The following is a 41,066-nucleotide window of genomic DNA, read 5'->3' on the forward strand; positions in this document are numbered from 1 at the left end:
GAACCGGAGAACCGGAGAACCGGAGAACCGGAGAACCGGAGAACCGGAGAACCGGAGAACCGGAGAACCGGAGAACCGGAGAACCGGCGCGTCGCTTTCGGGCTGGATCCGCAATGGGTGCTCTACGAAGGCCGCCCCATCGCCTCCGCCCTGGTCATGTCGCACGAGGACCAGCGCGCACAACTCGCGGCAGCGGTCCCGGAAGCGCTCGGCACCGCGGTCGTAGCCGGTGACGCCTGCTACGACCGACTGCTGACCAGCCTCCCCTGGCGCCCCGCCTACCGGCGGGCACTGGGCGCCGATGATCGGACGCTCATCACGATCAGTTCGACGTGGTGGTCGGAATCGCTGCTGGGAAGAGTTCCCGACGTCTTCTCCCGGGTGTTGGACGAATTCCCCTCCGACGAACACCGGTTCGCCGCCATCCTGCACCCGAACATCTGGTACGGGCACGGCCGGAGCGAAGTGCACCGCTTGCTCGCACGGCACCTGCGGGCGGGACTCGTGCTGGTCCCACCGGAATTCGGTTGGCGCGCGACGCTGATCGCCTCCGATTACCTGATCGGTGATCATGGCTCCGTCACCACGTACGGCGCCGTTCTCGGCATCCCCACCCTGCTCGGTTCATTCCCGGCCCGCGAGGTCGCGCCGGGCTCGCTGGTGGACGTCGTCGGTGCCCGCGCTCCGCGGCTGGCCGAGCACGAGCCGATCGGCCCTCGGCTGGCTGCGGCCGAACGGGCCGCCGCCTCGTTCACCGACCTGGGCGGACGGCTCACCTCGCGCCCGGGTGAGGCGGCCGGAGCGGTGCGGCGGGTCTGCTACGAGCTGCTGGAGCTGCCCGAGCCCGAGGAGGAACCACCGGTGCCGCCGGACGACCTCAGCGGTCTCCCCGCACCCGCGGCCTGCCTGCCGACCGCGAGCCGCGCCCGCACCGAGGTCGAACCCGACGGCGGTCTGCGGGTGGTCCGGCATCCCGTGGATCTGCCACGCACCACGGCCGACGGGGCGTTGGTGGTCGCGGCCGAACATCCCGGGCGGAGCTTGCGCGAAGCCGCCGACGTGCTGGTGCTCACCACGGGCGACTGGGGCGAGCACGTGCACGACTGGCTCCGGGACGCGCTCGACGCACGTCCCGGATCGCTGCTGGCCGCAGCGGTGCAGGGCGACGCGTGCCTGGTGCGGACCCGCTCCGGCCGCACGGCGCGGATCAGCCCGCGGGTCCCGGGCGCGGGCCGGCCGATGTGCTTCGCCGCCGCGGTGCACGGCTGGCTCGCCGCAGGCAGGAGCATCGACGAGCTCGGGCCGGAGACCTCGGTGAACGGGGTCCGCGTTCAGCTGTCCTGATCCGACCCCGCGGCGGCCCGCTGCCGTCCCAGCACCATCGCGAGATCCCTCGCTTCCTGCCGTCGGAGCAGTGCCTTCTCGGCGTCCCCCGCCCCATCCAGGGCTTCGGCGAGCAGTTCCAGCGCCGTTACCTGCCAGGACCGCATGCGGAGTTCCGCGAAGACGGCCAGCACCCGTTCCAAGCGCGGCAACGCATCGGCGCCGCCGGTGCGCAGTTCCAGCTCGGCCAGCGGCAGTTCGACCTTCGCCAGGTTGCCGCGTTCACCGTTCGTCCGGAAGACCTCCGCGGCGGCCAGCAGCTCGGGGCGCGCCTCGTCGTACCGCCCCACCGAGACCAGGACCCGACCGGCGTTCAGCCCGTACAACGCGAGCGGACGCGGCCGGTGCTCCGGGGCGAACCGGGAGCGGATGATGGCCCGGGAACGCTCGAAGCACTCCAGCGCCGCCTCGGGGGCGCCCGCGCGCTCGTGCACGAACCCGGTCCACTCGGTGGCGCTCTGCTCCGCGAGCGCGTCCCCGCACGCGACGGCGATGCGGCGGGCCCGTTCGAACTGGACGCGGGCTTCGGCGTCGTCGTGCGCGGCGAACAAGCCGGAACCGTACTGCGAGACCATTCGAGCCAGCACCGCGGCATCGCCGAGGGCTTCGGCGGCGCGGATGCCCGCCAGGTGCGCGTCGAGCAGGTCACCGAACAGGTCTCGGTCGAACTGGTAGGTGAACAGGCTCTCGCAGAGCTGCCAGACCCGGTCGTGGAGGCCGAGGGATTCGGCGACCCGCACTGCGGCGAGCAGGTTGAGCCGCTCGGTGTCCAGGTCGTCCAGCGCCTTCCGCCGCGCCTTCGGCCCGGTGTGCGCGGCGGACACGGAGTCGTACCGCGTGCTGAGGCGGCGGCGGGAGCTCAGCACGACGTCCCGGGCCATCGCGAACGAGTGGTAGTGCTCGACGAGCCTCGTCAGCGCCGCCGCCTGGTCGGCGACGGTGTCCGCATCGCGCCCGGCGTCCTCCGCGTGCCGCTGCAGCAGCGGGTGGATCCGGTACCGGTCACCGGTCACGCCGAGGAGACCGACCCGGCGCAGTTCCGCCAACACCTCTTCCGCCTCGAACTCCGAGGTGCCGAGCAGCGCGGCCACCGCCGCGACGCTGAACTCCGGGCCGGGGTGCAGTCCCAGGAACCGGTACGCGCGGGCCTCGGCGGGCGGCAGCTCCCGGTAGCAGACCTCGAACACGCCGTGCACGAGCCGCTCGCCATCGAAGTGCAGGTGGGTCAGCAGTCCGGAGCCCTCGACGACCCGGTCCACGAAGGACTCGATCGACGACCGCCCGCGCAACCGAGCACCCGCGACGCGCAGCGCCAGCGGAAGCCGACCGCACGCCTCGGCCAGCTTGCGCAGCGCGGCCGGATCCAGCGGGGTCTCCGGCGTCCCGGCCGCCTCCGACACCAGGGCCAGGGCGTCGTCCAAGTCGAAGGGCTCCACGGGGACGTGCTCCACGCCGCCGTCGCCCAGCAGATCCAGCGCGTACCGGGTCGTGACGACCACGCAGCTGCGCGGGGAAGGCGGCAGCAGCGCCTTCACCTGGCGCGAGGTCGCGGCATCGTCGAGCACGATCAGCAGCTCGCGGTGCGCGGTGAGCGTGTGGAACAGGTTCACGCGTTCGCGCTCCGTGATGAGCGCGCCGACCTCGGTGACGCCGAGATCGCGCAGGAAGGCGCCGAGCACGTCGAACGGTCTCGCCGGTCCGGTCGGCGAGGCGCCGCCCAAATCGGCCACCAGCACCCCGTCCGAGAACTCGTCCTGCACCTGGTGCGCCCAGCGCAGCGCCGTCATCGTCTTGCCGACACCGGGCATCCCGGGGAGCACGACCGTCAGCGGGCGCTGCTCGTCGTTCGCGAGCCCCCGCAACCGGTCCAGTTCGGCCAGCTCCACCACCCTGTTCCGGAACCCGTGGTGGCGCGGGTCGCGCGGCAACGTCCGCGGCACCGGGAGCTCGGCGCCGTCGCGCGACTGCACGATGAGCCGCTCGACCCGGCCGGCCTGCACGACGTTGCCGTGCACCGGAGCGCTGTTGCTGTTGTTCGACCAGACTGGTTCGCTCATCGCCACCCCCGGGCCGGTGATCGTCTCGAAGCCGGAGCCTACCTGCCACTCCCGACGCTCCGTGACCGTTCGGACACGAGGCCGGTGACGGGTTTGGTCTTCCGGCGAGCGGATAACCGGTGGGGATGATCAGTGACGACGCGAAGGTGCGGGAGCAGATGGACGACGCGGGCGGAACCCGGCGAACGGATGCCTGCCGATCCGGGCAGGTGAAGCTGGGGCTGATCACCGATCCGGACCTGCCGGAGCAGGTGGCGCGACACCTCGCGGACGAGTTGCCGGAGCACCTCGGCGACGACCGCGAGTGGACGGTCGAAGTGGACGTGGACCCGGTGACCGCCGGCGAGCACAGCACCCGCGACATCCTGCGCGCCACCGCCGACCGGCTGCGGGAACGGGACTGGGACTACGCGATCACCCTCACCGACCTGCCGGTGCGGGTGAACCGGCGGCCGGTGGTCGCCGACGCGAACCTCGACGGCCGGGTCGCGGTGGTCTCGCTGCCCGCGCTGGGCGGCACCCAGCCGTACCGGCGGTCCCGCCAGGTGGTGCTGCAGCTCGTCGACGAGCTGACCGGTCGCGACGGCGGCGCCGACCACCGCTACGGGCTGGACAGCAAGCTCACCGAAGCGGTCGCGCCCATCCGCCGCACCAGCGAGCAGGGCTCCGACGACGGCGAGGTCGACGTCCGCTACACCGCCACCCGCAGCCGCGGCAGGCTCCGGCTGCTCAGCGGCATGGTGCGCACGAACCAGCCGTGGCGGCTGGTGTTCGGGCTGCGCAACGCGCTGGCCGCGGCGGTGGCCACGAGCGCGTTCGGGTTGTCGTCGAGCACGATCTGGCAGATCGGCGACATGCTCGGCGCCGGGCGCCAGGTGCTCGCCGCGCTCGGGTCGGTGGTGATCCTGGTGGGCTGGCTGATCGCCGCGCACGGGTTGTGGGAGAAGCGGCGCCGGGACAGCGCACGGGACCGGGAGCAGGTGCTGCTCTACAACATCTCGACGGTGGCGACGCTGACCATCGGCGTCGGCTGCATGTACGCCGGGCTGTTCGTGATCAACCTGCTGGTGGCGCTGTTCGTGGTCCCGCCGGAGCTGCTGGCGAGCAGTCTGGGGCACGAGGCCGACTTCACCCGGTACCTGGCGCTGGCGTGGGGGTTCACCACGATGGGCGTGATCGCGGGTGCCTTGGGATCCAGCCTGGAGACCGACGCCGCGGTCCGGCAGGCCGCCTACGGCTACCGCGAGGAGCAGCGGCGCAACGAGCGGCGCGCGGAGGACGAGGACGGCGGCTCGGACGGGCGGCGCGCGAGGACCGATCGGGACGAGCAGGACGGGTCGCGGCAGGACGACGACGCCCGCGACGAGGACCGGTCGCCCAGCGAGGACGAGCAGCGCGCGGAGGACCAGCGCCGCGAACAGGACGAGCAGCAGGACTGATCGTCCGGCCCGGCGGTGCGGACGGCCCTCGCACCGCTGGGCCGAACGGGTGATCTCGCGCTGCCGCGCGCGGACCGCGCCCTTCGCGCCGCGCACCTCGCCCGACCAGCGCCGAACCACCGGCCCCGGCGGCCGGGCTACGCCGTTCGTCCGAAATGAGCGAAGGCCGACCAGCTCACACATAGTTGCATGGCGCAACCTTAACGTTAGCCTTGCGAAGCAGGTCGAAGCCGACGGAAGGTGCTCACGTGACCAGTACCCACGAGCAATGGGACATCGTCTCCGGCGTCGGGATGACCGCCCTCGCCGTGGCGGCCGCACGCGCGATCGAATCCCACCGGGACGACCGGCTGATCAACGACCCCTACGCCGAGGGCCTGGTCGCCGCCGCCCGATCCCCGGCGCTCGCCGAGATGGAGAACTCCTCCGCCGAGATGCTGGAGACCATGTCCGGCTACCTCGGCGTGCGGACCCGGTTCTTCGACGAGTACTTCCTGCGCGCCGCCGCGGGCGGGGTGCAGCAGGCGGTGATCCTCGCGTCCGGGCTCGACACTCGCGCGTTCCGGCTCAACTGGCCCGAAGGCCTGCGGGTCTTCGAGATCGACCAGCCGAAGGTGCTGCAGTTCAAGGACGAGACGCTGGACCGGATCGGCGCGCAGCCCGGCAGCGACCGGCGGGTCGTGCCGGTGGACCTGCGCGACGACTGGGCGAGCGCCCTCGAAACCGCCGGGTTCGACGCCTCGCTGCCCACCGCGTGGCTCGCCGAAGGACTCCTGCCCTACCTGCCCGCCGAGGCGGAAGCGCAGCTGCTGGCCATCATCGACCGGTTCTCCGCCCCCGGCAGCAGGATCTCCATCGAGCACATGACCGGACCGCGCGAGGAGTACGTCAGCGACGAGCTCCGGAACCTCGCCCTCGAATGGGGCATGGACCTGCAGGCCCTGTTCAGCACCGACGAGCGCCCCGACCCCGGCGAGGTGCTGGCCGGGCGCGGCTGGAACGTGCGGCGCGAACCCACCAACGAGATCACCGCCGGCTACGGACGCGCGCTGCCCGGCCTCGGGGAACGCTTCGCCGAGCTCGGCTGCATGATCACCGCCTTCCGCGAGAAGTGAGCCCCGCACGCACCGAGCGGCCCGCCTCCCCCACGGGAAGCGGGCCGCTCGCGTTCGCACTTCGTCCTGTCAGCGGCGGAACCGCTGAGCAGCAAGCCCGGGAAGGAGTTCAGCGGACCACCAGCACCGGGCAGCGGGCGTGGTGCACCAGCTTCAGCGCCACCGAACCCACCATCATGCCGGTGAACGCGCCGTGGCCCTTGTTGCCCAGCACCATCATGTCCGCCTGCGGCGACAACCCCACCAGCTCGTCGACCACGTGCCCGCGGATCAGCCGGGGCCGGATGTCGACGTCCGGGAACTCCCGCTGCACCGCCTCCGTCGTGCCGTCCAGCAGCTCGCGGGCCCGCGCCTCCAGTTCGGAGTCCGGAGTGGGCAGCCGGTAGCCGAACTGCACCGGCTGGTGCCAGACGGCGATGGCGTGCACCAGCCCGCCCACCTTCGTGACGTAGTCGGCGGCCCAGCGCAGCGCGCGCCCGGATTCATCGGAGCCGTCGATGCCCACTACCACGGTCTGCGGCATGATCGCATTCCTCTCGGTCGCGTCCCCCGACCGTATGGCACCCGCGGACCGGCGCGCTACTGCTGGTCGACCGCCTGCACGCGGATCACCGCGGAGCCCTCCTCGTCGGAGGCGGCCAGATCGACCTCGGCGCTGATGCCCCAGTCGTGGTCGCCCGCCGGGTCGGCGAAGATCTGGCGCACCAGCCAGCGCTCCGGCTCTTCGGTGATCATCAGCATCGCCGGGCCGCGCGCGTCGGCGTCGGTGCCGATCTCGTCGTACTCGGCGAAGTAGCCGTCCAGCGCCTCTTCCCACGCCTCGGCGCCGAACTCGGGGTCCAGCTCGCCGAGCGGGGTGGTCCAGCGGCGGGCGGCGAGCTCCACGCGGCGGAACAGCGCGTTGCGCACCTGCACCCGGAACGCCCGCTTGTTCTGGGTGATCCCGGCGGGGGCCGCCTCGGCCGCCGCCGGCTCGGCGGTGATCTCGGCACCCGGGTTGCGCAGCCGCTCCCACTCGTCGAGCAGGCTCGAATCGACCTGGCGGACCAGCTCGCCGAGCCACTCCACCAGGTCGGTGAGCTCCTCGGTCTTCGCGTCCGCGGGCACCGTGTGGCGCAGCGCCTTGTAGACGTCCGCGAGGTAGCGCAGCACCAGCCCCTCGGACCGGGCCAGGCCGTAGTGGTTGACGAACTCGACGAAGTTCATCGCCCGCTCGAACATGTCCCGCGCCACCGACTTCGGCGACAGCTCGTGCTCGGCGACCCACGGATGCCCCTTGCGGTACATCTCGTAGGCCGCTTCCAGCATGTCCTGCAGCGGCTTCGGGTAGGTGACGTCCTCCAGCAGCTCCATCCGCTCGTCGTACTCGATGCCGTCGGCCTTCATCTGCGCCACGGCCTCGCCGCGCGCCTTGAACTGCTGCGCCGACAGCACCTGCCGCGGGTTGTCCAGAGTGGACTCGATGACGGAGAGCACGTCCAGCGCGTAGCTCGGCGACTCCACGTCCAGCAGCTCGATCGCGGCCAGCGCGAACGGCGACAGCGGCTGGTTCAGCGCGAAGTCGAACTGCAGGTCCACCGTCAGCCGCACCCGGCGGCCCAGCTCGTCCGGCTCGTCCAGCCGCTCCACCACGTCCGCGGCCAGCAGCGCGCGGTAGATCGCGATGGCGCGCAGGATGTGCCTGCGCTGCGCCGGGCGGTCCTCGTGGTTCTCGGTGAGCAGGTGCTTCATCGCCGCGAACGCGTCACCGGGGCGGTTGATCACGTTGAGCAGCATCGAGTGGCTGACCTGGAAGCTGGAGATCAGCGGCTCCGGCTCGGCCTCCACCAGCTTCTCGAAGGTCTTCTCGCTCCACGACACGAAGCCCTCGGGCGCCTGCTTGCGCACCACCTTGCGCCGCTTCTTCGGGTCCTCCCCCGCCTTCGCCAGCGCCTTCTCGTTCTCGATCACGTGCTCCGGGGCCTGCACCACCACGTAGCCCGCGGTGTCGTAGCCCGCGCGGCCCGCGCGCCCGGCGATCTGGTGGAACTCGCGCGCCTTCAGGTGCCGGGTGCGCACCCCGTCGTACTTGGTGAGCCCGGTCAGCAGCACGGTGCGGATCGGCACGTTGATGCCGACGCCCAGCGTGTCCGTCCCGCAGATGATCTTCAGCAGCCCCGCCTGCGCCAGCTGCTCCACCAGCCGCCGGTACTTCGGCAGCATCCCCGCGTGGTGCACGCCGATGCCGTGGCGCACCAGCCGGGACAGCGTCTTGCCGAAGCCCGCGGTGAACCGGAAGTCGCCGATCGCCTCCGCGATCTTGTTCCGCTGCTCGCGGGAGGCGACGTTCACGCTCATCAGGCCCTGCGCCTGCTCCATCGCCGACGCCTGGTTGAAGTAGACGACGTAGACCGGGGCCTGGTTGCCGCCCAGCAGCTCCTCGATCGTCTCGTGCAGCGGCGTCAGCGCGTAGCGGAAGGTCAACGGGATCGGGCGCTCCGCCGAGCTCACCACCGCCGTCGAACGGCCGGTGCGGGCGGTGAGGTCCCGTTCGAAGCGGGTGACGTCGCCGAGCGTCGCCGACATGAGCACGAACTGGGCCTGCGGCAGCTCCAGCAGCGGCACCTGCCACGCCCAGCCGCGCTCCGGTTCCGCGTAGAAGTGGAACTCGTCCATCACGACCTGGCCGAGCTCGGCCTGCTCGCCGTCGCGCAGCGCCAGGTTCGCCAGGATCTCCGCGGTGCAGCAGATGATCGGCGCGTCCGCGTTCACGCTGCTGTCACCGGTCATCATGCCGACGTTGTCGGCACCGAAGACGTCGACCAGCGCGAAGAACTTCTCCGAGACCAGCGCCTTGATCGGCGCGGTGTAGTAGCTGCGCTTGCCCTCGGCGAGGGCGGTGAAGTGCGCGCCGGTGGCGACGAGGCTCTTGCCGGAGCCGGTGGGGGTGCTGAGGATGACGTTCGCCCCGGTCACCACCTCCATCAGCGCTTCTTCCTGCGCCGGGTAGAGCTCGATGCCCTGCTCGGTGGTCCAGGTGGTGAAGGCGTCGAGCAGCGCGTCCGGTTCGGGCGAGGCGGGGAGGTGGTCAGTCAGCTTCATGGCACCCCCGATCGTCCCTGGTCAGCTCCGACGCGCCGCAAGCGGGGTCCGCTGCGGCGGCGCGCCGCGACAGACCTCTGCTCCGCCCGCCGGGTCGGCCGATCCGCCCGCGCTCACTCTTCCGAGTGATGACCGGGGGCGCGGGGGTGGATCGGAGCAGCGGGGATCACCGAGACTGGTCGCCATGCCGGAGCGAATGGTGCGGTTCGTGGGTGGGCCGCTGGACGGACGAACGCAGGACCTGCGCGACTCCGAAGCCGTGCTCGGCAGACTCCTCCGGCACATCCACCTGCACGACGGGCCCAAGATCGAGACCTGCTACCGGCTGCGGTACACGCCGGAAGCGGGCTGGGAGTACCACTTCAGCGGGCACTGACCGGCCCAGCGCACAGGCGCCGCGCGGGCGCTCCCCGCGCACCGAGCACGAGCCCTCCGCACGCGCCGACCGGAAGCCCGCCCACGTGGCGGCCGGAAGCCCGTCCCGGACGGCGGGGCGGGCGGCTGACCTCGCGGAACGCCGCTGCGCGCGCCAGTGCGCCCCGCGGAATCTTGGGACGTGGGTCACAGGAGAAGCGGCGTTCCGGGCCGGTGCGGAGTCCTACCATCGACTGTCATGGCGCCCACTGACCGGCTCTCGACGACGAGCAGCCCCCGGCCCGGGCTCAGCCTGGCCGGCGAATTCCCCCGGCCGACCCACGAGCAGTGGCTGGAGCAGGTGGAGAAGGTCCTGCGCCGGACCGGCCGCATCCGCCAGGACGATCCGTCGCCTGCCGACGCCGCGGCGCTGCTGGACTCCCCCGGGTACGACGACTTCACGGTGCGACCGCTGTACTCCGCCGACGCGGACCTGCCGGCCGCGGGCGTGCCCGGGTTCGCGCCGTTCGTGCGCGGCAGCAGGCCGCAGGGGTCGGTGGCGGAGGGCTGGGACGTGCGCCAGTCCCACGGCGGCCCGGACGCGACGGCGGTGAACCGGGAGGTCCTCGCCGACCTCAACGGCGGCGTCACCTCGCTGCTGCTGCGGTTCGGCGCGGGCGGGCTCGCGGTGGGCGACCTCGGCGACGCGCTGCACGGCGTGCACCTGGACATGATCGGCGTGGTCCTCGACGCCGGGGACGAGGCACCGGCCGCGGCCGCCGAGCTGCTGCGGCTCGCCGCCGAGCAGGACGTGGCGCCCAGCGCGCTGCGCGGCAACCTCGGCGCCGATCCGCTCGGCGTGCAGGCCCGCACCGGTCGCGAGACCGGCCCCGAGCAGGCGGTGGAGCTCGCGCGGCGCTGCGCCGCGGAGCACCCCGGGTTGCAGGCGATCACCGTCGACGCGCTGCCGTACCACGACGCGGGCGGCTCCGACGGCGAAGAGCTCGGCGCCTCGCTGGCCGCCGGGGTGACCTACCTGCGCTGGCTGACCGAGGCGGGACTGGACGCCGACACCGCCTGCGGGCTGCTGGAGTTCCGCTACGCCGCGACCGCCGACCAGTTCCTCACCATCGCGAAGCTGCGCGCCGCGCGGCGGGTGTGGGAGCAGGTGGCGCGCCGCTGCGGCGCCGCCGAGCCCGCCCGCGCCCAGCGCCAGCACGCGGTCACCTCCTCGGCGATGCTGACCCGCCGCGATCCGTGGGTGAACATGCTGCGCAGCACGATCGCCACCTTCGCCGCCGGGGTCGGCGGGGCGCAGGCCATCACCGTGCAGCCCTTCGACGCCGCGATCGGCGCTCCCGACGAGTTCGCGCGCCGCGTCGCCCGCAACACCCAGGCGCTGCTGCTCGACGAGTCGCACCTGGCGCAGGTCATCGATCCGGCGGGCGGCTCCTGGTACGTGGAAGCGCTCACCGACGAGCTCGCGCGGGCCGCGTGGCGCTGGTTCCAGGAGATCGAAGCCGCCGGTGGGCTGCCCGCCGCGCTGTGCTCCGGGCTGGTCGCCGACCGGCTCGCCGCCACCTGGGACCGCCGCCGGGCCGCCATCGCCGACCGCAGCGAACCGATCACCGGGGTCAGCGAGTTCCCGAACCTCGGCGAGGAACCGCTGCATCGCGCACCGGTCCCGGCTCCGCCGGGCGGCGGGCTGCCCCGGGTGCGCTACGCCGAGGAGTTCGAGGCGTTGCGCGACGCCGCCGACGCCTGCGCGCAACGACCCCGGGTCTTCCTCGCCACGCTCGGCCCGCTGGCCACCTACACGGCGCGGTCCTCGTTCGCGCGGAACCTGTTCGCCGCGGGCGGGCTGGACGCCGTCGAAGCCGGCCCGACCGAGACCACCTCGGACGTGCTCGCCGCCTACGCCGAGAACCCGTCGCCGGTGGCGTGCCTGTGCTCGGCCGACAAGGTCTACGGCGAGCGCGCCGCCGACACCGCGCGAGCGCTCAAGGAAGCGGGCGCGCAGACCGTGCTGCTGGCCGGGAAGCCGGGGCGACCACCGTCCGAAGTGGACGGTCTGGTGTTCACCGGCTGCGATGCCGTCGAGGTGCTGCGCGCGGCGCACCGCACGTTGGGAGTCGAGTGATGAACCACAGCATCCCCAACTTCGCCGACATCCCGCTGGACCGGGACGCCGAGCCGGCGGCCGCCGCGAACTGGAACTCGGCGGTCCTGTCGGCCACCGGCAAGGAATCCGACGCGCTGGTGTGGGAGGCCCCCGAGGGCATCGGGGTGAAGCCGCTCTACACCGCGGCCGACACCGAGGACCTCGACTTCCTCGGCACCTACCCGGGCATCGCACCGTTCCTGCGCGGCCCGTACCCGACGATGTACGTCAACCAGCCGTGGACGGTGCGCCAGTACGCCGGTTTCTCCACCGCCGCGGCGTCGAACGCGTTCTACCGCCGCAACCTCGCCGCCGGGCAGAAGGGCCTGTCGGTGGCGTTCGACCTGGCCACCCACCGCGGTTACGACTCCGACCACCCGCGGGTGTCGGGTGACGTGGGCATGGCCGGGGTGGCGATCGACTCGATCTACGACATGCGCCAGCTGTTCGACGGGATCCCGCTGGACGAGATGAGCGTGTCGATGACGATGAACGGCGCCGTGCTGCCGGTGATGGCGCTCTACATCGTCGCCGCCGAAGAGCAGGGCGTGGCACCGGAACAGCTCGCGGGGACCATCCAGAACGACATCCTCAAGGAGTTCATGGTCCGCAACACCTACATCTACCCGCCGCAGCCGTCGATGCGGATCATCTCCGACATCTTCGCCTACACCTCGCGGCGGATGCCGAAGTTCAACTCGATCTCCATCTCCGGCTACCACATCCAGGAGGCCGGAGCGACGGCCGACCTGGAGCTCGCCTACACCCTCGCGGACGGCGTGGAGTACCTGCGCGCGGGCCGGCAGGCCGGGCTGGACATCGACTCGTTCGCCCCGCGGCTGTCGTTCTTCTGGGGCATCGGGATGAACTTCGCGATGGAGGTCGCGAAGCTGCGCGCGGCGCGGTTGCTGTGGGCGAAGCTGGTGAAGGAGTTCGGCGCGAAGAACCCGAAATCCCTGTCGTTGCGCACTCATTCGCAGACCTCCGGTTGGTCGCTGACCGCTCAGGACGTGTACAACAACGTGGCGCGCACCTGCGTGGAGGCGATGGCCGCCACCCAGGGGCACACCCAGTCGCTGCACACCAACGCCCTCGACGAGGCGCTGGCGCTGCCCACCGACTTCTCCGCGCGCATCGCCCGCAACACCCAGCTGCTGCTGCAGCAGGAGTCCGGCACCACCCGCGTGATCGACCCGTGGGGCGGCAGCCACTACGTCGAACGACTCACCGCCGATCTCGCCGAACGCGCCTGGGCGCACATCACCGAGGTCGAGGACGCCGGTGGCATGGCGCAGGCCATCGACGCGGGCATCCCGAAGCTGCGCGTCGAGGAGGCCGCCGCGCGCACCCAGGCGCGCATCGACTCCGGGCGGCAGCCGCTGATCGGCATCAACAAGTACCGCTTCGACGGCGACGAGCAGATCGAGGTCCTCAAGGTCGACAACGCCGAGGTCCGCGCCGAGCAGCTGGACAAGCTGCGCCGGTTGCGGGAGGAGCGCGACGAGGCCGCCTGCCAGGACGCGCTGCGGCGCCTCACCGGCGCCGCCGAGGCCGCGATGTCCGACGAGCGCCCCGACGACCTCGACCACAACCTGCTCACCCTCGCCGTGGACGCGGCGCGCGCGAAGGCGACCGTCGGCGAGATCTCCGACGCGATGGAGAAGGTCTTCGGCCGCCACGCCGGCCAGATCCGTACGATCTCCGGGGTGTACCGGGAGGAATCGGGACCGTCGAAGTCCTTGGAGCGGGCGCTGGAGGTCGTCGAGCGCTTCGCCGAGGACGAGGGCCGCCGTCCCCGCATCCTGGTCGCCAAGATGGGCCAGGACGGCCACGACCGCGGCCAGAAGGTGATCGCCTCCGCGTTCGCCGACGTCGGCTTCGACGTGGACGTGGGCCCGCTGTTCCAGACCCCCGCCGAGGTCGCGCGCCAGGCCGCCGAGTCCGACGTGCACATCGTCGGGGTGTCCTCGCTGGCCGCCGGGCACCTGACGCTGGTGCCCGCGCTGCGCGACGAGCTCGCCGCGGTGGGCCGCGAGGACATCATGGTCGTCGTCGGTGGCGTGATCCCGCCCGCGGACTTCGACGCGCTGCGCGAAGCGGGCGCGAGCGCGATCTTCCCGCCGGGCACGGTGATCGCGGACGCGGCGCTCGGCCTGCTGGAAGAGCTCCGAACCCGGCTCGAACTCGACTGATGCCGCGCGAGATCGACGTCGCGGACTACGCCGAGGGCGTGCTGGGGGGCTCCCGCACGAAGCTGGCGCAGGCCATCACGCTGGTCGAGTCGACCAAACCGGCGCACCGGGCCAAGGCCCAGGAGCTGCTGGTCCAGCTGCTGCCGCACAGCGGTGGCGCGCACCGGGTGGGCATCACCGGGGTGCCCGGGGTCGGCAAGTCCACGTTCATCGAGTCGCTCGGCACCTCGCTGACCGCCGCCGGGCACCGGGTGGCGGTGCTGGCGGTGGACCCGTCCTCGACCCGGACCGGCGGCAGCATCCTCGGCGACAAGACGCGGATGGCGGCGCTGGCGGCGGATCCGGCGGCGTTCGTGCGCCCCTCCCCCTCCGCGGGGACGCTCGGCGGCGTCGCCCGCGCCACCCGGGAGACCGTCGTGCTGATGGAGGCCGCCGGGTTCGACGTGGTGCTGGTGGAGACCGTCGGCGTCGGGCAGTCCGAGGTCACGGTGGCCGGCATGGTCGACTGCTTCCTGCTGCTGACGCTGGCGCGGACCGGCGACCAGCTGCAGGGCATCAAGAAGGGCGTGCTGGAGCTCGCGGACCTGGTGGCGGTGAACAAGGCCGACGGCCCGCACGAGATGGACGCGCGCAAGGCCGCGCGCGAGCTGCGCTCGGCGCTGCGGCTGCTCACCCCGGTCAGCGCCTCGTGGACGCCGCCGGTGGTGACGTGCAGCGGCCTCACCGGCGGCGGCCTGGATGCGCTGTGGGAGCAGGTCGAGCAGCACCGAGCGACGCTGGCGGAGTCCGGCGAGCTCGCCGAGAAGCGCAGCCGCCAGCAGGTGGAGTGGACCTGGGCGCTGGTGCGCGACCAGCTGATGGCCGAGCTCGCCGCGCATCCCGCCGTCCGGGAGCTCGTCGACGACGTCGAGTCCGAGGTGCGCGCGGGAGGGCTCACCGCCTCCCTCGCCGCGGACGAGCTGCTGCGCGCGTTCCGCGAGCGGTGACCGAGCGCTGCATCCGCTCGGGACGTCCGAGGATCATGGCCCGCACGTCCGCACGGGTCGTCGAGGCCGAGCCGGTCGGCGACGCGGGAATCGACGCGTTGATCCGGCAGTGCAGCGCCGAGGTCGTACGCGAGGCTCCTCCGCTGAGCGGGGCGAAGGACCGCGCCCGCCACTGCCCGCAGGCCGGGCATTCGGGTAGTGCGGCTGCTCCGGATGGCCGTTCTTCCGGACTTTCCGGGAGGTTTCGCCCTGCCGAGGCGCCCGGAGGCGGTACACCGTCCTCGGACACTCGCTTCGGAGGTCGGGATGGCCGAGGAGATCCGCAACGTCTTCGCCGGAACCGCGCGCAACGTCGTGCAGGTGGGCAAGGTCGACGGCGACGTGCACTTCCACCAGCGGGCCGCTCCGGAGGCCCCGGTGCCGAAGCAGTTGCCCGCCCGCGTCGCGCACTTCACCGACCGCGAGACCAGCTTGGCCGCACTGGACTCCTGGCTGGCCGACCCTTCTGCGCCGACCTGGCTGATCGTCGGTTCCGGGGGCGTCGGGAAGACGTCGCTGGCCGCCTGCTGGGCGCACCGGGTGCGGGACCGGTTCCCCGACGGCGACCTGTACGTGGACCTGCGCGGCCACCACGTCGATCGCAGGCGGGACGCGAGCGAGGCGCTGGACGAGATGCTGCGCGCGCTGGGCGTTCCCAGCGAGCGGTTGCCCGTGGACGCCGACGCGAAGTCCTCGATGTACCGGACGCTGCTGACCGGTCGCCACATCCTGATCGTGCTCGACAACGCCGCCGGCGCCGAGCAGGTCCGCCCGCTGCTGCCCGGTTCCCCGCCCTGCCGGGCGTTGATCACCAGCCGCAACCGGTTGACGAGCCTGACGGCCAGAGAAGGAGCCACCCGGATGTCGCTGGACGTGCTGCCACCGGACCGCGCGATCGAACTGCTCCGCAAGGCCGCGGGCGCCGACCGGGTCGACGCGGAACCCGATGCCGCCGTCGCACTGGCCCGGTACTGCGGATTCCTGCCGCTGGCACTGCGCATCGCCGCAGAACGGCTCGTCGCCGGAGCGCACCTGCGGGTCGCCGAGCTCGTCGAGGAGCTGGCCGACGAGCGCGACCGGCTGGACGCGCTGACCGTCGAAGAGGACGAGTTCACCACGGTGCGGGCGGTCTTCTCCTGGTCCTACCGCTCGCTGCCAGCGGACGCGGCGCGCCTGTTCCGGCTGCTCGGGCTCGCCGAGACCCCCGACATCGGCTTGGACGCCGCGACGGCGCTGAGCGGGCTCACGCGCAGCAAGACCCGCCGGTTGCTGGACGTCCTGGTCGGAGCGCACCTGCTCGACGAGCACCGGGCGCAGCGCTACCGCTTCCACGACCTGCTCGGCCTCTACGCCGCCGAATGCGCGCGGCACGATGAGAGCGAGGCGGCACGTGACGCCGCGGTGCGCGGGCTGCTGTCCTGGTACCTGCACGCGACGATCGCCGCGTCCTGGCCGGCGGCGCCGAGCTTCACCCGGATCCCGATGGACACGCCCGATTCCCCCGGCTCCATACCGGAATTCGCCGATCGCCCGGCCGCGCTGCACTTCTACGACGAGGAGCGCGAGAACCTGAAGGCCGCGGTCCGGCAGGCTTCGGCACGCGGGGAGCACGTCTTCGGCTGGCAGCTGCCGGTGGCGATGTTCGCCTTCATGCTGTCGCGGCGGCCGGTGGCCGACTGGCTGGAGACGCACCGCATCGGGCTCGCGTCCGCCCGCGCGCTCGGCGACGAGCTCGCCGAAGCCTGGCTGCTGACCAGCGACGCCATCGCGTGGGGAACGGTGCACGAGCACCAGAAGGCGCTGGCGGAGCTGCAGCGCGCGGTCTCCCTGTGGGAACGGGTCGGCCCGGAGTGGGCGCACGCGTGGGCGCTGCGCGACCTCGGCAGCGTGTACTACGGGCTGGGCCGCGACGCGGAGGCCGACGAGACGCTGGAGCGCGCTTACGCCATGCACGTCGCGCTGGGCGACGAGTGGGGCGAGGCCACCGCGTTGAGCGCGCTGGCCAAAGCCGAGTGCCGCCTCGGGCAGTTCGACGAGGCGATCCCGCACCTGCACCGGGCCATCGCGATCCGCCGCTCGCACGGCGACCGCCGCAACGAGGCCAGCTGCTTGAGCGAGATCGGCCTGGTGCTGGGAGCGATGGGCAGCACCGACGAGGCCGCCGAGCACTTGGAGCAGGCGCTGGCACTGCACCAGGAGACCGAGTACGGCTACGGCGAGGCCCTGGACCGCGAGCGGCTCGCCGACCTCTACGAACGCACCGGACGTCCCGAACAGGCTCGCGAGCAGCGCCGGACCGCGGCGCTGCTCTACGACGAACTCGGCGTCCCGCACGAGATCACCGGGTGAAGTCCGTACCGGTTCGGTCGCGCGGCGGGCGGACGGACACCCCGGGCACCCGTGCGGACGGCCGTCCCGGAGCGGTGGCGGACAATGCGGGCATGGATCTCAAGGTGGACCCCGGTTCCGGGGTGAGCCCGTTCGAGCAGGTGCGGTCCGGGATCGCCGAGCGGATCAACTCCGGGCAGCTGCCGGTGGGCGCGAAGCTGCCGACGGTGCGGGCGCTCGCGGCGGACCTGGGCATCGCGGCGAACACCGCGGCGAAGGCGTACCGCGAGCTGGAGCAGGCCGGGCTGATCGAGACCCGCGGCCGGGCGGGCACCTTCGTCGCCGCGTCCGGGGACCAGAGCAGCCGCCGCGCCGCCGAAGCCGCCGCCGCCTACGCGCGCACGACCCGCGACCTCGGCATCCCGCCGCAGGAAGCGCTCGCGATCGTCCGCGCCGCTCTCGGCCTCCCCGGCTGACCGGCGCCCGGCGGGCCCGGGAACCGCACCACGTCAGCCGTCGAGCCCGGCGAGCAGTTCGCGCAGCGGTGCGGCGAGGTCGGGGTGGTCGCCCATGTCGACGCGGTGCAGGGCACGGGCGGCGACGTAGCGCAGCGCGGTGGGCCCGTCCGGACCGTCGAGGACATCGGCGAACGTCTCCCGCACCTTCGCGGCGACCGGCGGCACGAGCAGGCTGCAGCAGTACAGCGAAGCCGCGTCGGTGCCCGCCGGTCCGCGCCCCCACAGCTCCCAGTCCAGCAGGCCGAACCGCGGCCGGACCAGGTTCGCCCAGTGCAGGTCGCCGTGCACGGTGTCCCAGTGCTGGACGTCCAGCTCGTGACCGAGCTTCTCCCGCACGGCCCGCTGGATGTCGGGTTCGTCGTTGCGCAGCCGCAGCGTCGGTACCACCCGGATCGTCTCCAGCGCGGTGCGCAGCTCCGACCACCACTGCTCGGGCAGGTCGACCTCGTCGCGCAGCACGTCGGTATCCGAGCAGCGCTGCCCCGGCACGAAGGTCATCAGCTCGGCGCGCTGCCGCCGCGTCTCCGCCAGTTCCCACTCCACCAGGCCGAGCACCCGCGGTTTGCGCACACCGGTGATCGCGTTGGCGTCGGCGTTGCCGGTCCACCAGTCCTCGTCGGCCCACCGGATCTCCTCGGAGACCACCCGCAGCCAGCGCGGGCCTTCGGCGCCGAGCACGGCCGCGCCGATGGACCGCTGCCGCCACCCGAGCACCGGCTCGCCGACCACGCGCACCGCGAAGTGCTCCGCGGCCCGGTCCAGGTTCTGCCGCATCCACGCGGCGAACATCTCGTCGGCTTCGTCGTTGGCTTCGTCGTTCGGAATCTCGTTCGGTGCCACCACCCGATCATGTGCCATCGGGTGGTGGCCCGCTCATCTCGGTCCCGTTCGCACCGTCCCCCGGGGCGGCCCGCGCCGGATCCACCCGGACCAGCCGAGGCCGGACGCGCACACCGAAGCACGGGTCCACAGTGGACTACTCGGTGGTGGGGCGCTGCGAAACACTCCCCATTCCCCGTCCGCCTCGGCTGATGACCCCGAAGACCAGGACCGATACGAGCAGCACCACCCCGACCAGCGACCAGATCCCGCCGGGCAGCCCGGAACCGGTCACGATCCCGTAGGCCACCGGAGCCAGCAGGAGGCCGCCGTTGACGCCGCCTGAGAACGCGCCCATGTTGCGCACCAGCAACCGCGGCGACGAGATCTCCTGCACGTACCCCAGGAACGCCGGCCCGATGACCATCTCCCCGATGGTCCACACGATCGTCGAGAGCACCAGCAGCCACAAACTGGGGTGCAGTCCGATCATCCCGAACCCGGCCGCGGCGAACAGCAGGCCCACCACGATCGCCCGGGTGTTGCTCCACTGGGCGGTCGCGATGTTCAGCGGCAACTCGATGACGACGACCATCGCGGCATTGAGGAACAGGATCACCCCGGCCACCAGCGGCGAGAGTCCCAACCGGCTGACGATGTAGAGGCTCAGCACGGTCGAAGGCAACGCGAACGCGAGCTGGGCCGGAAAAGCGGTGAGCATGAACGTCCAGAACCGCGCTTCGTCGCGGACCGAGCCGTGCCAGGCGTTGCCGCCGGTGCGCTCGCGTTCGCCCGGCACCTCGTACCCGACGGCCCACTTCCCGACCAACACCGCCGCGATCAGCCCGAACGCGGCATTGACCAGGAACAGCAGCGAGAACTGCCCCCAGGCGTAGAGCACCGACCCGATCGCCGGGCCCAGCCCCATCCCGACGTTGATGCACAGCCGCAGCGCCGCGAACGCGACCTTGCGGTGCTCGGCATCCACGGAGCGGGTGATCAGGGTGTAGCAGGCGGGGTTCACCATCTCGTAGCAGAAGCCCCACACCACGGTCGCGCAGACCAGCGCGGTCGGCTGCGCGGCCACGGCCGCCACCAGCAAGGCCACCGCCTGCACGCCGAGGGCCAGCGGGATGGCGCGGCCGGGAGAAAGCCGGGACAGGGTCGCCGGCATCGAGACGTCGGCCAGCAGCCCGCCCAGGCCGAAGCATCCGACGATCAACGTCACCAGCCCGGCGGAGACGTGCGCCCCTTCGGTCAGGTACAGCCCGAAGAACGGCAGCAGCACGCAGCCGGTGCGGAACACCAGGACCGCCAGCAGCAACGACCTGAGCGGCGCGAGCTGCGTCAACGACTCGGATCGGAACGCACTGCGGAGCACTCGACCACCTCGGAAGTCTGGTACCGGTTTCGTCGCCGAGCCGCTCGACGAGCGGAACGGATGCGGCAACGGGTTTCACGGCCGATTCGACCGCGCCCGTCCCGTGGTGCGCACGCGGACCAGCTCGGCGACCTTCGCCATCCGCTGCTCGCATTCGGACACCGAACCAGCCACCACCACCGCGAAACCGATGCGGGCGAAGTACCTCCTGCCCGGTTCGGGACGGATCAGCGTACCGGGCTCCACCAGCCAGGTCACCCGGTGCAACCACGGCAGCTCACCCTCTGCGGCATCCAGCTCCAGTGCGTCCACGACGCCGGATTCGTCGGTGTAGAAGAACCGGATTCCCGCTACCCGCGAGCGGACGACCCGCAACGTCGGCGGCACTCCCGCGGCCACGTCGGCCGCGGCAGCAGCCATGTCCACCCCCGTCGCCAGCTCGGCCAGGTCGGGGATGAGGTCGCCGCCGGAACGGCCGTTGACCTCGACCAGCCGAGGCCCACGTGCGGTCAGCCGCAGCTCGGTGTGCGTCACGGTGTTGTCGACGCCCAACGCCGAGTGCGCCGCGCGGACCACATCTCGCACCTGCTGCGGATCGGCCACGAGATCGGCCGGGTCGGCCACGACGTGCCCGAGTTCCTCGAAGTGCGGCGGATAGCCCAGCACCTTCCGGGCGAAGACCGGGCTCTCCACCACTCCGCCGTGGACCGCGCTGTCGACGCTGATCTCCGGGCCGTCCAGGTATTCCTCGACGAGCACGCCGCTGTGGTGCTCCCACGGCTCCGGCAGGCCGCTCGCGAAGGCCCGGTCGAACGCGGGTTCCAGCTCGGCGGGGCAGTCCACTTTCGACACCCCGAAGCTGGCCGACAGCGAACGGGGCTTGACCACGACCGGGTAGCCGATCCGGGCAGCCGCCTCGGCCGCCTCGGCCGCCGAGGTGACCAGCTCCGCCGCAGCGGAGGGGACGCCGTCCGCGTCCAGCGCCAACCGGGTGGCCCACTTGTCACGGCAGCGCGCCGCACCCTGCGGTGGACATCGCGGCACCCCCAGTTCCGCGGCGATCACCGCCGCCAGCTCGACGCAGGGCTCGTGGTAGGTCAGCACCCCGGCGACTGCGTAGCGCTGCGCGGCGCGCCGCGCGGTGGCCACGATCTCCGCGGTGTCCGCGGGATCGATCCGAAGTTCGGCGGTGATGTACTCGCGCTCCCAGGTCACCGGATCAGGAGTGAGCAGGACGATCGGATACCGCTCGGCGATCTTGCCGAGCATGTACTCCCGGTACTCGCTCTGACCGCCGCTCAACACCAGCAGGACCGGATCCAAGAGAACCTCCCAGTTCGTCTCACCGGGCGGGTGACCCGGAGATCTTCCACCGCGGGCACCGGCAGGCCGCATTGTCCGCCTCCTGGCGGCCGACCGCGCCGCCGACGCGCGGGAGCTCACGCTCACGCGGCCGGCCCGCGCCGTGCTCAACGGTCCTCGCCCGTGATCGGTGCTCCGGGGGCCACGATCAACGAGGAAGCACCGTCGTGCCGCTCCGGTCAAGCACGCACGCCGGAGAACACGTCGTAGTGTTCGCCGGGGATGACCTCCCGATTCACCTCGGACAGCCCGGCCTTCTCCAGCACCGCGACCAGCTGCTCGTGCGGCAGGTAGTGCGAACGCCGCTCGAACTCGTAGACGTTCCCGTCCACCCGCAGCTCGCTGTTCCACACCCGCATTCCGGTTTCCGGGTGCGGAGTCACCGTCTCGGACAGCTCCACGACGTGTCCGCCGACCACCATGCGCGGGCGCCGAGTCACCTGCGGCTCGGTGCGTTCCAGGTCCTCCGCGCGAGTGATGTCGATGTAGAGACGGCCGCCGCCGGGGCGCACGCAGCCGACGAACTGCCGCAGCGAATCGACGAGCGCTTCCGAGTCAGGCGAAGCGTCATCGTCCCAAGTACCTCCGTAGAGGTAAGATCCCCCGCCGCGGCACAGCACGACGTCGAACGAATCCTCGTACCGCTGCACCAAGCCGTCCCAGGTCAGCAGTTCGGGGGTGAGCTCGACTCCGGCGAGGCGGGCGTTGCGCTCGAAGTGGCGCAGCATCGCGGCGCTACCGTCGGAGCAGGTGACGTCGTAACCGCGTTGAGCGAGTTCGATCCCGGGGAATCCGGATCCGCAAGCGCAGTCGAGAACGCGCTTGCCCTCCGGAGGGCCGATCCACTTCGCGATGCTCTCGACCGCCAGGTCCCGCTCGAATTCGAAGTGCACGCAGAACTCCCAGAGGGCGCCGATATCCGGCTCACCCTCCTCGATACACTTGATCAGCCGCGGCTCGTTGATCTCCAGCGTTTCGCCATCGGAACCACCCTGCGGATTCATGCTGCCACCTTCTTCGTCTGTTCGGAGTTCTGATCACACGTAGCCGTACGAGCTGAGCACGTCGCCGAGCACCGACTCGGCGATTTCGCGATGCCGCGCGGTGAAGACCTCGCGCCAAGCGCCGATCTGGCCTTTGAAGAACGAGAAGGAGTCCTCCCGGAAAATCTTCTCGGCGACCTCGGCAGAGCTCGACCGGGATCCGACGAAGTCGAGTACCCGCCGGATGGCGGCGTCCTGGCGCTGTTCGGTTCCGAGCCCACGTGGCCCGACCAGCTCCTCGAAGGACACCGCGCACACTTGCGGATGGTGCAGCAGCCACAGCGCACGCCGATGGTCTCCCATGCACGGGAACGCTGGATCGCTCAGCGCGTACTCGATCTTCTCGTCCATCGTGGGGAACGAGTTCAGGATGGCGCTGAAAACCTTGAACTCGCTGAAGTTCCCGAATCCCGCGGCCGTCTTGCCCGACAGGAAGTTCACCATCGAAAGGATCACGTCCCGCGGGTCGCGGTACATGAAGATGATGCGCGGCTCGCCGGTATCGGCCCACTCCTGGATGAAGTTGCCGTCGATCTTCTTGATGTCCAGCTCGGGGAGGATCCAGCAGACGTTCTCCGGGGTGTCCGAGAACCGCGAGCCGATGCTGCGGGAACGCGCTTGAGCCACCAGCTCGGAGTTGACCAGGGTGGCTCCGTACCGATTCTCCAGCGGCAACCCCAGCCGGGCCTGCCACGCCCAGCCGAGCGCCTCCCACGCTTGCCCGGTGACCTGGTCGAACACGTCCGGATCGGCGTTCTCCAGCTCAGCGGCCCGCTCCGCGCCGTGGACGAGCCGGGCCGCGCGCAGGCGCGCTGGCCGGGAGAGTTCCGGCCGGATGTCATCGGTGATCCGGGACTGGCCGTACATCCCGTACCCGAGCGCGACCATCAACTCCTGAATCAGGTGAGTACCGGACTTCATCAGCGAAACGATGAGGACGCGCTCAGCGGGCCCGCTCGACGAGAAGGGTTCAGTCGACATTCTTGACACACGCTCCGGATCTCGTTCTTCTACAGCGAGCCACGCCGCAGGACCGACCGACACGACAATGCGCAAAGTTCAGCACGCAGAAGTTCCACACCTCCCCCACCCGATAACGGAGAGCACCGAAATTCCAGGAACCGACGTCAAGAACGAGAACCGATCGGCGAAGCAAAACAGAAGATGATCCGCGCTATCGAGCGGACCTTCGAACCACCGGACCCTCGGAGTTCGCCACTTAATTCGTTGATAACTTCTACACGACCCGACGAGCCGCGGTCAAGCGATCATCACCACGGCGCCGAGGCGCATCCCCAAAACCACCGATCGGAGCATTTCCCACCACTTCAGCCCACCTGGAACGGCCACGAGCGAACACCCTCAATTCCGACATAAACGACCGGGAAAAACGTGATCGGCGAGGGGGCTACCTCCTCGGCGGGGAAAGCACCTAGAGTATCGACTTCTACAACGAGGGGGCTAGTTGTACGGGCAATAATACGGGACGAATGGACTCGTCCCCGGCGCGCCGCAGTCAGGCGCTCGTCCAGCACCACACCGCCGGTTCACGCCGGCCGGAGATGTCGTGCGGCACCGCCTGCACCGAGATCTCCTCGACCACTCGCGAGGTCTGCCGAGGCGCCGTTCACCGCTGCGAACCAGCCGGATGGACGCCCGCGGCCGACCTATCACCGAGCCACCGTCCCGACCACCCACGGCCGGCCCGCACGGCCGCGGACGAACGCATGGGGGAGGTCTTCGTTGCCCGGCAAGAGCATTGAGCAGACCATCGCCGACGCGCAGGCTCCGCACACGTGGATGCCGCGCACCCTCGGCCCGCTCCCGCTCACCATGATGGGCATCGGGGTGACCGTGGGAAGCGGCTTGTTCGTGCTCACCGGGACAGCGGCGGCCGATTACGCCGGACCCGCGATCACGGTCTCGTTCGTGATCGGTGCCGCGGTGGCGTTGCTGGTCGCGGTCTCCTACGCCGAGTTCGCGGGCAGCGTCCCGGTGGCCGGCAGCGCCTACACCTACGCGGCCGCGGCGCTCGGCGAGTTCTGCGCATGGGTGATCGGCTGGGACCTGATGCTGGAGATGACCGTCGGCGCAGCCGCCGTCTCGGTCGGGTGGTCCGGCTACCTGGAAGACCTGCTCGGCGTGCTGGGCATCCGGTTTCCCGCCACCCTGAGCGGCCCGGACGCGGTGCTCAACGTGCCCGCGATGTCGCTGGTCCTCGCACTCACCGTGGTGCTCGTCCTCGGCATCCGGCTCACCGCTCGGGTCACGACGGTGATGACCGCCGTCAAGGTGCTGGCCGCGATCGCGTTCGTACTCGTGGGTGCACGCCACGTCGATCCCGCCAACTGGTCGCCGTTCGTGCCCGCTCCCCGGGCCTCGCCGACGGGTGGCGCGTGGGAGACCCCGTTGATCAGCATTTTCGATGCGCAAGCGACCCGGTACGGCCCGGTGGGAGTGCTCACCGGCGGTGCCATCGTCTTCGGCGCCTACACCGGGTTCGACATCATCGCCTCCTCGGCGGAGGAGACCCGGCAGCCGCAGCGGACGGTGCCGCTGGCCATCGCCGGAACCCTGCTGGTGTGCTCGACGCTCTACGTCTCGGTGTCACTGGTGCTCACCGGCATGGTCCGCTACGACCGGATCGACCCCGCGGCGCCGGTCACCGGCGCGTTGCGGATGGTCGGTGCGACGTGGACGGCCCTGGGAGTCGCGACGGGAGCAGTGGTGGGGCTCGCTGCGGTCGTGCTCGTCATGATGATGGGGCAGGCACGGGTGTTCCTCGCGATGAGCCGGGACGGCCTGCTGCCGCGCTGGTTCGCGGCGGTGCATCCGAAGCGGCGCACACCGCAGCGGATCACCGTCGTCCTCGGCGCGGGGGTGGCCCTGGTAGCCGGGACCACACCGATCACCGAGCTCGCCGAACTGTCGAACATCGGCACGCTGGCGGCTTTTGCGATCGTGTCCGGCGGAGTGCTGCGGCTCCGCGTCACCCGGCCGGACCTCACGCGCGCGTTCCGGGTGCCCCTCGTGCCGTGGCTCCCCGTCCTGGCCATCCTCGCGTGCGTGGTATTGGCGCTGCACTACCCGCTGGTGACCTGGGCCCGTTTCTTGATGTGGATGGTGTTGGGCCTGCTGATCCGCTTCTCGGTCGCGCGCCACCGCCCCACCACCGGACCGGGCAGCTGATCCGCCCGCCCCGCGCCTGGTCGGCCACGAGGCCCACGTCAGACGACGTCGCCCTCCGACTCGTGGTCGTGCTCGTGCGGCGGTTGCGCGGCACCGAACTTCCGCAGCAACGCCTGCGCGTCCCACGCGGTGACCGGCTCGCCGTAGCGGGGGCCGACCGCGAAGTCGCAGCCCGCGTCCACCCAGTGCCGTTCCTGCTGCTCGTCGGCGACCTCGCCGGTGCAGATCTTGACACCGCTGTCGTGCATCAGCGGGGCCAGCTGCCGCACCGCGCGCACCGCCGGGTCGTCCGGGTCCACGCACCCGTGCACCAGGTCGACCAGCTCTTCCGCCAGCCGCACCCCGTCCACCGGGATCCGCCGCAGCGCCCGCAGTTCCGGTGCCGAACCGGCGAAGCTGTGCAGCAGCACGCGCGCCCCCAGCCCCCGCAGCAGCCGCAGGTTCTCCAGCAGTTCCTCGGAAGCCTCCATCACCACCCGGGTCGGCACGGCCAGGTGCATCCAGCTCGGGTCCAGATCGCCGTCTTCGAGCACCGACCGCACCAGCGCCACCAGGTCCGGGTCCCGCACCTGGTTCTCGCTCAGCTCCACCAGGAAGCAGGTCCGGTAACCGGAGCGGTGCCACAGCCCGACCTGGCCCCACGCTTCGCGCAGCAGCCAGTCCCGCAACGACAGCGTCACCCCGGAGCGCTCCGCGAGCTGGAGGCATTCCCGGTGGCCCAGCGCCCCGTGGTCCGGCGGGTCCCACCGCAGCTGCGCCTCCACCGAGATCAGCGCGCCCGTGTCCAGGGCCATCACCGGCCGGTAGCAGACCTGGAACTCGCCGAGCTCCAGCGCGCCCGGCATGATCGCCGCCAGCTGCGCCTCGGTGCGCTCGTCCGGTGCGATGTCCGGGTCGAACAGCGCCCACTGCCGGGCGCCGGCGATCTCCGCGCGGCGCAGCGCCACGTCCGCAGCCCACATCATGTTCGCCGGATCCGCTTCGGCGACGCGGCGGCGCACCACGCCGATGCTGGCGGAGGTGGCGATGCCGTGCCTGCCGATGTAGATCGGTTCGGACAGCTCCTCGTTGATCAGCGCCGCGAACTCGGGGATCGCCGGGGTGTGCGGCGATTCGCTGATGAGGATGGCGAATTCGGTGCCGCCGAAGCGGGCGACCAGCGCTTCCTCGTTCTCCACCAGCTGCTCCAGCCGGTGCGCGACGGCGCGGATCACCTTGTCGCCGGTCTCGTAGCCGAGCCCGTCGTTGATCAGCTCGAACCCGTCGAGACCCAGGTGGTAGAGGGTGAGCATCCCGTCCGGCGGGAAGTTGCCCTGCGCGGCTTCGAGCCTGGTGCGGAAGTACTGCCGGTTCGCGAGCCCGGTCATCGCGTCGTGCAGCGCCTGGTACTGGATGCGTTCCTGCAGCAGGTACAGGTCGCTGATGTCCTCGACCATCGTGACGATGTGCCGCGGTTCGCCTTCGGCGCCGCGCAGCAGCGACACGGCCAGGTAGGTCCAGGCCTGCTCGCCGTCGGCGCGCAGCAGCCTGCGGCGTTCCCGCAGCCGCTGCCCCGGGCCGCCTTCGGCGAGTTCGGCGTAGGCCGCGTTGAGGTAGGCGGCCTCCTCCGGGTGGAACAGGTCGTGGATGCTCATCTCCAGCAGGTCCGCTTCGCGGTGCCGGAGGATGTCGGCGAGCGCCGGGTTGACCTCGGTGAACCGGCCCTTGAGGTCGCAGATCGCGACGCCGATGGGCGTGCTGGTGAACACCTCGCGGAACCGGGCGTCGCTGGCGCGGCGTTCCCGGTCGGCGCGCAGCAGCAGCTGCGCGGTGGTGCGCTGCTGGACCTCAGCGCGTTCCCGGTCCGCCGCGGAATAGCCGGCGGCGATCGAGGTGAGCAGTTCCAGCAGGTGCCCGACGGCGCCGACCCCGGATTCGCCGACGACGGTGTCGCGGATCAGCTCCAGCGTGCACTGGAGGCTGCCGGGGCCGGTGGCGCGCAGCTCCACGAGCCGTTCCCCGACGATCCGGCCGGATTCGGCGGCTCGCGACGGGTCCTGCAACGCTTCGGCCAGTTCGTCGGCGAGCTCGGCCAGCGCGTGCTTGAGTTCCACGTCGGACACCTCGACGAGGTCCGGGGAGCACGCGGCGAGCCGTTCGGCCCACCGCAGGACCAGCGTCGCGCGCCAGCCACCGCGTTCCGGCTGCGCCCCGGCCCCAGCATCCGGGTCGAGGGGGTCACCCATGCTCAGTTCACCTGTCCGTCGACCGCACCGGCGGACCACGCGCCGGGCAGGGCGAGACGCCCGGTCGCCAGGAAGCGGGCGTCCCGCGCGGAGGCCTTCCGGCCCCCAGGCTCGTCGCACCACGCCGGTCCCCGAACGTCTCCCCGTGTTCGCCAGACTACTGGGTGATGTCCAGTACGCGGAGCACCGTCCACGGGCCTCCTCCGTCCACCGCCGTTGCCACGAAAGTGATCATCATCCCCCGGACGGCGGCGCGATGATCACCGGGCCTGCTCGGCGGCGGTGCCCTCGGCCACGAGCGCGTCGAGCTCGGCCACGTCCTCGTCCGACAAGTCCACCCGATCGGCCGAAACGTTGACCTCCAGGTGCTCGATCGAGGAGGTCCCGGGGATCGCCAGCACGTTCGGGGACCGGCGCAGCAACCAGGCCAGCGACACCTGCGCGGGCCGGGCTCCGCGCCGCTGCGCGATCGACCGCACCACCTGGTCGTCGCGCACCCCGCTGTCGGCGACGAACCCGGAGCCGAGCGGGAAGAACGGCACGAACGCCACGCCGAGCCGCGCGGTGCGCTCCAGCAGGTCGGCGCTGCCGCGGTCCAGCAGGTTGTAGGCGTTCTGCACCGCGGCGATCGAGGTCAACCGCTGGGCCTGCTCGAACTGCTCGGCGGTCACGTGGGACAGCCCGATGCCGCGCACGAGGCCCTGGTCGCGGAGTTCCACGAGGGCGCCGAGCTGGTCGGCGAGCTCGATCCCCGGCCGGTCGGCGACGTGGCGCAGGTAGACGAGGTCGAGGACGTCCCGCCCCAGCCGGCGCAGGTTGTCGTGCACCTGGGACTTCAACGCGTCCGGGTGCGACAGCGGCAGCCAGGCTCCTTCGCGGTCCCGGTAGGCCCCGATCTTGGTGGCCAGCAGCAGGTCGTCCGGGTACGGCCGCAGCGCTTTCGCGATCAGCTCGTTGACCGTCCACGGGCCGTAGAAGTCGGCGGTGTCGATGTGGTCCACCCCGAGCTCCACCGCGCGGCGCAGCACCGCTTCCGCGCGGGCCGGGTCGGTGGGCGGGCCGAGCACGCCCGGCCCGGCGAGCTGCATCGCGCCGTACCCGATGCGGTGGACCGGGCGGACGTCGGGGATCTCGAAGGTCGTCACCCGGCGATGCTGCGCCACGGAACCGGTCCGGCACAAGGCCACTGTGGACGGCGCGACCCCGTTCGGGCCCGTCAGAGCTGCGGGATGAGCAGCAGCCAGCGGCCACCGAGCACGAGCGCCGCACCGCCGAGCAGGAACCAGACGCCCAGCCAGAGCCCGGCGGGGGTCCGGGTGAGCCGGGCGAGCTGGTCGGCGTCCGAGCTGGGCGCCCGCCCCCTGGTGCGCTTGCCGCGCAGCTCCGCGATGGGCCGCAGCCCGCCGAACAGCAGGAACCAGCTGAACAGCACGCAGCACGCGGCCTGCCACTGCGGGGTGGCGAACCAGGACACCGCGAACAGCGCGCCGCCGGTGACGACGATGGACAGCACCCCGTAGGCGTTGCGGATGGCCAGCAGCATCAGCGCCAGCAGCGCCACGGCCGCCCACAGCGCGACCCGCTCCTGGTCGAACGACACCAGCGCGGCCCCGCCGAGCCCGAGCAGGGACACCGCCGGGTAGCCCGCGAACAGGGTGAACACCATGCCGGGCCCGGTGGGACGCCCGGTGGAGAGGGTGAGCCCGGAGGTGTCGGAGTGCAGCCGGATGCCGTTGAGCTTGCGGCCGCTGAGCAGCGCGACCACGGCGTGCCCGCCTTCGTGCGCGATGGTCACCACGTTGCGCAGCAGCCGCCAGCTGCCGCGGTTGAGCACGAGGCCGAGGGCGACCAGGCCCAGCAGCAGGGTCAGCGCCGACCCGGAGTCGAGCAGCTCGTCGCTCCACGACCTGACTAATTCGTCCACAGCAGACACACCTGGCTCGTCGGGTTCGTTCGGGCGACGCCGATCGTACGCAGCGCCCGCGCACCGCCCCCCGAACCCGCCACCTCCCGCTCAGCGGACCGCGCTCGTTCTCCCGTCAGCGGCGAAGCCGCTGGGCGAACCACGCACGCAACCGGACCACCCGCGGGTTCTCAGCGGTTCCGCCACCCGACCACCGAGCAGGAGGAGCCGGTCAATCGAAGAAGGCGGGCACGTCCAGTGCTCCGCCGGCCTGCTCGAACTCGGCGTGCACGGCGGCGCGCAGCCGTTCGTCGGCCAGGTAGTCGAGGGCGGTGAGGGCGAGGCCGGTCGCGCCGTCCAGCACGGCCCGGTCCCCGGCCTCGGACCGGGCGGCGGTGGCGAATCCGGCGGTGTGCAGCGACAGCCCGGCGTCGTCGAGCCCGATCATCGGGTGGATGGCGGGCATCCGGTAGCTGAGGTTGCCGAGGTCGGTGGAGCCGGTGAGGTACTCGGGCACCACGCCGCGGGGCAGCGAGGTGCGGCCACGCCTGGCCTGGTGCTCGGCCCAGCGGGCGGCGAGCGCGTCGTTGTACCGGATCGGCAGGTACGGGTACTGCCGGTCCCAGACGAGTTCCACGCCGCAGCCGGTCATCTCGGCGGCACCGCGCGCGATCCGGTCGATGCGGTCGGCGAGGTCGCGCAGCGAGTCGGGGTCGGCGGAGCGCACGTAGAACTGGGCGGCGGCGCGCTCCGGCACCACGTTGGGCCGCTGCCCGCCGTCGGTGATGATGCCGTGCACCCGGTCGCCGGAGGGCATGTGCTGGCGCAGCGCCGCCACGCCCTGGTAGGTCGCCACCACCGCGTCGAGCGCGTTGCGGCCCATGAACGGCTGCGCCGAGGCGTGCGCGGCGATGCCGTGGAAGGTCACGTCGACCTGGCGGCGGCCGAGGAACGGGTGGGTGGCCACGTCGTGCGAGAACGGGTGCAGCATCACCACCGCGTCCACGTCGTCGAAGATCCCGGCGCGGGCCAGGATCTCCTTGCCGCCGCCGCCTTCCTCGGCGGGCGTGCCGACGAGGCTGAGCCTGCCGCCGACCGCGCCGAACGCGGTGGCGGCGCCGAGGAACCCGCCGACGCCGGCCGAGCAGATGATGTTGTGCCCGCAGGCGTGCCCGATCTCGGGCAGCGCGTCGTACTCGGCGAGCACCGCCACGTGCGGGCCGCCGCTGCCGGTGCTCGCCAGCAGCGCGGTCGGCAGCTCGCCCACCCCGACCCGCGCGTCGAAGCCCTGCGCGCGCAGCTGTTCGGCGACGGCCTCGACCGAGCGGTGCTCGGCGAAGCCCTCCTCCGGGTGCTCGTGCAGGTCGTGGCTGAGTCCCAGCAGGTCCGCGGCGTGCTCGTCGAGCCACCGCTCGGCCCGGTCGCGCACCGCGGCGGACGCGCCGTCGTGCTCGGAGCGGATCGGTGCCGCGGTGGCCACGGCCCGCTCGGTCGCCGCGGCAACGGACTTCAGGTACGAGTCGTCGGGAGTGGTGGGTTGCGTCATTCCCGCACTGTAGGTCGCCCGGGGGACGTCCCGGTGCCCTCGGTGCCGTCGAGCTGCCGGTGCGCCAGCAGCGTGCCGCCGCCGACGGCGGCGGGAATGATCACGAGTTGCAGCACCGGCACCAGGCACAGCAGGTAGGTCGGCAGCCCGAAGCCGAGCGTGCTCGCCTTGTTCGCCGCCAGCGAGCGGTGCCGGTCCCGCACGGTGAGGCCGCGGCGCGCGAACACCAGGCCGACCATCTCCAGCGCCACCACCCAGGCGCCGAACACGGCTCCCAGCACCGGCACCACCGTCTGCCCGAGCACCGGTACGAAGCCCAGCGCGAACAGCACGACCGCGCCGGCCAGCGCCACCAGCACCAGCTTCACCGCGTCCCGCACCCCGCGGCCGAGCTGCCGGGCGAACCCGGCGCCGTCGTCGGCGGTGTCGAGCCCGAGCCGCTGTTCGGCCTGTTCGGCGATGTGCTCGTAGAACGGTCCGCCGATCAGCAGGGTCAGCGCGATGAACGAGATCGAGCCGAGCAGCGCGGCCGCACCGACCAGGGCCACGCCCAGCACCACCCGGAACGCCTGGCGCAGCCAGTCGGTCCAGCCGTCGGCGAACGGGGTCAGCGCGGTCACCAGGTCCGAGCTGAAGTACAGCAGCGCGCCGAGCGATCCGAGCAGCAGCACCGCGCTCAGCAGTGCGGGGATCGCGCCGATCAGCAGCAGCCGCGGGGACCGCACGATCAGGCCGAATCCGGTGCCCAGCGCGCGGGCTCCGGCGATGAGGTTCTTCATGCCGCTCCAGGGGAAGTGGATCTCGCCGCACGGTATCGGGCCCGGTTCCACCGCCGAGGCCCGGATCAGGACCGCACTCCCGTGATCTGGCCCACTCTCCCGCAACGCGAGCCGCGGCGGACGAGTCGCAGCGTGCACGACCCCGCGTTCTCGAACGCGGCGCCGGAAAGGGGAACTGGATCGTGCTGACACCGCAGCGGACGCTCGTGGACCGGATCTGGCACGGGCAGCCGCGCAACCGGCAGCTGCGCGGCCTGTGGCGGCTCACGAAGAAGACCATCGGCGCCAGCGCGCGGCACCGGCTGACCGGGCTGGCCGGGGAGGCGGCGTTCTTCACGCTGATCTCGATGCCACCGGTGCTGCTGGGCCTGGTCGGCACGCTCGGCTACCTGGCGGGCGTGCTCGGCGGGGAGACGATCACCGCGGTCCGGAACGCGTTGGTGTCCGGGGCGGCGACGGTGCTGTCCCCGCAGGCGATCGACGAGCTGCTGCAGCCGGTGCTGGACGAGGTGCTCAGCTCGGGGCGGGCCGGGGTGATCTCGATCGGTTTCGTGCTGGCGCTGTGGTCGGGTTCGGCGGCGCTGAACGTCTTCATCGACACGATCTCGGTGGTGTACGGCCTGGCCGGCCAGCGGAACGTGGTGCGGCAGCGGTTGATGTCGGTGCTGCTGTACACGGTGGCGCTGTTCGGCGGGATCGTGCTGCTGCCGCTGCTGGCGGTGGGCCCGTCGGTGATCGCGGACTGGTTCCCGCAGGCGTCGGTGGTGGTGTACGCGCTGTACTGGCCGGTGATCGTGATCGGGTCGATCGCCTCGCTGTGCACGTTGTACTCGTTGTCGCTGCCGCTGCGGGCGCCGTGGCTGGAGCACCTGCCGGGGGCGGCGCTGGCGCTGCTGGTGTGGCTCGGGGGCAGCCTGGCGCTGCGGATCTACCTGGACGTGACGATCGAGCACTCCCCCGTCTACGGTGCGCTGGCCGCGCCGATGGGCGTGCTGCTGTGGCTGTACGTGACGGCGTTCGCGGTGCTGCTCGGTGGCACGGTGAACGCGGAGCTGGACAGCGTGCAGCCGTCGCGGCGGACGGCCCGGTTGCGCCGGGAACTCGTCGAGGCGGAGTGATCGCGGGGCGGTCGTCCGAAGTCACACCACAGCTCGCCGCGGCTTTGTTAGGTTAGCCTCGCTTGGCTGATCCGGATGAAGGATGCGCGATGACCTCTGCTGACCGAACACACCCGCGGGTCGGGCCCTTCGGCGGGACCCGCCTGGGCAGGCGCGGTTTCCTGGCCGGTGCGACCGGCCTGCTCGCCGCGGGCCTGGCGGCCTGCGCAGGTGGTTCGCCCGCGCCGTCGGGCCAGGCGGCGGGCCAGGCGGCGGGCCCCGGTTTCCCGGTGCGGATCCCGAACAAGTTCGGCACCGCCGAGATCCCCGCGGCTCCGGGCAAGGTCGTCTCGCTGGGCATCACCGATCACGACGTGCTGCTGCCGTTGGGCGTGGTGCCGGTCGGGCTCACCGCCTGGGGCCCGTGGGAGTCCGGGGTGGGCCCGTGGGTGGAGCCGATGCTGGGGCAGGCGAAGCCGAAGCAGCTGGGCAGCGACGTGGACGTCGAAGCGGTGATCGCGCTGATGCCGGATGTGATCCTCGGCGTGCAGAGCGCGCTGACGCAGGACCAGTTCAACCGGCTGAACGCGTTCAAGCCGGTGGTGGCGCAGCCGCCGGGCACCATCGACTACGGCGTGGACTGGCGGCTGCAAGCCGAGACGATCGGCCGCGCGCTGGGCGAGGAGGACGCGGCGAACCGGCTGATCGCCGAGACCCAGGCCCGCATCGAGCAGGTCCGCGCGGACAACCCGAAGTTCGAGGGCCGCACGCACGTCACGGTGCGCACCGATTCGGCGGGCAACTACGCGGCCTACACGAAGCAGGACGCGCGGACCGCGCTGCTGGAGCAGCTGGGCTTGAAGCTCGCCCCGTCCATCGAGGGCATGGACAGCGGCGGCAAGTTCAACGTGAAGGTCAGCAAGGAGCAGGTGTCGCTGCTGGACGCCGACGTCGTCATCGTCACCACGGCGAAGCCGACGGACGTGGCGGCGGTGCGCGCGGATCCGCTGCTGAACAACCTGCCCGCGGCCAAGCGCGGCGCGCTGGTGGTGCTCGACGACTACGACCTGACGATGGCGCTGGGTTCGGCGACGGTGTCGAGCATCCCGTTCACCTTGGACAACCTGGTGCCGAAGATCGACGAGGCGCTGGCGAAGGCGTGACGGCGCGGCGCCCCGTTCGACGACGCGGCGAACGGGGCGGTCGCGCTCAGATCAGCGGCGCTGCTTCCAGCGGGACCCGGGTGGACTCCAGGAACCTGCTGACCATGTTGAAGTAGCTGCAGCACAGGATGAACTCGGTGGTGCGCCGCGTGCCGTGCTCGGCGAGCAGCGCTTCGAGCAGCCGGTCGTCCAGGCGGACGTTGCGGGTGAGGTCCTCGGCGGCGTCGATGACGAGCCGGGTGCTCTCGTCGAAGCCGCTGACCGGGCCGTCGACCCCGACGCGTTCGATCTCGTCGTCGGTGACGCCGACGAGCTTGGCGATGCGGACGTGCTGCGCCCACTCGTAGTGCGATCCGGTGATGGTCGCGATGCGCAGGATGGCGATCTCCCTGGCGCGCTTGTCGAACTCGGACTGCATGAGCAGCGAGCCGGCCAGGTCCAGGAACGGCTTGAGGCTGTTCGGCGCGTTGGCGACCATCCGGAAGATGTTGGCGTCCGGGAGTCCGCGCAGCAGCCTGCGGTTCTTGTCGGAGAGTTCGTCGTCGGCGGGCAGCGGGATGCTCACGGTGTCCTCCTGGTCGGGGTGGTGCCCGTGCCCGCTCGGACGCGACGGGTGCGGCGCGGGTGCGCCCGTGCGCGTCCGAACGGCGAGCCCTCGGCGCTCGGGGAGCGCCGGGTGGTTCACATCCGGCGGATCGGCTTGCTGCCGTCCCACTCGGCGGCGGTCTTGCGGATGAAGTCGAACACCGACCGCTTGGGGCCGCTGACGTCGGAGATCTCGACGACGGTGCCGGGGTGGAATCCGGTTTCCAGGTAGGCGAAGCGGCCTTGGGCGCCGCCGACCGCGCCTTCCTGCCCGACGGTGTAGCCGCGGGCGAGGGCGGTGTCGTAGAGCTGCTGGTACTCGGTGGTCCAGTAGCAGACGTGCTGGAGCCCTTCGTTCCCGGCGGCGAGGAAGTCCCGGTACATGGACGGGGAGTCGTCGGCGGGCTGGATCAGTTCGATCTGCAGGTCGCCGGAGTTGGCGAGCGCGAGGTCGACGCGCGCTTTGGACGGTTCGCCGCGGTAGCGGAAGTCCTCGAAGCGCAGGCCTTCGAAGTAGAACCAGGGTCCGACTTCCAGCACCTCGACCCAGTTCGCGATGGCGGTGTCGAGGTCGCGCACGACGTAGCCGTTCTGCGCGATCTCGCCGAACAACCGGCTCATGCGAGCGCGGCCGGGTCGAGCAGGCCGGGGAACTCCTTGGCGAGCTGCAGGTCCCCTTCGACCTGGAGCTTGCCGGCGAGGAAGGAGGCGACGCCGTCGGCTTCGCCGCGCAGGATCGCCAACAGGTCCTCGTCGGAGCTGGTGAGCGTGGCGTCGGGATCGTCGGCGGTGCCTTCGGTGACGCGGAGTTCGCCGTCGGCGACGGTCACGTGCACGGGGGTCGAGATGTTGAGCTGGATGGTGCCTTCGATCCCGTCGGCGGCTTCGCGGTCGAAGGCGGCGGGCAGCTTGTTGATGACGTCGAGCGTCGACATCATCCCTCCTCGGATCGTTTACCTACACCGTAGGCTTTCGGTGGTGACCTTATACCTACGCTGTAGATATCGACAAGGGTGGGGCACACTGGCCCCGTGACCACGACCGGACCGAAGGGCCGCCGCGGCAGACCGCCCCGCGGCAGCGCGACGCTGTCCCGCGAGCGCGTCGTCGAGGCGGCGCTGGCGCTCGTCGACGAGGAGGGCCTCGACCAGATCAGCATGCGCAAGATCGCCCAGCGGCTGCGCGTCGATCCGATGAGCCTCTACAACCACGTCGCCGACAAGGACGACGTGCTGGACGGCATCGCGGAGGCGCTGCTCGCCGGCATCCCCGCGCCGCCCGCCGACGGCAGCCCGCGGGAGCGGATGGAGGCGGTGGCGCGCGGTTTCCGCACCGCGATGCTGGCGCACCCGAAGGCCGCGCCGACCGTGCTGACCCGGCAGCTCGGCTCACCGGCCGGGCTGGCTCCGCTGGCGGCGGCCGTCGCGCCGCTGCTGGACGCGGGCTGCCCGCCGGAGCAGGCGGTGCACGCGCTGCGCGCCGCGCTCGGCTTCCTGGTCGGCAGCCTGCTGCGCGAGGTGAACGCGGGGCCGTCCTTCGGCACCGATCCGGCGGCGGGCGGGCAGCGCAGGCGGACCCTGGAATCCGCGGAACTGCCGTCGCTGACGGCCATCGCCCCGCACCTCGCGGTGTGCGACCACGAGGCGGAGTTCGAGTACGGCCTGGACCTCGTCCTCACCGCCGTCGAGCGGAAGCTGCCCGGGTGACCGCCCGCCCGCCGCGCCGCCCTGGGCGGGCGGACCCGTTCACCTGAGGCGGGCGCGGGGCGCGGCCTCCAGGAGAGGGCGGTCCCAGTCGCCCGCGCGCGCGGCGGCTTCGTAACTGCCGCGCAGGAAGTCGAGCAGCGTGCGGTCCGGGTCGGCCGCGGCGCGCACGTCGGCGTAGTCGAGCACGAACTCGCCGAGGTCCGCCCGGTAGGACGCCGCCTCGGGCGGCACCGGATGGCCCCGGAATCCGGCCGGTTCCGGGTAGGCGTAGGAGTAGAACAACCCTTCGCCATCACCGCCGGGCCAGAACCCGCAGCTGCTGAGCTCGTGTGAGTAGCCCTCCACCATCACCTCGTCCGGGCAGTTCGGCGCCCCGCCGGGGTGCGGCGGCGCGGGCCTGCCGGAGAACCGGGTGACGGCGAGGTCCATCGCGCCCCAGAAGTAGTGCACCGGGCTGGCCTTGCCGAGGAATTCCGCGCGGAACTCCTGGAACACGCGGTGCGCGGCGACCAGCTGGCGCCACCACAGGTGCGCGCTGGCCGGCTCGTAGGTGGCGTGCTCGGTGTCCTGCTGGAACGGGATGGCGTGGCGCACCTCGTTCGGCGCCGCGTGGATGCCGGTGTGCAGCCCGAGGTCGTCGAGCGCGCCCATCACCTCCCGGTGGAACGCGGCCACCGACTTCGGTTCGAGCCGGACGATCCGCTCGTCGTCGGCGGTGCGGATCCGCAGCACCTGCGCGCAGAAGTCGAACTCGGCGTCGAAGAGCGCTCCGCCGTGCGGGACGGCGGAGGTGGTGAGGCCGCGCGCCGAGACGTACAGCGCGGACTGCCACCAGTGGTTGACCATCGGCGCCAGCGCGAGCCGCACCTTGCCGACGACCTGCGTCCACAGGTGCAGCGTGTCCCGCGTGCCCGTCCAGTCCTCGACCCGCAGCGCGGGCCAGGTCGTGGCCTCCCGCAATCCCGTCATCGCGTCCCTCCCCCGGTCTCGCCCGTTCCCCATGCTGCGGGGCGAACGAGGTGAACGCAGCAGCCGAAGGACACCGAAATCCCAGTTCAGAACGGGACCAACGCCCCTTCCCCGCACGCCTTCCCCCGCGGTTCGCCAGGCGGTCGCGGGGGAAGGCGCGGCCGGGCGGCTCGGGGCACGGCACCGCCCGGGAGCATCCGCGCCCACCCGGGGGAGGTCGTGGACGCGGATGCGGGTGCCCCGCCGGCGCTCGCGGTCGGGGAGGCGGGAGCGGCCCGGCGGGGCTCGGCCCACCGCCGGCGGAAGGCGGGGCGGCGAACCGGATCTTCGGTCGAGCGGGGCTACCCCGCTTCGAGCACGACCGGCGGGTCGGCGCCGATCGTCACCTGGGACCGGGCCGCGAGCACCCGGGTGCAGGCCATGCACGGCATCCCGAGCAGGTCGGAGATCTGCTCGGCGTCCGCGGCGGGCAGCCGCACCCCGCAGAGCGCCGACCAGTCACCCTCCACTGTGGACATCGCGATGTGCACGACCCGCCGCGCCTCCCCCGCCGCGGCGGCCCGGTACCGGACCCGTGCCGGGAACGAGGTGGCGGGACCGATCGATCGCTGCTGTCGCGGAGGTCGCGAACCGTTATCTTGGTGCATGCATCAATCGTGAGTGCATGCGTCAGATCGCACAAGATCCACCTTCGGGTGATGGCCGGGAACGCACGTGGTCACGACTTACGATGTTCGACATGGCGAGCAGCGCAGACACCCCACGGGCTCGTGCCCTAGGCGTCGAACTGGGGAAAGCCAGACGAGCCACCGGGATGAACTCCCGGGCTCTGGCCGAGCTGGTGGGGCGCAGCAACTCGCACGTATCTCGTTGGGAGAACGGCAAACTCACCCCCAGCGAAGCCGATACCGCGACGATCCTCGCCGTTCTCGGCGTCACCGGAGCCGAGCGCGATCGCATCCTCGAACTCGCCCGCGACGCGCTCGAACCGAACTGGGTCGCGCCCGGCACCGACAAGCAGCTCGCGGCGCTGACCGAGTACGAAAGGACCTCCACGCTCATCATCAACGTGGAACCGTTGATGGTTCCGGGATTGCTCCAGACCTACGACTACGCGCGGCACATCATCGCCGAGTTCGGGGCGTCCAGCCGCAGCGAAGCGGAACAGCGCGCCCAGCAACGCATCGGCCGTCAGCACGTGCTCACCGGAAAACACCCGAAGCGGCTTCACGCGATCATCGGCGAAGCGGGCATTCGCTACCCCACCTGCCCAGCGGACGTCATGCGCGAACAACTCCACGAACTCACCCGAGCTAGCAAGCGCGACAACGTGGAGATCCAGGTCCTCCCGCTCGACCGGCCGTGCGGGCCGGCACTGAGCGGTTCCTGGGCACTGATCGAATTCGCGCAGGCCAAGCCGGTGGTGCAGCTCGAACACTTCGACACCTCCACGACCATCACGGACGTGAAGGCGGTCAAGACCTATCGCGCAGCGGTCGAGACCTTGCGCAGAACGGCGCTGAGCCCAGCCGATTCCGCGGATCTGATCGCCGCGTTGTCATGACAGGAAGAGGAAGCATGCCGAAGAACTGGCGGAAGTCGAGCTACAGCGGCGGGAACAACTGCGTCGAGATCGGGCGGATCGGCGGCCGCGCCGCGATACGCGATACGAAGGCCCGGGACTCCACTCGATTAACGACCACCGACACCCAATGGACCGCTTTCCTCACCGCGATCAAGGGCGGCCGGTTCGACGGCTGAGCGTCCGCCGCTCAGTCGAGTTCGACGTGGAGCTTGACCTTGCCGTCGTCGTCGCGGACGGCGTGGGCCCGGCCGGTGCGGCGGTCGCCGCCGATGTCGATGGTGAGCGGGCCGGGCTGCAGGAAGTTGCGCCACCAGCGCTTCTGGTCGGGCAGTTCGACGGCGATGGTGCCCCCGGACTCGGTGCGGCGGATCGCGACGACGAGCGTGAACTCCCGGCCGGACTTGCGGCCCGAGTAGGACACGACCGCCATGCTCGTGCGGCCGTTCTCGGGCCACTTCCCGCACCGCAGGACCACCGGCGCGACGACCTTGTTGACCCACCGCCCGGCGACGGACACGACACCCACGTCGGCACCCCTCCTCGTTCCACCTGCTCGAAGATCGAGCGTACGCGGATCGGGACGCTCAGGCCGATTCCCGCACCAGCGAGCGCAGCACGCCGCCGAGCGCGATGTCGTGGCGCTGCAGCACGTCGGCGCGCAGCGACACGAAGCAGCGGGTGCCCTCGAACCGGCAGCGCACCAAGCCCGCCTCCCGCAGCACCTTCATGTGGTGGCTGAGCGTCGAGGGCCCGACCTCCACCGCGAAGTCCTCCCGCTGGTGCTCGGCGCGGTCGGCGAGCACCGCGACGATCCGCAGCCGTGCCTGGTCGCCGAGCGCGGCGAAGATCCGGTCGAGCCGGACGTCCCGCAGTTCCGGGTGGTCGGGGTTGCGCGCCATGCGTCCCAGCATAGTAGTTCGAAGTTCGTCGAACTTCGATGTATGGTGACGGCACCCGGCCGGGCACGCCGCCCGGCCACCAATGCACAGGAGCACCCGTGGAATTCCTCGTCCAGGTCGACGTCGCCCGCGTCTTCGAACTGCCCGCCGCCGAACGCGAGGACGTGATCACCCGCGAGAAGGCGCGCGGCCGCGAACTGCTCGCCGACGGCGTGATCCGGCACTTCTGGACGGTCGTCGGCAAGCGGGCCAACGTCGGCGTCTGGGTCGCCGACGACGCCGAACAGCTGCACGCGATCCTATCCGCCCTGCCGATCTGGCCCTGGGCCGACATCGAGGTGACCCCGCTGATCACCCACGAGCTCGCCGCCGAAGCGGCGTAGCACTCCCCCACCCGTCGATCAAGGAAGTTCACCGCACTCGATCTCGCCAACCGGTTCACCCCGCAGCACCTCCCACCTCGCCTGACGGCTCCGGCACCCTGGAATTCGACGCGGTTCCGATGCAGGAAGGGCGAAGCGATGGGCCGACGGGACGCCGACCGGGACGGGCAGGGCACGCCGCAACCGGACAAGTGGGAGACGTGGGGGACGGACGACGACGGGAACAAGCACGAAGGTCCGGAGCGCGAGAAGTAGTCCGCGGTGGACGACAAGGCTCCGCTCCGGACCGCGCGCAGCGCATTCATCCCGCCGGTGATCTGGGACGACGACCCCGAATCGGACGGTTTCACCCCGGTCTCCCTCGACCGGGAACCCGCGCGCTGGCACGCACTGGTCGACGCCGACGAACCGGTCGTGACGCAGGTCGAGGACGGCGAACCCGGCGGCGACGCGCGGACGCCGACGAGCTCGTGCAGCAAGCCCTCGCTCGTCGCCGAGATGCTCGACGCGCTGGACCTGCGACCGGGCCTGCGCGTCCTGGAGATCGGCACCGGAACCGGGTGGAACGCCGCGCTGCTGCGCGACCGGGTGGGCCCGCACGGTCAGGTGACCTCGGTGGAGATCGACCCGGGACTCGCCGCCCGAGCCCGGGACGTGCTCGCCGCCACCGGCCACGACGTGGACGTGATCACCGGCGAGGGCGCGGCCAGGATCCGGTGCGGCGGTCGTGCAGTTCGACGTCGCGGTGCCGCTCGTCGCGGTCCTCGACGGTGAGGTGG

Annotated in this window: 36 protein-coding genes and 1 pseudogene; 17 read left to right on the top strand and 20 right to left on the bottom strand. The window is 71.6% G+C overall.

What is annotated here, in order from left to right; all coding sequences use genetic code 11:
• Positions 1 to 1,344, top strand: a pseudogene (locus LCD31_RS15435) (hypothetical protein); the annotation flags it as partial.
• On the opposite strand, the gene LCD31_RS15440 reads toward LCD31_RS15435, so the two are convergent.
• Positions 1,332 to 3,440, bottom strand: a complete 2,109-nt coding sequence (locus LCD31_RS15440) for an NB-ARC domain-containing protein (RefSeq protein ID WP_224958947.1) — start codon at positions 3,438 to 3,440, stop codon at positions 1,332 to 1,334. The pseudogene LCD31_RS15435 and the gene LCD31_RS15440 overlap by 13 nt on opposite strands.
• A 125-nt stretch (positions 3,441 to 3,565) precedes the next feature.
• On the opposite strand from LCD31_RS15440, the gene LCD31_RS15445 reads away from it, so the two are divergent.
• Together LCD31_RS15445 and LCD31_RS15450 are read left to right on the top strand one after the other, a co-directional pair.
• Positions 3,566 to 4,879, top strand: a complete 1,314-nt coding sequence (locus tag LCD31_RS15445; protein ID WP_224958948.1) for a hypothetical protein — start codon at positions 3,566 to 3,568, stop codon at positions 4,877 to 4,879.
• A gap of 293 nt (positions 4,880 to 5,172) precedes the next feature.
• Positions 5,173 to 5,994: an SAM-dependent methyltransferase gene (locus LCD31_RS15450; protein WP_255615060.1), complete on the top strand. Its 822-nt coding sequence runs from the start codon at positions 5,173 to 5,175 to the stop codon at positions 5,992 to 5,994.
• Between the two features lie 109 nt (positions 5,995 to 6,103).
• On the opposite strand, the gene LCD31_RS15455 is transcribed toward LCD31_RS15450, so the two are convergent.
• Entirely contained in the window at positions 6,104 to 6,517 is a 414-nt protein-coding gene (locus LCD31_RS15455) for a universal stress protein (protein ID WP_224958951.1), read from the bottom strand.
• Positions 6,518 to 6,573: 56 nt separating this feature from the next.
• On the bottom strand, positions 6,574 to 9,075 hold the full coding sequence (locus LCD31_RS15460; RefSeq protein WP_224958952.1) for an RNA helicase: 2,502 nt from the start codon (positions 9,073 to 9,075) through the stop codon (positions 6,574 to 6,576).
• Positions 9,076 to 9,259: 184 nt separating this feature from the next.
• Here LCD31_RS15460 and LCD31_RS15465 point away from each other — a divergent pair, with 184 nt between their 5' ends.
• From LCD31_RS15465 to LCD31_RS15490, 6 genes are all read left to right on the top strand, one after another.
• Positions 9,260 to 9,451, top strand: a complete 192-nt coding sequence (locus LCD31_RS15465) for a hypothetical protein (RefSeq protein WP_224958953.1) — start codon at positions 9,260 to 9,262, stop codon at positions 9,449 to 9,451.
• A gap of 237 nt (positions 9,452 to 9,688) precedes the next feature.
• Positions 9,689 to 11,569, top strand: a complete 1,881-nt coding sequence (locus LCD31_RS15470; protein ID WP_224958954.1) for a methylmalonyl-CoA mutase family protein — start codon at positions 9,689 to 9,691, stop codon at positions 11,567 to 11,569.
• Complete coding sequence (scpA, locus tag LCD31_RS15475) at positions 11,569 to 13,782, top strand: methylmalonyl-CoA mutase (RefSeq protein WP_224958955.1); 2,214 nt, start codon at positions 11,569 to 11,571, stop codon at positions 13,780 to 13,782. The genes LCD31_RS15470 and scpA overlap by 1 nt, the downstream gene beginning before the upstream one ends.
• Entirely contained in the window at positions 13,782 to 14,768 is a 987-nt protein-coding gene (meaB, locus tag LCD31_RS15480) for a methylmalonyl Co-A mutase-associated GTPase MeaB (RefSeq protein ID WP_224958956.1), read from the top strand. The genes scpA and meaB overlap by 1 nt, the downstream gene beginning before the upstream one ends.
• 306 nt (positions 14,769 to 15,074) lie before the next feature.
• On the top strand, positions 15,075 to 17,156 hold the full coding sequence (locus tag LCD31_RS15485) for a tetratricopeptide repeat protein (RefSeq protein ID WP_224958957.1): 2,082 nt from the start codon (positions 15,075 to 15,077) through the stop codon (positions 17,154 to 17,156).
• 92 nt (positions 17,157 to 17,248) lie between these two features.
• Complete coding sequence (locus tag LCD31_RS15490; protein WP_224958959.1) at positions 17,249 to 17,611, top strand: GntR family transcriptional regulator; 363 nt, start codon at positions 17,249 to 17,251, stop codon at positions 17,609 to 17,611.
• Positions 17,612 to 17,644: 33 nt separating this feature from the next.
• On the opposite strand, the gene LCD31_RS15495 is transcribed toward LCD31_RS15490, so the two are convergent.
• The 5 genes from LCD31_RS15495 to LCD31_RS15515 all read right to left on the bottom strand — a co-directional run bounded on the left by LCD31_RS15495 (position 17,645) and on the right by LCD31_RS15515 (position 23,302).
• Positions 17,645 to 18,493 carry an aminoglycoside phosphotransferase gene (locus LCD31_RS15495; protein WP_224958960.1) on the bottom strand — a complete coding sequence of 283 codons (849 nt, stop codon included), beginning with the start codon at positions 18,491 to 18,493 and terminating at the stop codon, positions 17,645 to 17,647.
• A gap of 136 nt (positions 18,494 to 18,629) precedes the next feature.
• On the bottom strand, positions 18,630 to 19,853 hold the full coding sequence (locus tag LCD31_RS15500) for an MFS transporter (RefSeq protein WP_224958963.1): 1,224 nt from the start codon (positions 19,851 to 19,853) through the stop codon (positions 18,630 to 18,632).
• A 75-nt stretch (positions 19,854 to 19,928) separates the two neighbouring features.
• Positions 19,929 to 21,176, bottom strand: a complete 1,248-nt coding sequence (locus LCD31_RS15505) for an ATP-grasp domain-containing protein (RefSeq protein WP_224958965.1) — start codon at positions 21,174 to 21,176, stop codon at positions 19,929 to 19,931.
• A gap of 218 nt (positions 21,177 to 21,394) precedes the next feature.
• Complete coding sequence (locus LCD31_RS15510; RefSeq protein ID WP_224958967.1) at positions 21,395 to 22,219, bottom strand: class I SAM-dependent methyltransferase; 825 nt, start codon at positions 22,217 to 22,219, stop codon at positions 21,395 to 21,397.
• A 33-nt stretch (positions 22,220 to 22,252) separates the two neighbouring features.
• Positions 22,253 to 23,302 (bottom strand): sulfotransferase, encoded by a 1,050-nt coding sequence (locus LCD31_RS15515; RefSeq protein ID WP_224958968.1) that lies wholly within the window; start codon positions 23,300 to 23,302, stop codon positions 22,253 to 22,255.
• A 699-nt stretch (positions 23,303 to 24,001) separates the two neighbouring features.
• Between LCD31_RS15515 and LCD31_RS15520 the strand changes: the two genes are divergently transcribed.
• A complete protein-coding gene (locus LCD31_RS15520) occupies positions 24,002 to 25,447 on the top strand; it encodes an amino acid permease (RefSeq protein ID WP_224958969.1) in 1,446 nt (481 codons plus the stop codon).
• Positions 25,448 to 25,485: 38 nt separating this feature from the next.
• Here LCD31_RS15520 and LCD31_RS15525 read toward each other — a convergent pair whose 3' ends face one another.
• The 5 genes from LCD31_RS15525 to LCD31_RS15545 form a co-directional block, all read right to left on the bottom strand.
• Positions 25,486 to 27,672, bottom strand: a complete 2,187-nt coding sequence (locus LCD31_RS15525) for a bifunctional diguanylate cyclase/phosphodiesterase (protein ID WP_224958970.1) — start codon at positions 27,670 to 27,672, stop codon at positions 25,486 to 25,488.
• A 260-nt stretch (positions 27,673 to 27,932) separates the two neighbouring features.
• Positions 27,933 to 28,817 (bottom strand): oxidoreductase, encoded by an 885-nt coding sequence (locus LCD31_RS15530; protein WP_224958971.1) that lies wholly within the window; start codon positions 28,815 to 28,817, stop codon positions 27,933 to 27,935.
• A gap of 71 nt (positions 28,818 to 28,888) precedes the next feature.
• The gene (locus tag LCD31_RS15535; protein ID WP_224958972.1) at positions 28,889 to 29,596 is read right to left on the bottom strand and encodes a M50 family metallopeptidase; all 708 of its coding nucleotides are present in this window, start codon (positions 29,594 to 29,596) and stop codon (positions 28,889 to 28,891) included.
• Positions 29,597 to 29,807: 211 nt separating this feature from the next.
• A complete protein-coding gene (locus tag LCD31_RS15540) occupies positions 29,808 to 31,121 on the bottom strand; it encodes a M20 family metallopeptidase (protein ID WP_224958973.1) in 1,314 nt (437 codons plus the stop codon).
• On the bottom strand, positions 31,118 to 31,900 hold the full coding sequence (locus tag LCD31_RS15545; RefSeq protein WP_224958974.1) for an EI24 domain-containing protein: 783 nt from the start codon (positions 31,898 to 31,900) through the stop codon (positions 31,118 to 31,120). The genes LCD31_RS15540 and LCD31_RS15545 overlap by 4 nt, the downstream gene beginning before the upstream one ends.
• A 182-nt stretch (positions 31,901 to 32,082) precedes the next feature.
• Between LCD31_RS15545 and LCD31_RS15550 the strand changes: the two genes are divergently transcribed.
• A complete protein-coding gene (locus LCD31_RS15550; protein ID WP_224958975.1) occupies positions 32,083 to 33,018 on the top strand; it encodes a YihY/virulence factor BrkB family protein in 936 nt (311 codons plus the stop codon).
• Positions 33,019 to 33,107: 89 nt separating this feature from the next.
• On the top strand, positions 33,108 to 34,160 hold the full coding sequence (locus LCD31_RS15555; RefSeq protein WP_224958976.1) for an iron-siderophore ABC transporter substrate-binding protein: 1,053 nt from the start codon (positions 33,108 to 33,110) through the stop codon (positions 34,158 to 34,160).
• A gap of 46 nt (positions 34,161 to 34,206) precedes the next feature.
• On the opposite strand, the gene LCD31_RS15560 is transcribed toward LCD31_RS15555, so the two are convergent.
• The 3 genes from LCD31_RS15560 to LCD31_RS15570 all read right to left on the bottom strand — a co-directional run bounded on the left by LCD31_RS15560 (position 34,207) and on the right by LCD31_RS15570 (position 35,680).
• A complete protein-coding gene (locus tag LCD31_RS15560; RefSeq protein WP_224958978.1) occupies positions 34,207 to 34,725 on the bottom strand; it encodes a carboxymuconolactone decarboxylase family protein in 519 nt (172 codons plus the stop codon).
• A gap of 116 nt (positions 34,726 to 34,841) precedes the next feature.
• Positions 34,842 to 35,366 carry a VOC family protein gene (locus LCD31_RS15565; protein WP_224958980.1) on the bottom strand — a complete coding sequence of 175 codons (525 nt, stop codon included), beginning with the start codon at positions 35,364 to 35,366 and terminating at the stop codon, positions 34,842 to 34,844.
• A complete protein-coding gene (locus LCD31_RS15570) occupies positions 35,363 to 35,680 on the bottom strand; it encodes an SCP2 sterol-binding domain-containing protein (RefSeq protein ID WP_224958982.1) in 318 nt (105 codons plus the stop codon). Before LCD31_RS15570 ends, LCD31_RS15565 begins: the two co-directional genes overlap by 4 nt.
• 96 nt (positions 35,681 to 35,776) lie before the next feature.
• On the opposite strand from LCD31_RS15570, the gene LCD31_RS15575 reads away from it, so the two are divergent.
• The gene (locus LCD31_RS15575) at positions 35,777 to 36,451 is read left to right on the top strand and encodes a TetR/AcrR family transcriptional regulator C-terminal domain-containing protein (protein WP_224958984.1); all 675 of its coding nucleotides are present in this window, start codon (positions 35,777 to 35,779) and stop codon (positions 36,449 to 36,451) included.
• Positions 36,452 to 36,490: 39 nt separating this feature from the next.
• Here LCD31_RS15575 and LCD31_RS15580 read toward each other — a convergent pair whose 3' ends face one another.
• Positions 36,491 to 37,420, bottom strand: coding sequence for a DUF5996 family protein (locus LCD31_RS15580; protein WP_224958985.1), 930 nt, complete (start codon positions 37,418 to 37,420; stop codon positions 36,491 to 36,493).
• A 341-nt stretch (positions 37,421 to 37,761) separates the two neighbouring features.
• Positions 37,762 to 38,067: a hypothetical protein gene (locus LCD31_RS15585; protein ID WP_224958986.1), complete on the bottom strand. Its 306-nt coding sequence runs from the start codon at positions 38,065 to 38,067 to the stop codon at positions 37,762 to 37,764.
• A 92-nt stretch (positions 38,068 to 38,159) separates the two neighbouring features.
• Here LCD31_RS15585 and LCD31_RS15590 point away from each other — a divergent pair, with 92 nt between their 5' ends.
• Positions 38,160 to 38,984 (top strand): helix-turn-helix transcriptional regulator, encoded by an 825-nt coding sequence (locus tag LCD31_RS15590; protein ID WP_224958987.1) that lies wholly within the window; start codon positions 38,160 to 38,162, stop codon positions 38,982 to 38,984.
• 14 nt (positions 38,985 to 38,998) lie between these two features.
• Complete coding sequence (locus LCD31_RS15595) at positions 38,999 to 39,181, top strand: DUF397 domain-containing protein (protein WP_224958988.1); 183 nt, start codon at positions 38,999 to 39,001, stop codon at positions 39,179 to 39,181.
• 11 nt (positions 39,182 to 39,192) lie between these two features.
• Here LCD31_RS15595 and LCD31_RS15600 read toward each other — a convergent pair whose 3' ends face one another.
• Both LCD31_RS15600 and LCD31_RS15605 read right to left on the bottom strand, forming a co-directional pair.
• A complete protein-coding gene (locus LCD31_RS15600; protein ID WP_224958989.1) occupies positions 39,193 to 39,531 on the bottom strand; it encodes a hypothetical protein in 339 nt (112 codons plus the stop codon).
• A gap of 58 nt (positions 39,532 to 39,589) precedes the next feature.
• Positions 39,590 to 39,904 carry a helix-turn-helix transcriptional regulator gene (locus LCD31_RS15605; protein ID WP_224958990.1) on the bottom strand — a complete coding sequence of 105 codons (315 nt, stop codon included), beginning with the start codon at positions 39,902 to 39,904 and terminating at the stop codon, positions 39,590 to 39,592.
• A 98-nt stretch (positions 39,905 to 40,002) separates the two neighbouring features.
• Here LCD31_RS15605 and LCD31_RS15610 point away from each other — a divergent pair, with 98 nt between their 5' ends.
• Together LCD31_RS15610 and LCD31_RS15615 are read left to right on the top strand one after the other, a co-directional pair.
• Entirely contained in the window at positions 40,003 to 40,287 is a 285-nt protein-coding gene (locus LCD31_RS15610; RefSeq protein ID WP_224958991.1) for a muconolactone Delta-isomerase, read from the top strand.
• Between the two features lie 261 nt (positions 40,288 to 40,548).
• Positions 40,549 to 41,061, top strand: coding sequence for an rRNA adenine N-6-methyltransferase family protein (locus LCD31_RS15615; protein WP_224958992.1), 513 nt, complete (start codon positions 40,549 to 40,551; stop codon positions 41,059 to 41,061).
• Positions 41,062 to 41,066 lie beyond the last annotated feature (5 nt).

This window comes from Saccharopolyspora sp. 6M (assembly GCF_020176775.1).
GTDB lineage: Bacteria > Actinomycetota > Actinomycetes > Mycobacteriales > Pseudonocardiaceae > Saccharopolyspora_C > Saccharopolyspora_C gregorii.

Bases quoted from the DNA above. Each gene is read 5' to 3' on its own strand.
- LCD31_RS15440 (WP_224958947.1), bottom strand. From the start codon at position 3,440: ATGAGCGAACCAGTCTGGTCGAACAACAGCAACAGCGCTCCGGTGCAC.
- LCD31_RS15445 (WP_224958948.1), top strand. From the start codon at position 3,566: ATGATCAGTGACGACGCGAAGGTGCGGGAGCAGATGGACGACGCGGGC.
- LCD31_RS15450 (WP_255615060.1), top strand. From the start codon at position 5,173: ATGACCGCCCTCGCCGTGGCGGCCGCACGCGCGATCGAATCCCACCGG.
- LCD31_RS15455 (WP_224958951.1), bottom strand. From the start codon at position 6,517: ATGCCGCAGACCGTGGTAGTGGGCATCGACGGCTCCGATGAATCCGGG.
- LCD31_RS15460 (WP_224958952.1), bottom strand. From the start codon at position 9,075: ATGAAGCTGACTGACCACCTCCCCGCCTCGCCCGAACCGGACGCGCTG.
- LCD31_RS15465 (WP_224958953.1), top strand. From the start codon at position 9,260: ATGCCGGAGCGAATGGTGCGGTTCGTGGGTGGGCCGCTGGACGGACGA.
- LCD31_RS15470 (WP_224958954.1), top strand. From the start codon at position 9,689: ATGGCGCCCACTGACCGGCTCTCGACGACGAGCAGCCCCCGGCCCGGG.
- scpA (WP_224958955.1), top strand. From the start codon at position 11,569: ATGAACCACAGCATCCCCAACTTCGCCGACATCCCGCTGGACCGGGAC.
- meaB (WP_224958956.1), top strand. From the start codon at position 13,782: ATGCCGCGCGAGATCGACGTCGCGGACTACGCCGAGGGCGTGCTGGGG.
- LCD31_RS15485 (WP_224958957.1), top strand. From the start codon at position 15,075: ATGGCCGAGGAGATCCGCAACGTCTTCGCCGGAACCGCGCGCAACGTC.
- LCD31_RS15490 (WP_224958959.1), top strand. From the start codon at position 17,249: ATGGATCTCAAGGTGGACCCCGGTTCCGGGGTGAGCCCGTTCGAGCAG.
- LCD31_RS15510 (WP_224958967.1), bottom strand. From the start codon at position 22,219: ATGAATCCGCAGGGTGGTTCCGATGGCGAAACGCTGGAGATCAACGAG.
- LCD31_RS15525 (WP_224958970.1), bottom strand. From the start codon at position 27,672: ATGGGTGACCCCCTCGACCCGGATGCTGGGGCCGGGGCGCAGCCGGAA.
- LCD31_RS15540 (WP_224958973.1), bottom strand. From the start codon at position 31,121: ATGACGCAACCCACCACTCCCGACGACTCGTACCTGAAGTCCGTTGCC.
- LCD31_RS15545 (WP_224958974.1), bottom strand. From the start codon at position 31,900: ATGAAGAACCTCATCGCCGGAGCCCGCGCGCTGGGCACCGGATTCGGC.
- LCD31_RS15555 (WP_224958976.1), top strand. From the start codon at position 33,108: ATGACCTCTGCTGACCGAACACACCCGCGGGTCGGGCCCTTCGGCGGG.
- LCD31_RS15565 (WP_224958980.1), bottom strand. From the start codon at position 35,366: ATGAGCCGGTTGTTCGGCGAGATCGCGCAGAACGGCTACGTCGTGCGC.
- LCD31_RS15570 (WP_224958982.1), bottom strand. From the start codon at position 35,680: ATGTCGACGCTCGACGTCATCAACAAGCTGCCCGCCGCCTTCGACCGC.
- LCD31_RS15580 (WP_224958985.1), bottom strand. From the start codon at position 37,420: ATGACGGGATTGCGGGAGGCCACGACCTGGCCCGCGCTGCGGGTCGAG.
- LCD31_RS15585 (WP_224958986.1), bottom strand. From the start codon at position 38,067: ATGCACCAAGATAACGGTTCGCGACCTCCGCGACAGCAGCGATCGATC.
- LCD31_RS15590 (WP_224958987.1), top strand. From the start codon at position 38,160: ATGGCGAGCAGCGCAGACACCCCACGGGCTCGTGCCCTAGGCGTCGAA.
- LCD31_RS15595 (WP_224958988.1), top strand. From the start codon at position 38,999: ATGCCGAAGAACTGGCGGAAGTCGAGCTACAGCGGCGGGAACAACTGC.
- LCD31_RS15605 (WP_224958990.1), bottom strand. From the start codon at position 39,904: ATGGCGCGCAACCCCGACCACCCGGAACTGCGGGACGTCCGGCTCGAC.